Origin of the sequence: Acinetobacter sp. LCT-H3, assembly GCF_001866125.1 — a bacterium.
GTDB lineage: Bacteria > Pseudomonadota > Gammaproteobacteria > Pseudomonadales > Moraxellaceae > Acinetobacter > Acinetobacter schindleri.
Map to the genome: position 1 here is coordinate 1 of NZ_MODX01000015.1, position 57,671 is coordinate 57,671.

56 protein-coding genes (1 of these 56 running past the window's edge) are annotated in these 57,671 nt (G+C 43.3%); 26 read left to right on the forward strand and 30 right to left on the reverse strand.

Annotated features, from left to right (window positions below):
- The first annotated feature begins 100 nt into the window (after nucleotides 1–100).
- Nucleotides 101–811: an SGNH/GDSL hydrolase family protein gene (locus BK820_RS09130; RefSeq protein ID WP_071320710.1), complete on the forward strand. Its 711-nt coding sequence runs from the start codon at nucleotides 101–103 to the stop codon at nucleotides 809–811.
- A gap of 35 nt (nucleotides 812–846) precedes the next feature.
- Complete coding sequence (locus BK820_RS09135) at nucleotides 847–1,431, forward strand: uracil-DNA glycosylase family protein (protein ID WP_071320711.1); 585 nt, start codon at nucleotides 847–849, stop codon at nucleotides 1,429–1,431.
- A gap of 143 nt (nucleotides 1,432–1,574) precedes the next feature.
- Here the strand turns inward: BK820_RS09135 and BK820_RS09140 are convergent, their stop codons facing one another.
- The 3 genes from BK820_RS09140 to BK820_RS09150 form a co-directional block, all read right to left on the reverse strand.
- Nucleotides 1,575–2,102, reverse strand: a complete 528-nt coding sequence (locus BK820_RS09140; RefSeq protein ID WP_071320757.1) for a pyridoxamine 5'-phosphate oxidase — start codon at nucleotides 2,100–2,102, stop codon at nucleotides 1,575–1,577.
- A 125-nt stretch (nucleotides 2,103–2,227) separates the two neighbouring features.
- Complete coding sequence (locus BK820_RS09145; RefSeq protein ID WP_071320712.1) at nucleotides 2,228–2,665, reverse strand: hypothetical protein; 438 nt, start codon at nucleotides 2,663–2,665, stop codon at nucleotides 2,228–2,230.
- A gap of 186 nt (nucleotides 2,666–2,851) precedes the next feature.
- The gene (locus BK820_RS09150; protein WP_071320713.1) at nucleotides 2,852–4,408 is read right to left on the reverse strand and encodes a phospholipase D-like domain-containing protein; all 1,557 of its coding nucleotides are present in this window, start codon (nucleotides 4,406–4,408) and stop codon (nucleotides 2,852–2,854) included.
- Nucleotides 4,409–4,531: 123 nt separating this feature from the next.
- Between BK820_RS09150 and BK820_RS09155 the strand changes: the two genes are divergently transcribed.
- The 5 genes from BK820_RS09155 (at nucleotide 4,532) to BK820_RS09175 (ending at nucleotide 10,991) form a co-directional block, all read left to right on the forward strand.
- Nucleotides 4,532–5,644, forward strand: coding sequence for an S-(hydroxymethyl)glutathione dehydrogenase/class III alcohol dehydrogenase (locus BK820_RS09155; RefSeq protein ID WP_071320714.1), 1,113 nt, complete (start codon nucleotides 4,532–4,534; stop codon nucleotides 5,642–5,644).
- 205 nt (nucleotides 5,645–5,849) lie between these two features.
- Nucleotides 5,850–6,380, forward strand: coding sequence for a hypothetical protein (locus BK820_RS09160; protein ID WP_005222291.1), 531 nt, complete (start codon nucleotides 5,850–5,852; stop codon nucleotides 6,378–6,380).
- A 521-nt stretch (nucleotides 6,381–6,901) separates the two neighbouring features.
- The gene (locus BK820_RS09165) at nucleotides 6,902–7,951 is read left to right on the forward strand and encodes a 3-deoxy-7-phosphoheptulonate synthase (protein WP_071320715.1); all 1,050 of its coding nucleotides are present in this window, start codon (nucleotides 6,902–6,904) and stop codon (nucleotides 7,949–7,951) included.
- A 245-nt stretch (nucleotides 7,952–8,196) separates the two neighbouring features.
- Nucleotides 8,197–9,375: a PilT/PilU family type 4a pilus ATPase gene (locus BK820_RS09170; protein ID WP_071320716.1), complete on the forward strand. Its 1,179-nt coding sequence runs from the start codon at nucleotides 8,197–8,199 to the stop codon at nucleotides 9,373–9,375.
- Nucleotides 9,376–9,785: 410 nt separating this feature from the next.
- Nucleotides 9,786–10,991 carry a PilT/PilU family type 4a pilus ATPase gene (locus BK820_RS09175; RefSeq protein WP_071320717.1) on the forward strand — a complete coding sequence of 402 codons (1,206 nt, stop codon included), beginning with the start codon at nucleotides 9,786–9,788 and terminating at the stop codon, nucleotides 10,989–10,991.
- 59 nt (nucleotides 10,992–11,050) lie between these two features.
- On the opposite strand, the gene BK820_RS09180 is transcribed toward BK820_RS09175, so the two are convergent.
- From BK820_RS09180 to BK820_RS09205, 6 genes are all read right to left on the reverse strand, one after another.
- Complete coding sequence (locus BK820_RS09180) at nucleotides 11,051–12,229, reverse strand: MFS transporter (protein ID WP_071320718.1); 1,179 nt, start codon at nucleotides 12,227–12,229, stop codon at nucleotides 11,051–11,053.
- Nucleotides 12,230–12,460: 231 nt separating this feature from the next.
- Nucleotides 12,461–12,835 (reverse strand): glycine cleavage system protein GcvH, encoded by a 375-nt coding sequence (gene gcvH / locus BK820_RS09185; protein ID WP_048881090.1) that lies wholly within the window; start codon nucleotides 12,833–12,835, stop codon nucleotides 12,461–12,463.
- Between the two features lie 72 nt (nucleotides 12,836–12,907).
- Nucleotides 12,908–13,936 (reverse strand): AraC family transcriptional regulator, encoded by a 1,029-nt coding sequence (locus BK820_RS09190; RefSeq protein ID WP_071320719.1) that lies wholly within the window; start codon nucleotides 13,934–13,936, stop codon nucleotides 12,908–12,910.
- A 152-nt stretch (nucleotides 13,937–14,088) separates the two neighbouring features.
- Nucleotides 14,089–14,538: a MaoC family dehydratase gene (locus tag BK820_RS09195; protein WP_071320720.1), complete on the reverse strand. Its 450-nt coding sequence runs from the start codon at nucleotides 14,536–14,538 to the stop codon at nucleotides 14,089–14,091.
- Between the two features lie 3 nt (nucleotides 14,539–14,541).
- A complete protein-coding gene (locus tag BK820_RS09200; RefSeq protein ID WP_071320721.1) occupies nucleotides 14,542–16,386 on the reverse strand; it encodes an ABC transporter ATP-binding protein in 1,845 nt (614 codons plus the stop codon).
- A 254-nt stretch (nucleotides 16,387–16,640) separates the two neighbouring features.
- Nucleotides 16,641–17,897 (reverse strand): mechanosensitive ion channel family protein, encoded by a 1,257-nt coding sequence (locus tag BK820_RS09205; RefSeq protein WP_048881088.1) that lies wholly within the window; start codon nucleotides 17,895–17,897, stop codon nucleotides 16,641–16,643.
- Nucleotides 17,898–18,255: 358 nt separating this feature from the next.
- Between BK820_RS09205 and BK820_RS09210 the strand changes: the two genes are divergently transcribed.
- A complete protein-coding gene (locus BK820_RS09210; RefSeq protein WP_071320722.1) occupies nucleotides 18,256–19,035 on the forward strand; it encodes a hypothetical protein in 780 nt (259 codons plus the stop codon).
- A 157-nt stretch (nucleotides 19,036–19,192) separates the two neighbouring features.
- Complete coding sequence (locus tag BK820_RS09215) at nucleotides 19,193–19,840, forward strand: ParA family protein (protein WP_071320723.1); 648 nt, start codon at nucleotides 19,193–19,195, stop codon at nucleotides 19,838–19,840.
- A gap of 76 nt (nucleotides 19,841–19,916) precedes the next feature.
- Here the strand turns inward: BK820_RS09215 and BK820_RS09220 are convergent, their stop codons facing one another.
- From BK820_RS09220 to BK820_RS09240, 5 genes are all read right to left on the reverse strand, one after another.
- Nucleotides 19,917–20,453, reverse strand: coding sequence for a DUF2058 domain-containing protein (locus tag BK820_RS09220; RefSeq protein WP_071320724.1), 537 nt, complete (start codon nucleotides 20,451–20,453; stop codon nucleotides 19,917–19,919).
- Between the two features lie 16 nt (nucleotides 20,454–20,469).
- Nucleotides 20,470–21,144, reverse strand: a complete 675-nt coding sequence (locus BK820_RS09225; protein ID WP_071320725.1) for a YoaK family protein — start codon at nucleotides 21,142–21,144, stop codon at nucleotides 20,470–20,472.
- 46 nt (nucleotides 21,145–21,190) lie between these two features.
- Nucleotides 21,191–22,387: a serine/threonine transporter SstT gene (gene sstT, locus BK820_RS09230; RefSeq protein ID WP_005222275.1), complete on the reverse strand. Its 1,197-nt coding sequence runs from the start codon at nucleotides 22,385–22,387 to the stop codon at nucleotides 21,191–21,193.
- A gap of 310 nt (nucleotides 22,388–22,697) precedes the next feature.
- The gene (locus BK820_RS09235; RefSeq protein WP_071320726.1) at nucleotides 22,698–24,449 is read right to left on the reverse strand and encodes a SulP family inorganic anion transporter; all 1,752 of its coding nucleotides are present in this window, start codon (nucleotides 24,447–24,449) and stop codon (nucleotides 22,698–22,700) included.
- A 200-nt stretch (nucleotides 24,450–24,649) separates the two neighbouring features.
- A complete protein-coding gene (locus tag BK820_RS09240) occupies nucleotides 24,650–24,961 on the reverse strand; it encodes an ArsR/SmtB family transcription factor (RefSeq protein WP_004809492.1) in 312 nt (103 codons plus the stop codon).
- A gap of 283 nt (nucleotides 24,962–25,244) precedes the next feature.
- Here BK820_RS09240 and cysK point away from each other — a divergent pair, with 283 nt between their 5' ends.
- The 4 genes from cysK (at nucleotide 25,245) to BK820_RS09260 (ending at nucleotide 29,735) form a co-directional block, all read left to right on the forward strand.
- The gene (gene cysK, locus BK820_RS09245) at nucleotides 25,245–26,243 is read left to right on the forward strand and encodes a cysteine synthase A (RefSeq protein ID WP_048881082.1); all 999 of its coding nucleotides are present in this window, start codon (nucleotides 25,245–25,247) and stop codon (nucleotides 26,241–26,243) included.
- Nucleotides 26,244–26,391: 148 nt separating this feature from the next.
- Nucleotides 26,392–29,076 carry a heavy metal translocating P-type ATPase gene (locus tag BK820_RS09250; RefSeq protein WP_071320727.1) on the forward strand — a complete coding sequence of 895 codons (2,685 nt, stop codon included), beginning with the start codon at nucleotides 26,392–26,394 and terminating at the stop codon, nucleotides 29,074–29,076.
- 4 nt (nucleotides 29,077–29,080) lie between these two features.
- Nucleotides 29,081–29,512, forward strand: a complete 432-nt coding sequence (cueR, locus tag BK820_RS09255; protein ID WP_071320728.1) for a Cu(I)-responsive transcriptional regulator — start codon at nucleotides 29,081–29,083, stop codon at nucleotides 29,510–29,512.
- A 28-nt stretch (nucleotides 29,513–29,540) separates the two neighbouring features.
- Nucleotides 29,541–29,735: a heavy-metal-associated domain-containing protein gene (locus tag BK820_RS09260; RefSeq protein WP_071320729.1), complete on the forward strand. Its 195-nt coding sequence runs from the start codon at nucleotides 29,541–29,543 to the stop codon at nucleotides 29,733–29,735.
- Between the two features lie 43 nt (nucleotides 29,736–29,778).
- On the opposite strand, the gene BK820_RS09265 is transcribed toward BK820_RS09260, so the two are convergent.
- Nucleotides 29,779–30,384: a TetR/AcrR family transcriptional regulator gene (locus BK820_RS09265; RefSeq protein WP_071320730.1), complete on the reverse strand. Its 606-nt coding sequence runs from the start codon at nucleotides 30,382–30,384 to the stop codon at nucleotides 29,779–29,781.
- 210 nt (nucleotides 30,385–30,594) lie between these two features.
- Nucleotides 30,595–31,686 (reverse strand): zinc-binding metallopeptidase family protein, encoded by a 1,092-nt coding sequence (locus BK820_RS09270; RefSeq protein WP_071320731.1) that lies wholly within the window; start codon nucleotides 31,684–31,686, stop codon nucleotides 30,595–30,597.
- A gap of 317 nt (nucleotides 31,687–32,003) precedes the next feature.
- On the opposite strand from BK820_RS09270, the gene ureE reads away from it, so the two are divergent.
- The 7 genes from ureE (at nucleotide 32,004) to ureC (ending at nucleotide 37,372) form a co-directional block, all read left to right on the forward strand.
- A complete protein-coding gene (gene ureE, locus BK820_RS09275; protein WP_026056813.1) occupies nucleotides 32,004–32,486 on the forward strand; it encodes an urease accessory protein UreE in 483 nt (160 codons plus the stop codon).
- Nucleotides 32,473–33,138, forward strand: a complete 666-nt coding sequence (locus tag BK820_RS09280; RefSeq protein WP_071320732.1) for an urease accessory protein UreF — start codon at nucleotides 32,473–32,475, stop codon at nucleotides 33,136–33,138. Before ureE ends, BK820_RS09280 begins: the two co-directional genes overlap by 14 nt.
- 17 nt (nucleotides 33,139–33,155) lie before the next feature.
- Nucleotides 33,156–33,770: an urease accessory protein UreG gene (gene ureG / locus BK820_RS09285; RefSeq protein WP_071320733.1), complete on the forward strand. Its 615-nt coding sequence runs from the start codon at nucleotides 33,156–33,158 to the stop codon at nucleotides 33,768–33,770.
- 30 nt (nucleotides 33,771–33,800) lie between these two features.
- Nucleotides 33,801–34,682, forward strand: coding sequence for an urease accessory protein UreD (locus BK820_RS09290; protein ID WP_048881079.1), 882 nt, complete (start codon nucleotides 33,801–33,803; stop codon nucleotides 34,680–34,682).
- A 353-nt stretch (nucleotides 34,683–35,035) separates the two neighbouring features.
- Nucleotides 35,036–35,338 carry an urease subunit gamma gene (gene ureA / locus BK820_RS09295; protein ID WP_048881078.1) on the forward strand — a complete coding sequence of 101 codons (303 nt, stop codon included), beginning with the start codon at nucleotides 35,036–35,038 and terminating at the stop codon, nucleotides 35,336–35,338.
- Between the two features lie 9 nt (nucleotides 35,339–35,347).
- Nucleotides 35,348–35,656 carry an urease subunit beta gene (locus BK820_RS09300; protein ID WP_004894975.1) on the forward strand — a complete coding sequence of 103 codons (309 nt, stop codon included), beginning with the start codon at nucleotides 35,348–35,350 and terminating at the stop codon, nucleotides 35,654–35,656.
- Nucleotides 35,657–35,671: 15 nt separating this feature from the next.
- Nucleotides 35,672–37,372: an urease subunit alpha gene (gene ureC, locus BK820_RS09305; protein WP_071320734.1), complete on the forward strand. Its 1,701-nt coding sequence runs from the start codon at nucleotides 35,672–35,674 to the stop codon at nucleotides 37,370–37,372.
- Between the two features lie 29 nt (nucleotides 37,373–37,401).
- Here ureC and BK820_RS09310 read toward each other — a convergent pair whose 3' ends face one another.
- Nucleotides 37,402–37,881 (reverse strand): hypothetical protein, encoded by a 480-nt coding sequence (locus tag BK820_RS09310; protein WP_071320735.1) that lies wholly within the window; start codon nucleotides 37,879–37,881, stop codon nucleotides 37,402–37,404.
- 182 nt (nucleotides 37,882–38,063) lie between these two features.
- Here BK820_RS09310 and BK820_RS09315 point away from each other — a divergent pair, with 182 nt between their 5' ends.
- A complete protein-coding gene (locus BK820_RS09315) occupies nucleotides 38,064–38,951 on the forward strand; it encodes an EamA family transporter (protein ID WP_071320736.1) in 888 nt (295 codons plus the stop codon).
- Between the two features lie 70 nt (nucleotides 38,952–39,021).
- On the opposite strand, the gene pcaD is transcribed toward BK820_RS09315, so the two are convergent.
- The 12 genes from pcaD to BK820_RS09375 all read right to left on the reverse strand — a co-directional run bounded on the left by pcaD (nucleotide 39,022) and on the right by BK820_RS09375 (nucleotide 50,271).
- Nucleotides 39,022–39,801 (reverse strand): 3-oxoadipate enol-lactonase, encoded by a 780-nt coding sequence (pcaD, locus tag BK820_RS09320; RefSeq protein ID WP_071320737.1) that lies wholly within the window; start codon nucleotides 39,799–39,801, stop codon nucleotides 39,022–39,024.
- Nucleotides 39,802–39,894: 93 nt separating this feature from the next.
- Nucleotides 39,895–41,100: a 3-oxoadipyl-CoA thiolase gene (gene pcaF, locus BK820_RS09325; RefSeq protein WP_071320738.1), complete on the reverse strand. Its 1,206-nt coding sequence runs from the start codon at nucleotides 41,098–41,100 to the stop codon at nucleotides 39,895–39,897.
- Between the two features lie 136 nt (nucleotides 41,101–41,236).
- A complete protein-coding gene (locus BK820_RS09330; protein WP_071320739.1) occupies nucleotides 41,237–41,893 on the reverse strand; it encodes a 3-oxoacid CoA-transferase subunit B in 657 nt (218 codons plus the stop codon).
- A gap of 19 nt (nucleotides 41,894–41,912) precedes the next feature.
- The gene (locus BK820_RS09335; RefSeq protein ID WP_071320740.1) at nucleotides 41,913–42,584 is read right to left on the reverse strand and encodes a 3-oxoacid CoA-transferase subunit A; all 672 of its coding nucleotides are present in this window, start codon (nucleotides 42,582–42,584) and stop codon (nucleotides 41,913–41,915) included.
- Between the two features lie 37 nt (nucleotides 42,585–42,621).
- Nucleotides 42,622–43,842, reverse strand: a complete 1,221-nt coding sequence (benE, locus tag BK820_RS09340) for a benzoate/H(+) symporter BenE (RefSeq protein ID WP_004731109.1) — start codon at nucleotides 43,840–43,842, stop codon at nucleotides 42,622–42,624.
- 58 nt (nucleotides 43,843–43,900) lie between these two features.
- The gene (benD, locus tag BK820_RS09345; RefSeq protein WP_071320741.1) at nucleotides 43,901–44,686 is read right to left on the reverse strand and encodes a benzoate diol dehydrogenase BenD; all 786 of its coding nucleotides are present in this window, start codon (nucleotides 44,684–44,686) and stop codon (nucleotides 43,901–43,903) included.
- Nucleotides 44,687–44,703: 17 nt separating this feature from the next.
- Nucleotides 44,704–45,720: a benzoate 1,2-dioxygenase electron transfer component BenC gene (gene benC, locus BK820_RS09350; RefSeq protein WP_071320742.1), complete on the reverse strand. Its 1,017-nt coding sequence runs from the start codon at nucleotides 45,718–45,720 to the stop codon at nucleotides 44,704–44,706.
- Between the two features lie 92 nt (nucleotides 45,721–45,812).
- Nucleotides 45,813–46,304, reverse strand: a complete 492-nt coding sequence (gene benB, locus BK820_RS09355) for a benzoate 1,2-dioxygenase small subunit (protein WP_071320743.1) — start codon at nucleotides 46,302–46,304, stop codon at nucleotides 45,813–45,815.
- Nucleotides 46,301–47,689: a benzoate 1,2-dioxygenase large subunit gene (gene benA / locus BK820_RS09360; protein WP_071320744.1), complete on the reverse strand. Its 1,389-nt coding sequence runs from the start codon at nucleotides 47,687–47,689 to the stop codon at nucleotides 46,301–46,303. The genes benB and benA overlap by 4 nt, the downstream gene beginning before the upstream one ends.
- A 75-nt stretch (nucleotides 47,690–47,764) precedes the next feature.
- Complete coding sequence (gene catA / locus BK820_RS09365; protein ID WP_071320745.1) at nucleotides 47,765–48,685, reverse strand: catechol 1,2-dioxygenase; 921 nt, start codon at nucleotides 48,683–48,685, stop codon at nucleotides 47,765–47,767.
- 162 nt (nucleotides 48,686–48,847) lie between these two features.
- The gene (gene catC / locus BK820_RS09370) at nucleotides 48,848–49,138 is read right to left on the reverse strand and encodes a muconolactone Delta-isomerase (RefSeq protein ID WP_004809440.1); all 291 of its coding nucleotides are present in this window, start codon (nucleotides 49,136–49,138) and stop codon (nucleotides 48,848–48,850) included.
- A gap of 23 nt (nucleotides 49,139–49,161) precedes the next feature.
- Nucleotides 49,162–50,271: a muconate/chloromuconate family cycloisomerase gene (locus BK820_RS09375; protein ID WP_005222227.1), complete on the reverse strand. Its 1,110-nt coding sequence runs from the start codon at nucleotides 50,269–50,271 to the stop codon at nucleotides 49,162–49,164.
- Between the two features lie 114 nt (nucleotides 50,272–50,385).
- On the opposite strand from BK820_RS09375, the gene BK820_RS09380 reads away from it, so the two are divergent.
- The 3 genes from BK820_RS09380 (at nucleotide 50,386) to BK820_RS09390 (ending at nucleotide 54,532) form a co-directional block, all read left to right on the forward strand.
- Nucleotides 50,386–51,300: a LysR family transcriptional regulator gene (locus tag BK820_RS09380; RefSeq protein WP_071320746.1), complete on the forward strand. Its 915-nt coding sequence runs from the start codon at nucleotides 50,386–50,388 to the stop codon at nucleotides 51,298–51,300.
- Nucleotides 51,301–51,715: 415 nt separating this feature from the next.
- Nucleotides 51,716–53,086, forward strand: coding sequence for an MFS transporter (locus BK820_RS09385; protein WP_071320747.1), 1,371 nt, complete (start codon nucleotides 51,716–51,718; stop codon nucleotides 53,084–53,086).
- 111 nt (nucleotides 53,087–53,197) lie between these two features.
- A complete protein-coding gene (locus BK820_RS09390; RefSeq protein ID WP_171260609.1) occupies nucleotides 53,198–54,532 on the forward strand; it encodes a DcaP family trimeric outer membrane transporter in 1,335 nt (444 codons plus the stop codon).
- Nucleotides 54,533–54,570: 38 nt separating this feature from the next.
- Here BK820_RS09390 and BK820_RS09395 read toward each other — a convergent pair whose 3' ends face one another.
- Nucleotides 54,571–55,983: an aminotransferase-like domain-containing protein gene (locus BK820_RS09395; protein ID WP_071320749.1), complete on the reverse strand. Its 1,413-nt coding sequence runs from the start codon at nucleotides 55,981–55,983 to the stop codon at nucleotides 54,571–54,573.
- Nucleotides 55,984–56,168: 185 nt separating this feature from the next.
- On the opposite strand from BK820_RS09395, the gene BK820_RS15500 reads away from it, so the two are divergent.
- Both BK820_RS15500 and BK820_RS09400 read left to right on the forward strand, forming a co-directional pair.
- Nucleotides 56,169–56,336 (forward strand): hypothetical protein, encoded by a 168-nt coding sequence (locus tag BK820_RS15500; protein ID WP_171260610.1) that lies wholly within the window; start codon nucleotides 56,169–56,171, stop codon nucleotides 56,334–56,336.
- 258 nt (nucleotides 56,337–56,594) lie between these two features.
- On the forward strand, nucleotides 56,595–57,671 hold the 5' portion of the coding sequence (locus BK820_RS09400; RefSeq protein WP_071320750.1) for a long-chain-fatty-acid--CoA ligase. It continues 579 nt past the right edge of the window; 1,077 of the gene's 1,656 nt are visible here — the first part of the coding sequence; it begins with the start codon at nucleotides 56,595–56,597; its stop codon lies off the right edge, out of view.

Here is a 57,671-nt window from a genome sequence, read left to right on the forward strand (position 1 = left end):
TTTTTTGATTTATGAAAGAGACCTAGTGACTATTAAGTTGTTACTTGAAAATTATAAACTGGGGTAAAATTAATCCTATCCTTATATAAATTAATCCATTATGTTGCTCAAAGCTGCCACGATTGCCTTAATACCTGCTCTAGTCATCCAGGGTAATCGCGTCAAGAAAAAAACGCTACGATTACCAGAACCTGCTGGGGAACGCGAAGGTTTGATTGGGCAGGGGAAACCTTTATCCATCCTGATTGTTGGAGATTCGGCAGCAGCCGGTGTAGGCGTAGATCATCAAGAAGACGCATTAACTGGGGCAATCTTAAGTCAGCTCCAGCAAGATTATCGGATTCGCTGGAAACTTCAGGCGAAAACGGGAGATGCGACTTCCAACGTCATTCGTGTATTAGAAAAAATTCCGGCTGAACACTATAATGTTGTGGTGACTTCAGTCGGTGTAAATGATGTTACCAAGCTGACACCCGCAGATGTGTGGATTAAAAAGCAGCAGAAACTTTATCAGGTGATTGAAAGTCGCTTTAGTCCTGAGTTAATTATCGCGGCCGGTGTTCCACCCATGAACATGTTCCCGGCTTTACCAAATCCATTAGCCTGGTTATTTGGTCGTTATGCCAAAGCCATGAACTCTGAGCTGGAGAAATTTGTCAGCAAGAAAGCCAATATGCAGTGGATTGAGTACGATATCAAACAATATCAGGCACTCAATCTGGAAATGGCCAAAGACGGTTTTCACCCGAGTAAAGAAGTTTATACGCTTTGGGGACAGGAAGTTGCTACAAAAATCCGCCAAAAATTTTAGAATAGAATTTCTATACACTAATTTAGTGGAATTTTATGTCGGATATTGAAACCCATCCTCTAGAACCTTTTTTACCGGAAAATTCCAAACTTCTGATGATGGGCAGTTTTCCGCCACCAGAAACACGTTGGAAAATGCGTTTCTATTATCCAAATTATCAAAATGATATGTGGCGGATATTTGGTTTAATTTTCTTTCATAATAAAGATTACTTTCTGGATATTGCCAATAAGAATTTTCAGGAGATGTTGATTCGGGAATTTTTGCTGGAAAAAGGTATTGCGATTTTTGATACGGCGTATCAGATCCGGCGATTGAAGGGAAATGCTTCAGATAAATTTCTGGAAATTGTTACGCCGACTGATCTCAACGAACTGCTTGTTCAGATGCCTTTATGTCATAGCATTATGACCACAGGCGATAAAGCGACCGAAACCCTGATGCTATCCATGCCTGAAGGCACAGAAAAACCTGCTATCGGGCAGCCGAGTAAAGCACATTTTGCTGGACGTGAACTAAAACTCTATCGAATGCCATCATCATCACGAGCCTATCCATTGGCTTTGGAGAAAAAGGCGGAAGCCTATCGGGAATTGTTTAGAGATGCTGGACTGATTTAGGCTTTAGCGATAAATGTTAATGCGATACTTATACTGTTTACGTTAAATCTATCTTGATTGAAGCACATATTTCATTTTGGGATTAAGAAAATAAAATACATGCATACTTATAGTTAATTACCAACCAATAGTAAGTATTAAATCTATGTATCCGGCATCATTTGTGGATATTCTACCCATTTAAAACCATGCGCCTGAAAATCCCGAACATGGGTAAAGTCAGACCAGATCAGGCGGCTGCCTTTGGTCCATCTTAATAGTTTTATTCTGCGATGGACCAGCTCCAGTTCAGTTTCAGTTGCAGGTCGCAGTTCACTGATTTCCGCATATAAACGTACTCCTGGATAACTGCTAAATTTACCGCTCATTAAAGATTTTAGCCAAAATGACTGGCTACTATTTACTGCTTGAATACACGCTTTCGAACTATGTGGAAGGTTCTGTTTCAGGCTGGTACAGTAGCGGTCAAAGAAAAAGCCTGTGGGTTTATATTCATGTAAAAATAAAGTGCCGATGGGACTGCTTGTAGGAAATCCATCAGAGGTGATTGTAGATACCGAGCAGTGCATGGCAGCACGCTGGGCATCAGCAAAGACATTCCGGATCTTAAGCCAATCTTGAGGCTGAATATTTACCATCATAAGGTCATCTTCATTTTTTATTATTTTCATTAACATAGCATAGAGCATATATAAAATTGCCGAGACATTACGACTTACCATTCATCTCTATAGAAATTTTAAAATAAAAAAGGCGATTGAATCGCCCTAAAAGTTTTAAGTGATGGCTTTAAATATTAACCATCATATTCCACATAATCCCAAAGATTTAAACGAGATTTAATTTCACGACCAATATTCGGTAATAAAGGCAACAGCGTGCCATCGATCCATAAACTCAAAGCTTGTGAAGATAGTAATTGTTGCTGCTCATCAACCAGTTTCGCACCTTTGACGACGACCAAAGTTTCTTCATTGACTTCAGTTTCTACACCTTTAAAGAGCACCTGCAGATCATAGCCAGAATCCTGAATCAGCCATTCCATTTCAATCTGGATATTTTCATTGGACTGGATGATAACCTGACCTTCAATCACTTCTGTATCAGAAATACAATCATGCTCTACACGGATTTTGGCGAGAAACCATTCCTGAGCGGATAATTCTTGAAGGGTTTTGTTTGGTGTGAGGATATCACTTAACTTAAACTGGCGGCTTAAATCAAAAAATTGCATGGGAGTGTGGCGAAAAAACTTCGCATAAAACTGGAAAAGTGTAATTTTAAGGCAATCTAGAGCTATGGTATAGATCATGACCGCATTGACCGAATAAACGTCTAAAACCTGCACAATTTTCAATTAATCCTAAAATTAACAATTTTTAAAATGAGGTGGAAATTCAATTTTGTCATCTGCTTGTCATTACATTGCCCATTCAGCCGGAAAAGTCGTGACCAAATGCATCATAAAACGCTGGAATCGGGTTGTTTCAGGATCATGGGTAAATTTTAAAATTTTTCCGTCTTTCTGTTGGTCCAGCCAGATAATTTCCCCTTTATCATTCAGCTTAAGTTGATAAGCAATACGTGGCAGATATTTATCTAGTGAGGCTGCAATTTCATTTTGAAGTTTCTCTGATTCGATCACCAGTCCGACTTCAGTATTCAGGCGTGCTGAACGGGGATCAAAGTTAAAAGAGCCGATAAAGACTTTGCCATTCGCATGGAAAAACTTGGCATGCAGGCTGGAGCTGTTTTTATTTTTAGCTGGAATCACATTACCTGTCATTTTCTCATACCAGGTACGTTCCCGACGTTCGATATAAGGTTTAAATTCCCAGATTTCTATACCATTTCTGAGCAATTGATTACGGTATTGCTGATAGTAGGCATGTACCACAGGCACATCATTCGCCAAAAATGAGTTGGTGACAACTCGAATTTTCAAGCCATTTCGGGCACGCTTGCTCAGATAATCCGTTCCCCATTGGGTGGGAACAAAATAGGAAGACACCAGGTCTAACTGATTTTTTGGTTCACCCATCAGATCTAACATCTGGGTATAGATGAAGTCTTCATCATTTATCGTGTGACGTGCTTTTCTGGGGGAATCGGCAACAAAGTGCGCACTGGCCCATTGCACAGGTTGTGACTGTAATTGTTTGGCAATTTGTTGCTCGGCAATATTGACGCGACGCTGGGTTTCCTTGGCATCCAAACGGGTTTGAGCAAATAATTTTCTTAATTCAACCAAATCATCCGGTTTAGACCTTTCCTCTAAGATCTGCTGGATATCATAACTCAGCGTATCATTCCAAAAGTCGATAAAAGACTGGTTGGCATCTGTGACCGCATTGCCAGCAAAGAAAATATCGACATCGGTAAACTGAAAATCATTGCTGGCTTCAAAATATTCACTACTGATATTGCGGCCACCGGTGACAGCCACACTGCCATCGGCAATGATCAATTTATTGTGCATACGGTGATTCACTTTCTTTAAACGCAGCCCATAATCTAGGGCGCGAAAGTGACGAAATTTATAAGGATTAAATAATTTGGTTTCGATATTAGGATGTTGGCTCAGCGCAAGCAGCTTATCATCCAGCTGGGTACCATTCTGGTCATCAATTAATAGCCGCACTTTAACTCCGCGATCAGCGGCATTCAGCAACTGGGACAATACCAGATTACCAATAAAATCATCGTTCCAGATATAATATTGCAAATCAAGATGATGCTTGGCGTGATTGATCAGGTGTAGTCGTGCTGCAATACTCATAAAACCGTCATATAGCGGCAAATAAGCGGTTAAACCTTCCTGAACATTTTCCCGGGCTTCGGTTTTTTGAATCCAGTGTTGGGATTGTACCGGTGTAATTTTTGCTTTAGTCGATATGTTTGGATCTAACTCACAGCCTGTCAAAAAAATGGATAAGCTAATAAAACTGATACAAAGTGTTTTAGTTCGGTGAGTCATTGAGTTTCCATTAATTATTTGGCTTTATTCTTCCCATATTAAAGATGTTAATGGTTGAATCTCAGAATAGAAAGAGGTTACTGTTAGTCATCTGTTAAATCAGCAAACAAAGGATAGTTTTAAATGAAATCACGTGCAGCGGTAGCGTTCGGTCCAGGCGAGCCATTACAGATCGTTGAAGTTGATGTCGCACCACCGAAAGCTGGCGAAGTTCGGGTAAAAATTAGCCATACGGGCGTGTGTCATACTGATGCTTTCACTTTATCTGGTGAAGATCCTGAAGGTGTATTCCCGGCAATTCTGGGCCATGAAGGTGCAGGTGTGGTGGTTGAAGTGGGTGAAGGTGTCACCAGCTTAAAACCGGGTGATCACGTGATTCCTCTATATACTGCTGAATGTGGTGAATGTCTGTTCTGTAAATCTGGCAAAACGAACCTGTGTGTTGCTGTACGTGCGACTCAGGGTAAAGGGGTAATGCCGGATGGTACCACGCGTTTCTCTTATAATGGCGAGCCAATTTACCATTACATGGGCTGTTCAACATTCTCTGAATATACCGTGGTTGCTGAAGTTTCTCTGGCGAAAATCAATCCGGAAGCAAATCATGAACACGTTTGCTTATTAGGCTGTGGTGTCACTACAGGTATTGGTGCAGTACATAACACAGCAAAAGTACAGGAAGGCGATACGGTTGCAGTATTCGGTCTGGGTGGTATCGGGTTGGCAGTGGTACAAGGTGCCCGTCAAGCCAAAGCCAGCCGTATTATTGCAGTAGATACCAATGCTGATAAATTTGAACTGGCAAAACAGTTCGGTGCAACCGACTTCTTAAATCCAAAAGACTATGACAAGCCAATTCAGCAAGTCATTGTGGAAATGACAGGCTGGGGTGTAGATCATTCATTTGAATGTATCGGTAATGTCGACGTAATGCGTTCTGCACTGGAATGTGCACACCGTGGCTGGGGTCAATCAGTCATTATTGGTGTCGCTGGTGCAGGTAAGGAAATTTCGACTCGTCCATTCCAGCTCGTGACTGGCCGTAAATGGATGGGGACTGCATTTGGTGGCGTAAAAGGTCGTTCACAATTGCCAGGAATGGTTGAGCAGGCTATGAAAGGTGATATCCAGCTGGAACCATTTGTAACCCATACCATGCCGCTTGAGCAGATTAACGAAGCATTTGATCTGATGCATGAAGGCAAGTCGATCCGTACAGTGATTCATTTTGACTAAGCGGATCAATTTTAAAAGACCGGTAAATACCGGTCTTTTTTATGTTTATTTATTTTAAGTTGGATACATTTGCCTCTTAAACCCTCACAGAGCTTAACTGAATCCGCACAAGCCTTCTAAAGTCATTTTGGCTCAGAGCTTTATAGTGGTGAAAGCATATTGATATGCGTTAAGAAAACCATTTTCAACAATAAGGATAAGCTCTATGTCGAATGATAATTTTGATCGTGATTTAATCAAGAATTCTCCAAAAGAAGTACGTGATGATTTAAATGCCGATCCAATTACTGGTGAACCGGGTGCGCATCCGGTAGGTACAGGTGTCGGTGCTGCAGGCGGTGCAGCTGCAGGTGCAGCAATTGGTTCTGCTGCTGGTCCGGTTGGAACTGCTGTCGGTGGCGTAGTCGGTGCAGTGGTTGGCGGGTTAGCGGGTCATGGTGTAGGTGAAGTGGTAAACCCAACCGAAGAAGAAGCATATTGGCGTGAAAATTCATTAAATACGCCTTATTATACTGAAGCACGTACAAGTTATAGCGATCTGGATTATGATCGTGATTATCATACGGCGTATCAGGTCGGTTATGAAAATCGTGCCCATTATGATGCTAACACCCGTTTTGAAGATGTCGAATCCGATTTAAGAATCAAATGGGAACAGGTAAAAGGCGAGTCGCGTCTGAACTGGGAGCAGGCTAAATATGCGATCCGCGATGCCTGGAACCGTGTTTCACGTTGATTCTGCTTTAATAATGAGTCACTGAATCTTGACAAGGTCTGAAGTAGCTTCAGATCTTGTCAAACTTTGGTATAGCTATGACAAATACGTGGATTGATAAATAAAAATAGCTACACTAATAAATATTTTTTTTACAATTTTTACTTGTCAAATACTGATATACCGCGTATTTTAAATTTCATATTCACATTTTTATAAATGACATAACATGCTCAAGCAACCTGTAAACTCAAACGCTTATTATTATTTCTGGCAGTTTAGATGATTGCCTGAATGCGTTCGGGCAAGTAAAAGGTTGCCCACCCAGTTTATACCTGATCGGCAACCCTGATCAGGTTTTTTTATGCTTGTTATATTTACTAATTTTGGAGACAGCCATGACTTATTTTAATTATTCATACTTTAGCAACTTTTATTGGTTCTACTTTAACCAGTTGATGAACCTTAGCACCCAGACACATAGACCCATAAAGCTCAAATAAAAGTTCGGACTGTATTGATCAGTCCAAAGGATGAAAGTCATGAATAGCGTTATTACATCACAACAACAGCAAACTGAAACTCTATTAAGCCTGCCGGCAGAACTGAAAGCACAATTGCCATTGTCTCCACAATTGGCTGAACAGATTGCCGGACAGCGACAAACCATACAGAACATTCTAGAGGGTAAAGATCACCGTCTGATGGTGATTACCGGACCATGCTCCATCCATGATGAAGCCTCGGCACTTGAATATGCAGAAAAATTAAAACAGTTACAGGCTCAAATTTCTGATCAGATTTTCCTGGTCATGCGTGCTTACATTGAAAAGCCTCGTACCACAGTCGGCTGGAAAGGTTTCCTATACGATCCTGCACTGGATGGTTCATCCAATATGCAGTTGGGTCTGCAAAAATCTCGCGAACTTTACCTGAAAATTATTGGCATGGGCTTACCGATTGCTTCGGAAATCCTCAGTCCAATGGCGACGGCGTATTTCGATGATTTACTGGCGTGGGGTGCGATTGGTGCACGTACCAGTGAATCTCAGATCCATCGCGAAATTTCTAGCCATATGCCATACAGCATCGGTTTCAAAAATGGCACTGATGGTTCGATTCAGATTGCTTTAGATGCGATTCAGTCAGCTTCTCATCCGCATCAGTTCCTGGGCATGAGCCAATCGGGTTTACCATGTATTTTAAATTCCAAAGGAAATCCAAAAGCCCATCTGATTCTGCGTGGATCAAATAGTGGTCCGAACTACCAGTTATCTGAAATCGAGAAAATCAAAGCCAAACATTCAGCGGAATTGCCAGCATTAGTGATTGACTGTAGCCATGGCAACAGTTCCAAAAATCCGATGTTACAACCAGAGGTTTTAGAGCAGATCGTGGCAGAACGCTTACAGACCAATGTTCGCGGTGTGATGCTGGAAAGTCATCTGGTTGATGGCAATCAGAAAATTTCAAATGGTATGGTTTACGGACAGTCGGTTACAGATGGATGTCTGGGCTGGACAAAAACCGAACAACTGTTGTTAAATATGACAGATTCACTGCGACTGGAAGGTTTAAAGCGTAGTGCTTAAATTTACGGTCATGCCTTTCCTCAGACTGTTAGGGAAAGGCATGAGTGAATGCTACAGAGAGGAAGACTGCTTATAAAGTTTCGATCAGCACCTTCACTATGTTGAACATACAGAATAATAATCCATTAAAAATATATTTATAAAAGCATCAAAAAAATAAATGATTTCACAATAACAATAATTTTTCAGGATCTGCATCAACACGTTTTATATCGCGCGATGGACATGATCTGAGGGACCTCGATATGTATACACCCGAATTGCTCGATGAAGCACGCAAATTTATGCACCATATGCTGACCAAAGTGGTTGAATATGGAGGTTCCGATCTTTTTATTACCGCAGATTTTCCACCAAGTATCAAACAGCAGGGTCTGATGAAGCCTTTTGGTCAGCAAAAACTGGCAGCGAATAAAACCCGTTTGTTTGCCTATGCTTTAATGAATGAACGACAGATCAAGGAATTTGAATCAGTGATGGAATGCAATTTCGGTATCAGTGTACCGGGTGTATCACGCTTCCGGGTCAATGTCTTTCAGCAACAGCATAATGTTGGGATGGTAATCAGAACCATTACTACGGAGATTCCAAGCTTTCAGCAATTAGGACTACCAAACTCTTTGCAACAAGTGATTATGGAAAAACGTGGGCTGGTTCTGATTGTAGGTGCGACAGGTGTTGGTAAATCTACCACACTTGCAGCCATGATTGATCACCGCAATACCTATTCTGAAGGACATATTATTACCATAGAAGATCCTGTGGAATACGTGTATCAACATAAAAAGTCCATGATTACCCAACGTGAAATTGGCGTAGATTGTGTTTCCTGGCATAACGCGCTGATCAATACCATGCGTCAGGCACCGGATGTGATCGTGATTGGTGAAATCCGGGATACCGAAAGTATGGAGCATGCAATTGCCTTTGCTGAATCCGGTCATCTGTGTTTGGCCACCCTGCATTCTAATAATGCCGATCAGGCTTTAGACCGAATTATTAATTTCTTCCCGGAAGAACGCCGCAATCAGCTATTAATGGATTTATCCGCCAATATGAAAGCTGTGATTTCGCAACGTTTGATCCGTACCGAGGATGGGCAAGGCCGTAGAGCTGCCGTTGAAATTTTATTGAATACGCCACTGGTGTCTGATTTTATCCGTAAAGGAGATTTTTACGAGTTGAAAACTATTATGGCGCGTTCGCGTGAACTCGGCATGCAGACCTTTGATCAGGCATTATTTGATTTGTATAACCAGGGAGTTATTTCTTATGACGAAGCCTTGCGTAATGCAGATTCAAGTAATGAAATGCGTTTGCAGATCAAATTAAAGAGCAGTCGCATCAATCCCGCTCTTCAGGAAGAAGGAAGTAAAATGAGGATACTGGAACAGTCTAAGGAAACTACACTTTCCAGAATCTGACATACAACATTTTGCTGAAATCAAGCTGCATTCAAATGCAGTTAAGTTGGATGATAATTTTTCAGCGGTGGTTTAAAGATCATAAAGCTTTAGCCACCAAGATTTTTAATTTAATTTCCTTATTTAAAAAAATATGTGGACGGATTCATTTCGATGAGTTTCCAATTTACTTTTCTAAAATCTGGACTCTAGTTTATCAATAGTTATAAATATTAGATTTTAATTTCATTAAGATCATTTCCCTTTATTTTTATTTTCTTTGAATCAGGTCACAGAATTATTTAAAAAAATTATCTTTATAAATCAAATGTGTTTGAGCCTTTTGAAAAAGCGCTGCACAATAAAATCAAAATATATTGATATGAGTCTTTTTTTGAAGATTTATACCATTGTGCATTACAGAGGAAAATATGTTTACGGCAGAGTTATTAGAAGAAGCACGTAAGTTTATGCATCATATGCTGACCAAGGTCGTTGAATATGGTGGTTCAGACTTGTTCATTACCGCAGACTTTCCTCCGAGTATCAAACATCAGGGATTAATGAAACCTTTTGGGCAACAGGAACTCACCCCAGAAAAAACCAAACTGTTTGCCTATGCACTGATGAACGAAAAGCAGCGTAAAGAATATGAAGCAGAACTAGAATGTAACTTTGCCATTACTGTACCGGGCGTTTCACGTTTCCGTGTCAACGTGTTCCAGCAGCAGCTCAATGTCGGCATGGTGATCCGGACCATCACTGCAGAAATTCCGAATTTCCAGAAGTTAAAATTACCAGAGTCACTCAAGCATGTGATTATGGAAAAGCGCGGTCTGGTACTCGTCGTGGGCGGTACAGGTTCAGGTAAGTCGACTTCGCTTGCTGCGATGATTGATTATCGTAATGAAAACTCAGCAGGCCATATCATTACCGTAGAAGACCCGGTGGAATATGTACATAAACATAAGAAGTCAATGATCACCCATCGCGAGGTCGGTGTAGATAGCCATTCCTGGCATAATGCCTTAAAAAATACCTTGCGTCAGGCACCCGATGTGATTCTGATTGGTGAAATCCGGGATACGGAAACCATGGAACATGCAATTGCCTTTGCCGAAACAGGGCATCTCTGTCTGGGGACGCTGCATTCCAACAATGCCAACCAGACCCTCGACCGGATTATTAACTTCTTCCCGGAAGAACGCCGTAATCAGTTATTGATGGATCTGTCTTCCAATATGAAAGCGATTGTCTCTCAGCGTTTGGTCCGTACTGAAGATGGCAAGGGGCGTCGTGCCGCGGTCGAAATTATGCTGAATACACCATTGGTATCAGATCTTATTCTGAAAGGTGATTTCCATGAATTAAAAGCAATTATGGGTAAATCACGTGAACTTGGTATGCAGACCTTTGATCAGGCATTATTTGATCTTTATAATGAAGGTGCGATTTCTTATGAAGAAGCATTGCGTAATGCTGATTCGACCAATGAGCTTCGTCTGCAAATCAAACTGAAAAGTACGCGTGCTAATCCAGCCATGAATAATACGGCCACCGCATTTAGCATGGTGGAAGAGAAAAAGCCGGACAATGAAACGGATGAAGATACCAGTACCACAGAACAAAGTTCATAAATCTGAAAGGCTTAAATTAAAAACCGACATGAAATAAGGTCGGTTTTTTTATTGCTGGATTAAGCTATAACAGTTGTACGTTGAACCACGAATTTAAAATACAGCAGGCTCAAGGCTGTTAGAGCGGCACAAATAATAAAGGCGAAGCTGAAGCTTTGCTTGGTAATCATCATCCCAACGACTAATGAGCCAATGGCAATGCCGATGTCGTAGCAGGTATAGAAAGTCGAAGTAGCATAGCCAATCCGATGCTTGGGAGCACGTTGAATGGCGAGAGTTTGCAAGCAAGGTTGAGCACTGCCAAAACCCAATCCGATCAGTACGGCTGCCAGCATAAATCCAGTCAGGGTATGAATCTGACTTAAAACCAATAGCCCCAGACTAAAGGTAAGAACCGCAGGATAAATTACATATTGTGGACCTTTACGGTCATAAATTTTGCCAGTAATCGGGCGTAGGCTCATCATGGAAATGGCAAAAACCACAAAGAATAAGCCTGCGTACTGCATCAGATGAATTGAACTGGCAAAGGGGGCAATAAAGGACATGATGCTGGCATATGAGAAGGAAATCATCATGACCATTAAGGCAACGGTCAGGGATTTTTTCTCAATAAAATCACTTAAGCCAAGTTTGGTCTTTTCAGCTTCACTGACAGGTTGTTTGACTTCCTGCACTGGAATCAAAAAACAGAAGATATAACCGATAAAGATCATCGCGACGAGTACAGCAGTCACCATGGTATAGCTTAAATATGGAATAAGACCCAAGCCAATGAGTGGTCCAAGTACAATCCCGAGATTTACTGACATGGCATAATAACCCATGCCTTCGCCACGACGACTGTCTGGAATAAACTGGTTTACCACAGGAACACACACAGTAGTCAGAATACTGAACCAGACCCCATGCATTAATCGCAGCACATATAAACTGGTCATGTTGCTAATAAATAAATAGCCAAAAGCGATTAAACAGAACATGGTTGCCGAGATGATGAGAGTACGACGCTGTCCTAATTTTTCTATAATCAAGCCACTAAATGGGCGGATCACAATAGCTGAAACCATGAACAGCGTCAGGGTTAAACCGGCCTGTGTTACGCTGCCACCAAGTTCTTTCAGGATATAAATCGGCAGAATTGTGGTTTGTGCAAAATAAAAAATAAACAAAAACATATTATTTGCCAGACAAAGCAAAAAGGGCTTCGTCCACAGCGGCATTGTAGTTGCATTCATGGTTGTCCTGAAGTTTTAATGTGAGACGCTAGGCCAAAAGCAATATTTTTTTTATGGAGTATGCTGAATGCGATGTTCAGCATCGAAGCGCGTCACGATGACTATATGGGAGATTATGTGAATAATACAATAAAAACCGATGTATGTGGCGTCATTTTGATCTGTATGAGGTCTTAAAAATTCAGGCATAAAAAAATCAGCCCGCAGGCTGATTCTTAAAAACAGGTTAGATTATAGGCCTGCTTCATATTCGGTATTGCTCAGTAGTTTTTCTACATCAGCGATATTGTCTGGTTTGATTTTGTAGATCCAGCCTTTGCCGTATGGATCGTCATTAATGAAATCCGGATCATCTTCCAGTGCCGGGTTGATTTCAACAACCACACCAGAAACAGGCGCATGGATATCTGATGCTGTTTTTACAGATTCAACCACACCTGCTTGCTGACCTGCGGTTACATGTGAATCAAGATCTGGTGCTTCAACATAGACCAGGTCACCTAAAGCATCCTGTGCATGGTCAGAAATACCGGTCACCACAAGATCACCCTCAATGCGTACCCATTCATGTGTACTTGCGTACTTTAATTCTGAAGGATGATTCATTGATAACTCCTTAAATCGCTTAGGTTCATTTTTGACATGATTTATACATTCTTTTGCTGCAAAACAAAAGGCTTATAGGTATGGATCTTTACGCCAGTTGCTTGGACTGCGACCACTCCAGCGTTTAAAGGCACGACTGAAGTTGGCGACATCACTATAGCCGAGTTCATCGGCAATCTGTTCCAGAGTGAAGTCTGTTCGTGAAAGCAGGGAAGTTGCATGACGATAACGTACTTCATCGACCAGTGTCGAGAAAGAAGTGCCTTCTGCGGCCAGCTGACGTTTCAAGGTACGATCCGACATATGCAGACGGTCGGCGACTGCTTCAATACTAAGATAATGCTGTTCTGAATTGGTCAGAATATCCCGTACCCGCATGGCAATACGATGCCGTTCACCCAGTGCGGAAAGTTCTGCTTCACACTGGTTAATCGCAATCTGGCTGGCGATCGGATCGGCATGCACCAGTTTATTCATCAGATAGTTTTTATCGAAGCTAAGTAACAGATGTGGCTGTTCAAAACGGAACTGATGCGTAGGGAATTTTACTATAAAGCGTTCAAAACCTTCCGGCTTTTTAAAATCGAAATCGATTTCTCCGGTTGCATCGCTGATCCCGGTAATGGCTTTAGCCATACTGATCAGACCGATCATCAGGGCGATTGAAATTTCAGTACGCAGCGGTTCCATCTGAATATCAGTTTGTAGCTGTACTGTGGCCTTGACCCCAAAGGTCGAGAAGAACAGTTGTAGGAAGGGCAAACGCAACTGAATAAAACGGTTGGCCAGCACCAAAGCTTCGGTAATATTGTTTGCCGTCATGATGGCATAGCCAATAAAGCCATGAATGGAAATACGCATCTGTGTGCCAAGGTGATAGCTCAAGGTCGGTTCACCAGTCAGCTTGAGTGCGTGTTTAACCATATCATTGGCAATAGCAGTCGGAATTCGGAACTCAGGATCTGCCAGCTGTTCGCTGGTCAGCCCAAAAGGTTTGAATAGCGACTCATCGTTATAGCCCCAGCGGGAGATAACGTCGAGAAGCAAAAGACCATAAACACCTGGGATGCCTTGGTCTTGGCGTGTAACAATCATCTTCATGCGCGATCCGTTGCACTCAGTCAAATTTTTTCTATTTATGTGCCCATATTGGCATGAACTAGCCAGTTTTATCTTTAAAATTGTTGGACAAAATGCTGAGCCTTACCCAAACACTTCAAGCAGATTAGCCTGAAATGTGGGTAAAAATCAAACTAAACTGCTGTAAATTCTCGCTTAAATACCAGAATATTTGTGGTTGAATTAAACAGAACCTGATCTTGCTGGTTCAAGGCCTGTGTTTCATAGCTAACAATGCCACGATCAGGTTTGCGTTTGGAAGGTTGAATATCAGTGATGGTCACAATCACCCGGATTTCATCATCAGGGCGGGTCGGGCAGGGCCAACGCACATGCGAATCCGCCCCAATCAGACCATAAGCAACCGGGAAACATTCGGTCCATAAACGCATGATCACCGCAGCAGTATGCCAGCCACTGGCGGCCAGACCCCGGAAGATCGGATGCTGTTCGGCCTGTTCCGCATCGACATGAAACGGTTGCGGATCATAGGCATGAGCAAACTTTAGAATTTCGTCCTTACTCATGCGGTAAGAACGACTTTTAAACTCATCACCAATCTGCAGGTCTTCCAGATATAACATGTTCTATCCTTGTTCTTTTGTGTCGTGTTCTATTAAAAATCCGCCAGTCTGACGTTGCCATAGATGCGCATAAATTCCATTCAATGCCACCAGTTCATCATGTGTGCCTTGTTCAACAATCTTACCCTGATCCAGTACAATCAACCGGTCCATTTGCGCAATAGTAGAAAGACGGTGAGCAATCGCAATCACAGTTTTACCTTTCATCAGCTCATCCAGACTGCTCTGAATTGCCGCTTCAACTTCTGAATCCAGTGCACTGGTTGCTTCATCCAGAATCAGAATAGGTGCATCTTTCAGAAAGACACGAGCAATCGCAATACGCTGACGCTGACCACCAGACAGCTTGACGCCACGCTCGCCAACATAGGCCTCATAACCACGCTTACCGCGCATATCGCTTAGTTGCGGAATGAATTCCTCTGCCTCAGCTTTACGCACCGCCTCAAACATTTCTTCATCCGTCGCATTCGGACGACCATATTTGATGTTTTCAGCCACACTACGATGTAGCAGTGAAGTGTCCTGTGTCACCATGGCAATATTCTTGCGCAGGCTATCTTGAGTCACATCTTCAATATTTTGTCCATCGATTAAAATACGACCTTGGTCAATACGATAGAAATTCAGCAATAGCTGAATCAGGGTAGACTTACCGGCACCAGAACGACCCACCACACCGATTTTTTCACCCGGTCGTATGGTCAGGTTCAAACCATCAATCACGTTTTTGTCATTATAGGCAAAGCAAACATTATCAAATTTGATTTCACCCTGTCTCAGTTCCAGTTCTTTGGCATCCGGCTTGTCTTGAATCGAAATTGATTTACCCAGAGTTCCCATGCCGTCCTGAATGGTTCCGACATTTTCAAACAATTGCGAGGTTTGCCACATCAGGAATTCGGCAATACTGTTCAATTTCAGTACCATCGCCGTAGTTGCAGCAATAATGCCGAGCTGAGCCTGACCTTCCATCCATAACCAGATCGCTGTCCCTAATACACCGCCATAGAGTACGAGGCTCAGCAGTAAAATACTGATTTCATACTGGGCCCCCAGTCGCATCTGTTTATAAACCGTCACCATAAACTCTTGCATGGATGCTTTGGCATACTGGCTTTCACGGCCTGCATGAGCAAAAAGTTTAACGGTCTGAATATTGGTATAGGCATCGGTCACACGGCCAGTCATTACCGCACGGGCATCGGCCTGTTCATGCGAGATTTTGCTGAGACGGGGAATGAAATAGCTGGCAGCACAGATAAACAGTAGCAGCCATACCATCAGTGGAATAATCAGATAAGCAGAAATTGATCCGAGTACGATGTTAATGGTAATGAAATAAATCACTACATAGGCCAGCATATCGCCGAGAATGACCCAGAATTCACGGATCGCCAGTGAGGTCTGCATGACCTTGGCAGATAAACGACCGGCAAAGTCATTGTGGAAGAAATCCAGGCTTTGCTTGAGCAGCAGATTATGAAAACGCCAGCGCAAACGCATCGGGAAATTACTGTATAAAATCTGGTGCTTGATCAAGGATTGCGCACTGGCAAAGAAGATATTGGCCAGCAAGACTACAGTGAGTAAAGTCAGGTTGGTCGCATGTTGCTCCAAAAAGGTGTCTGGCTGACTTTGGCTGAGCCAATTGACCAGATCGCCAATTTTAGCATACAGCAAAGCCTCGAAACTGGCTGCACCCGCAGTACAAAGGACAAGAATCAACAGATAACGGCGTACGCCATAAGCCGCTTGCCAGACAAAAGGGAAAAAACTGGTGGGCAAGGGTTGGTTCAGATTTTTGGTGGGATAGGGATCTACCAGCCGTTCAAGCCATCGAAACATTAGTGTGCTCTTTTCTCATGCATTTTGCTTTTCACGGATTATAAAGGATTCTGTTTTTATAAGGCTGAATTAAGGTGAAATTGCCACAAAATGATTAACTAAATCAAACTTTAGGTTGCAAAGCTTAAAACCTGGAAAAGTTGATTTCAGGTAAATAAAAAATTTGAAAAGACATTGATGAGATTACATGTCTAAATCAATAAAAAAAGCCTGAAATGACGTATCATTTCAGGCCTGGAGTAACTGCGTTGAAATTAAGTAATAATTGGAGAAGCAGGCGCTGTAAATACTTCCTTAAAATCGCTACCTGAAGGTGCCTGATACACTTTCAGGCCAAATTCCGGAATAATTGCCAATACATGATCCATAATATCAGACTGAATGTTCTCATATTCAGTCCATACCGTGGTATTGGTAAAGGCATAGATTTCTAGCGGTAGGCCTTCACTAGTCGGCTGTAATTGACGCACCATCAGAGAAAAGTCTTTAGTAATACCTGGATGCTGTTGCAGATAAAATTCCAGATAGGCGCGGAACGTTCCTAAATTGGTTAAACGGCGCTGATTATATTGGGAATTATGCTGTAACTGCTGGTTGAATTTGACCAGCTCTTCAGTCTTGGTATTCAGATAATGATCGAGCAGGATAAAGTTTTTCAGTTTGGTCTGTTCTTCCTCACTCATAAAATGCACGCTGCTTTGATCAATATGAATCGAGCGTTTGATACGACGTGCACCAGCTTCCTGCATTCCTCGCCAGTTTTTAAACGTATCCGTCACTAACTTATTGGTTGGAATGGTCGTAACGGTTTTGTCAAAGTTTTGCACGGTCACGGTATGTAATGACATATCAATTACATCACCATCCGCATTCAGTGAAGGCATTTCAATCCAGTCACCGATACGCACCATGTCATAAGAAGAAATCTGTACTGAAGCCACCAATGAAAGAATCGTGTTCTGAAACACCAGCATCAGCACGGCAGCCATTGCACCGAAACCCGCCAGCAAGGTAAATACATCCTTTTTCAGGAAGGTACCCAGAATCATCAATCCACAGACAATAAAAATCAGCAGTTTCACCAGCTGCAAATAGCCTTTAATCGGTTTATTACGTGATTTGGGGTTGCGCTGATAAATCAGGTTGAAAATATTCAGCAATTCACCCAGTGCCAAGGCAATGGTCAGGAAAATAAAAGCCTGAGCACCCATCTGCACAAAGGTCTGCACTTTATCTGACAAGTGTGGAACCGTGCTGATCCCATTCATAATCACAATAGCGGGTACAATATTGGCAATACGGCGAATTACACTGTGTTCCGCAAAGATCGTGTTGTTGGCAAAAGGCAATTTGGAAATCAGTTTACGAATTCCACGAACAACAACCTGTTTGGCAAACAGATTGGCGATAAAAGCCAGCGCAATCACAATGCTTAAAGAAGACAGCATTTCCAGCCAAGGGTATTGATCTGCCCAATCTTGAATGTTCTGAATAAATCTAAACTGTTCCAACTGATCTTTCTCTTCAATATAAAAATGCCATACAGTTTATAGGCTTAGAAATTATTTATTAACCTTGAATAACGTTTTAAAACATATCTGTCCCGTTACAGTATTTTGATCCATCAATATTATGCTTATAAAAAGATACAAAAACAGATAGAGAAGCAGATTCTGCTTATTTAAAATTTGATTAACCAGCGGTCATCCTTATGACTTGTTGAAATGATCAGGAAAGTTTTAAAACTGTTAATTACATCAGATGAACAGGAGGCTTTATCGGCATTTCATATCAGCTTCTAAGTAGCTCAGCTATGATAAAGATGAATATTAAAGATCACCCTCCTACAAAAATACAAAGGGTAGAATTATGCAAAAACAGTTAGCAATTGCTGGTCTAGCCTTAGCGCTGAATGCCTGCGGTGATGGGAATGATGATATTTTTAGAGGTGTAGATGGTTCATCTTCAAGCCGCTTGACAGGTGTTTATCTCGGCAGTTTTGCAGATGAAAATTTGAGTCCGCGCTCTATTCTGGGTGTGATCGAGAAAAATAGTAATTTCTGGTTATTGTATTCACTGCCAGCAGATAATGGTTATACCGGTATTATGCGTGGGCAGTTTTCTTTATCGGGCAATCGCTTTAGTGCGACCAACATTCGCGACTATAATTTTGCCTTGAATCAAACTGCTAGTGTAACCCTGAATGGTCATTATACGGCGGAAAAGAACCTGCAGGGAAACGTCAATAATACCAATAATCGGCCTTTTAACCTTATTTATAATACAGATTACAGTCGTGACAATACCAGTATATCCAGCCTGCAAGGACGCTATAGCGGTCGAACCACGACTTTAACCAATAATGTAATTACTACAGTCAATATCGACCGTAGCGGAGTGGTGACAGGAATTGTCGGCGATCAGGACAAGTGTGCATTTGCAGGAAGAGTGAGTTCGGAAAACAATGCGCCATATTTTAATATTCATCTGGTCTTAACAGGTTCTGCAAGTTCCGACTGTTTGAATGGTGCACAGGAAGTAGATGGGATATTGCTGAACCAGATTGATAGCCAGTCAATTTATATGATGGCCGAGAACAGCAATCAGCAGGATGCAATTCTGTTTATTGGACAGAAAACTCAAAATTGATCTTAGTCAGAAAGATTTTTAAACAAAGCATCTAAGGGTGCTTTTTTATGATCTAATTTAAATGAGTTTTGACTTTTCAAATTAAATCATTCATTTTAAAACCATAATTATTTTAAGTACTTAATATAATATTGTTGATTAAAAATGCGGGGATAATATGACGATCTTTGTGGTGACCAGCCCGAAACGAGGGTCAGGTAAAAGTACCTTGGCGATGAATCTGACAGAATATCTGCGTCTTCAAGCCAGAACACTTTATATTGATACCGATGACGACAAGCAGAATTTTGAATGGGTGGCTTTGCATCGTACAGGTTTTGGCTTTGAACATATTTCCTTAAAAGACCATCCAGATGAGTTAATGCGGCGTGTAGAACAGGTCAAAACTCAATATGATGATATCGTGATTGATATCGCCGGGCATGATAGTTATGCATTGCGCTCGGTGTTGATGCGAGCAGATAAGCTGATTATTCCTATGTCAGCAGAGGCTGAAGAGCAGGAGATGTATAGCCAGATGCTGCAACTGGCCATCAGTGTTGCACAGCTTAATACCCAGTTAAAAGTCTATGGAATACTGATGCGTGTACCTCAGCAGATCGAAATCTCGCAAATTGAAGCAAATCAGAATTTGCTCAAAGGCATTCCTGGTGCACATTTTTTGAATACTATTATTTATGAGGATGAAGCCTTTGATGATGCAAAGAATTTGGGCTGTAGCATCTGGGAACATTCACCAGCACAAGGGCAACGTTTTGATCAATTTATTCAGGAGCTAATGGCTGATACAGCACAGCCAGTTTGATTGTCTACCTCGAATCATTATGTTAATAGTGCTTAAAAAAAGCTCCCGAAAATAGGGAGCTTTTGGCTTTCATGGATTACCACATCAGGTCATCCGGAATCACATATGCTGCATATGGATCTTCTTCATCGGTGGTCTGTTCATTCTTCTCGGAATTATTCACAATGATAAAGCCTTCCATTTTGGCATTGATACGATCCGCCAGCGCTTTAGGCAGGAAAGCATAGCTGTCATTTTCGCGGGCGATCACCAAACTGCCTGCAACCAGGGCATTATAAATTTGCTGATTCAGATAGACTTTCTTGATTTTAGAATCATCAATAAACTGATAGGAAATCTCACCATCAGTATCGCGAATTTTATGCTGATTGATCATTTGCATGATGGCAGCTTTGAGTTCTTTTTCCTGCAGCGCTGCCTTTTTCTCTTGTTCAATGGCCTGATCTTTTGCCAGTTTCTCCTGTTTGGCCTGTTCAATTTTCGCCTTGATTTCAGCTTCACTGCTATCACCAGTGCGCTTTTCATGAATGGCCTGCTTTGACAATTTTTTTGCTTTCTTATTATCGACCAGACCTGCCTTTAACAATTGTGCCTGTAGTGCGTTTTTAACCATGAGTATTTCCAGAGAATTAATGCTGTAAGCGTCGATAACGTAAATAAATGATCCAGTAAATCAGGCTTAGACTAAGGCTGAGTGCTGCCGGGATCAGGAATGCGTTTAATTTTAAATAAGGATAAATACAGCTGGCAAGAATACCGCCAATTAAAAATCCGATCAGGATCAGTAAATGCAGGATAGTCCGTCGAGATTCAACTTCCAGTCCACGCAACTTATAGCCTAACGACAGCCCAAGATCGGTTAATACACCAGATAAATGCGTAGTGCGGATAATCGTTCCTTTATAGTGACTGACCATGGCATTTTGCACACCCATCGCCACACAGGCCCACAGCAAGCCATAATGAGGAAAATATGGTAGCAAGATCCAGCACAGGATAATAAAAAGAGCCACCAGACTGAGCGGATATCCATAACGGCGGCCTAGCTGAAAGTGGCTATTTCCCAAGATAAGACCGCTATACATTGAGCCAATGACATAACACGCAGTAACCAGGCACAGATAGAGAATCTGTTCAGGCTGCCATTGCACCAGTGCCATGGCCAGCATACTGATATTGCCGGTCATATGGGAAACGGATTGGTGCAGGAGAGTAACCAGACCGAGTACATTAATCATGCCGGCATTTACGGCAAGAAGAAATGCACCCAGTTGAACCCAGATGGGTAAACGCTGTAATGGCATAAGAACTCAACATCTATTGGCAAAATATTGAATTATCAATATAAGATCAATTAGATGCGCGGTCTACAGCTGTAGTAAATAAAACGTCAGTTGATGAGTTGAGCGCAGTTTCAGTTGAATCCTGCAACACGCTAATCACCATACCGATTGCAACGACCTGCATTGCGATATCAGAAGAAATACCAAACAGGCCACATGCAACTGGAATCAGCAGCAATGAGCCGCCGGCAACACCAGAGGCACCACACGCAGAAACAGTTGCAACCACAGACAGAATAATCATGGTGGTTAAATCAACATGGATGCCTAACGTATTTACCGCTGCAAGCGACAACACGGTAATAGTCACAGATGCACCCGCCATATTGATGGCTGCACCTAGTGGAATGGCTACACTTGAAGTTGATTCAGACACACCTAAGCGTTTCGCCAGATCCAGATTTACCGGAATATTTGCAGCTGAGCTACGGGTAAAGAATGCAGTGATGCCACTTTCGCGCAAGCAGGTAAAGACTAGTGGATAAGGATTGGCACGTGTCACCAGTGCAACCAGTAATGGATTCACTACCAGTGCTACGAACGCCATCGTACCAAGCAATACTGCCAGCAAATGACCGTAGCTTTCTAAAGTTTCCAGACCCGCTTCGGCAAAAGTAACTGCTACCAGACCAAAAATACCGACAGGTGCAAAGCTAATTACCAGACGGATCACATGGTTAATGGCATTTGCTGCATCATTTAATACGGTTTTAGTGGTTTCAGATGCATGACGGAATGCAATGCCCAGTGCCACTGCCCAAGCCAGAATACCAATAAAGTTCGCTTCAGCAATTGCAACCACTGGGTTCGCAACAAAGCTGAGCAGCAGATTTTTCAGGATTTCACTTAAACTGCCTGGTGGTTGTAAGTCACCTTGTGCAGCGACGTCAAGGAACAGCGTACTTGGAAACATGATGCTGGCAATTACAGCACTCACTGCGGCCAGGAACATGCCGATCGCATACATGTACATGATCGGGCGCATACGGGAGTTGCCTTGACCCACTTTAAAGTTAGCAATGGAAGCTAGAACTAAAATGAAAACGAGGACAGGAGCGACAGATTTAAGAGCTTTAATAAAAAGGTCGCCTAGCAGACTGAGGTAGGGCGCATATTCTGGAAAAACCAGCGCGACACCAATACCAAGTATAATGGCAATGATGATTCGGGAGACTAAACTCATACGCGAAAGGGCAGAGAACATAAGGTTGCCTTGTGTAAATTACGAGGGCTAAATGCGGAAAAAATTTGCGTTATTTTATACTTAAAATTCTATGTGCTTAAAATATATTTTCAGTTTAAATATAAGTTTATGAAAATAAATGATAATTATAGAAAACCATCTGTATTTTTTGTCTATATTTTACGTAAAATTAGATCTTAGATGAAATTTTAGGATGAAAATGTATACCATATATTTATTATAGAAATGCTCTTAAAAAAGTGATCAATTTTGCTGATACTACGAGATGCCTTCAAAATTAATCACGTTGTTCCTGGAATAGTCAAACGAGTTAAATGGAATAATCTTTACTGTGATCATTAAACAGATCGGGGGAGAGATCCCGAATTGCCTGATAGTGCGTCAGATAAATCCGTCCACTGAGATGTTTAAGCAATTTGGATTCCTGTAAGCGATCCATGACTGGTCCTTTCACTTCAGCAAAGTGTAGACGAATATTGAGTTTGGACAGTTCTGTATTCAGATCTTCCAGCATTTCCAGAGCACTAAGGTCAATAGCACTGATACTGGAACAGTTCAAAATGACATGCTTAAGCTGGTCTTTATCACCGACCGCATTAATCAAAAAGCCCTTAAAGGCATTAGCATTCAAGAAGCTTAGATTTTCATCAATACGCAAGGAAAGCACCTGATCTGAGGTCAGCACCTGATGGCGCTGCACATTGCGGAAATGCTGGGTGCCTTCAATCAGGCCGACTACTGCAATATGCGGACGGGAAATACGCCACAGCATCAGCACGAAGGTGGAAATAATGCCAATAATCAGACCTGTCGAGATATCAATCAGCACCACACCAAAGAAAGTTACCCACATGGCAATCCCGTCTGCTTTGGAATAGCGCCAAGCGTTCATAAAGGGCTGGAAATCAACCAGTTTCCAGATCGATACAATGATCGTGGCGGCAAGAATCGCCAGTGGCAGCTCTTCAAAGAAACCGGTAAAAAACAGGCTGATCAAAATAATCAGCAGAGAAGACAGTACACCCGCCATTGGCGTTCTGGCACCAGCATCCGCGTTGACCACAGTACGTGACAAGCTACCAGTAACTGGAAAGGCAGAACTGACTCCGGCACTAATATTGGCAATACCCAGTGCAATCAGTTCCTGGTTACTGTTTAGCTGGCTACGTTGCTGTAATGCTGTTGCTTGCGCGATAGACAGCGATTCCACAAAACTGATCATCGCAATCATGGTCGCGCCTGGCAGCAAGGTGAGCACTAAATCCCAGTTCCAGTGTGGAAAACTTAAAGGTGGAAATCCGGAAGGAATTGCACCTACCGTTTTGATCCCTTGTGTTTGCAGATTTAGATACACCACAGCCAAAATACCTAAAGCGACTAGCATTAATGGTACAGCACGCACCAGAAAATCAGTCGATCCGATCCGGCTTTGTACAGACTGGGATTTCAGAATTTTTGGAAGATAGATCAGCAGGCCAATGGACAGCAGCCCAAAAACCAGACTTGGCCAGTGAATCAGATGGAGATATTCCAGCAGGCTAAACACAAATTGCTGAAGATTATTGGCTTGTAATGGCACATCGATCAGAAACTTAAACTGTCCAACCGCAATCAGCAGCGCAGAAGCAATAATAAAACTCTGAATTACCGGATGGCTAATCAGCTGAATCAAAAAACCAAAACGCATCAAGCCTAATAATAGGGAAATGATTCCGACCATCAGCGCCAATAAAGTTGCTGCTTCGATATAGACGGGTGAACCGACTTCAAATAAAGGATTCAGCGTGGCGAAGGTCATCATGGAAATGATGGCCACAGGACCAATCGACAAGGTACTGCTACTACCTAGCATCGCGTACAGAATCATAGGCAGGATACTGGCATATAGCCCCATGATCGGCGGCAATCCAGCCAGCATGGCATAGGCCATACCTTGCGGCACCAGCATGGCAACCACAATTAACGAAGCCAGCACGTCGGACTTGAATTTAACCGGACTATAATGGCTTAACCATGACCAGGCCGGTAATAATTGCAGCAGTTTTGGCTTCGAATTGGACATATAAAAGTCTAAATCACAAATATAGATATATTATGCACATTTTCTGCTAAGAAATCATGGATAAAAGTGGAGCTTGATCAACCCTCATATAAAAAATGACCTGACCAGTTCTTAGCAATGATTCTGTTTCAAAGAGATGATCTACATATTGAAGATCATCTCCAGTGCCAAGAGGAATGTTTAGACTCTAGATAAAATGCTTAAGCTTTTGCACAGTACAGTTGATACAGCGTATTCAGGATGACCACCAGATTCTGATCTTTAATAGAATAGAAAATTTGCTTACCATCGCGGCGGGTACTGACCACATCACTTTTACGTAACATCATCAATTGCTGGGAAAGTGTAGGTTGCTGGATGTGGGTGAGATTTTCAATTTGGGAAACGTTGAGTTCCGCTTGGGAAAGATGACATAGGATGATGAGACGGTCAGTGTTTGCAAGCGATTTCAGGATGCCAACCACCTGATCAGCTGAATCACGCATGGTGGTGATTTCAAGATCGGTATTCATTCAGAATGTCCATAGAGATAAAATACAGCGCGAATGATTATAAAGGCCTGAATCCTTAAACATTTGGTAAAAATCACTTATTTTTATGGCTTTTTGTGAATTTAAATATCAATAAAAATTATATATTTAACATTAAATAATCAGTTATTTTTATTGTATATTAATAACTTATATAACAGTTGATTTGCCATAATAGAGTGCAGATTCCACTTTCTTCTACAAAATCTGAAAATACTTGTATGATGATAGTGCACTTCAAGCTAATAACATCAGGGATATACTAATGAGTACAGATGCAGCATTTCCTACGCCCAACAATCTGGGAATAGCGGTTTACAGTAACAATGCAGAAGCCATTGGCAATACACCTCTTGTGCGCATTAACCGTGCCATCACAGGCGGGGCAACTGTACTCGCGAAAGTTGAGAGCCGTAACCCGGCATTTTCGGTGAAATGCCGTATTGGTGCAGCGCTGATTGCAGATGCTGAAAAATCTGGCAAGTTAAAACCAGGCATGCACATTGTTGAACCAACCAGTGGCAATACCGGCATTGCACTGGCTTTCGTTGCTGCAGCAAAAGGCTATCCACTTACACTGACCATGCCAGCCAGCATGAGTATCGAACGCCGTAAAGTGGTCAAAGCCTTTGGTGCCAACCTGATTCTGACTGAACCTGCGAAAGGTATGAAAGGTGCAGTAGATGAAGCGGTTCGTCTGGTGACTGAACACCCTGAAACATATTTCCTGCCACAACAGTTTGAAAACCCGGCTAACCCGAAAATTCATGAAGAAACGACTGGCCCAGAAATCTGGGAAGCGACTGGCGGTAATGTTGATATTCTGGTCGCTGGTGTAGGAACGGGTGGTACCATTTCAGGTATTTCACGTTACTTCGAAAAAGTCCGTAACAAGCCGATCTATTCAGTTGCCGTTGAGCCAGCTGAGTCACCGATCATTGCTCAGGCGAAACGCGGTGAATCATTGACGCCTGGACCACATAAAATTCAGGGGATTGGTGCGAACTTTATTCCTGGTAACCTTGATCTTGATCTGGTAGATGAAGTCATTGCAATTGACAGTACTACGGCAGTGGAATGGGCACGTAAAACGGCATCGCAAGAAGGTATTCTGGTGGGTATATCAAGTGGTGCGGCGATGGCTGCGGCTGCACAACTTGCAGCACGTCCTGAAAATGCAGGTAAAAACATTGTGGTGATTTTGCCAGATGGTGGTGAACGTTACCTGTCATCGATATTATTTGAAGATATTTCTGCAGAATAATTTTCAGCAAGTATTTGGCAATACGTTAAAAGCCCGGGTTTATGATCCGGGCTTTTTTATTTTCACATAAAGACTTGACCTTCCAACTATAGGAAGGTTTAAGCTATAAGCTAGATTCAAACCATCAATAATATGAAGGAGATGTGCCATGCAGGAACTGTCAAACGCTCAGCTGTATCAAACGACTGTACAGATTGAAGGCATGACCTGTGCTTCTTGTGTGGCACGGGTAGAAAAGGCTTTAAAGAAAATTGAAGGCGTAGTTTCGGCTCATGTCAATCTATCTACGGAAAAGGCATCGATTAGTGCCGATCATATGATTCCCTGCGCCGAGATTATCCAGAAAATAGAGCGTGCTGGCTTTAAGGTGGCACAACAGAGATTCGAACTGGATATTGAAGGCATGAGCTGTGCCTCTTGTGCTGCCCGAATTGAAAAAGCCCTCAAAAAAATTCCAGAAGTGCTGGAAGCCAATGTGAATCTGTCTACCGAAAAGGCTTATGTCACTGCAGTCAGTTCTTTACAGCAACAGGTCTTGGTCAAAGCCATTCAGAAAGCCGGTTTTGATGTCAAAGCAGATCAGCTTGAACTAAACATTGAAGGGATGACTTGTGCATCCTGCGTAGCTCGGGTGGAAAAAGCACTCAATAAAGTGGAAGGTGTCACTGCGGCCAGCGTCAATCTGGCCACTGAAACGGCACAGGTTTCTGGTTCAAACCTGAATATTGCTAATCTGATCCAAGCAGTTAAAAAAGCCGGTTATGAGGCACAGCTAAAAACCGCAAAAGTGAATTTCACCGAGCAGCAAAATTTCCAGCATAAAAAAGCTGAAGAAACAGCTTCATTGTATCGTGATCTTTGGATTGCCCTGGCGCTGGCATTACCGGTATTTATTCTGGAAATGGGATCACATCTGCTTCCGTCCTTCCATCATTTTGTTGTGCATAATATTGGTATGCAGAACAGCTGGTATATCCAGTTTGTAATGACCACTTTGGTATTATTGTTTCCGGGGCGGCGTTTCTACCAGCATGGGATTCCAGCTTTACTGCGACTGGCACCTGATATGAACTCGCTGGTAACGGTGGGTACAGCGGCAGCATATCTGTTTTCAGTTATCGCAACATTCTTCCCATTTTTATTGCCGCAAGCCACCGTACATGTCTATTTTGAAGCGGCAGCGGTCATTATTGCCTTGATCCTGTTAGGTCGCTACCTAGAAGCACGTGCCAAAGGTAAAACCTCACAGGCGATTCAATACCTGATTGGCCTGCAGCCTAAAACTGCACGTGTCTTACAGGATGGACAATGGCTGGACCTGCCCATTTCCGAAGTCCAGCAGGATATGATCATCGAAATTCGCCCGGGTGAAAAAGTCGCAGTAGATGGTGTAGTGACTTCCGGTCATAGCTATGTCGATGAAGCGATGGTGACGGGTGAACCGGTGCCTGTGGCCAAAAATATTGATGATAAAGTTGTTGGTGGCACTATTAACCAGAATGGAACCTTGCAAATCCGTGCGACCGCCGTGGGTGAAGATTCAGTACTGGCGCAGATCATTAAAATGGTCGAGCAGGCGCAAGGTGCCAAACTGCCGATTCAGGCAGCTGTAGATAAAGTTACCTTATGGTTTGTGCCTGCGGTGATGGGTCTGGCCTTATTGACCTTTATAGTCTGGTTTCTGCTTGGTCCTGAGCCACAATTGAGTTATGCACTGGTTAATGCCGTGGCAGTTCTGATTATTGCCTGTCCATGTGCCATGGGCCTGGCAACACCGACCTCGATTATGGTCGGTACCGGTCGTGCGGCAGAAATGGGGGTACTGTTCCGTAAAGGCGAAGCTCTACAGTTATTGCAGCAAACTAAAGTTGTAGCAGTCGATAAAACCGGAACACTGACGGAAGGAAAACCTGTCATGACTGATTTTCAGGTGCTAGAAGGTTTTAATGAACAGCAGGTTTTACAACTGATCGCCTCGGTAGAAGCCAAGTCTGAACATCCGATTGCCTATGCGATTGTGCAGGCAGCAAAAGAGCAGCAGATCGAATTAATCGAAGTAAGTGAATTTGATTCGATTACTGGTGCCGGGATCAAAGCACAGATCAATAATCAGGATATCCAGATTGGTGCTGAACGATTGATGCAACAGCTGGGTTTAAATACCGAGCACTTTGCTGGAATAGCCTCTAAATTGGGACAAGAAGGCAAGACACCGCTGTATGCAGCGCTCGATGGAAAGCTCGCAGCTATTATTGCCGTAGCTGATCCGATTAAAGATACCACCTTTAAAGCCATTGAAGAATTGCATCGTCAAGGTCTGAAAGTCGCAATGATTACGGGTGATAATCCACATACGGCGAATGCGGTAGCACAACAACTCAAGATTGATCATGTAATTGCTGAAGTCTTACCTCATGAAAAAGTTGATGCCGTAAAAATGCTGCAAAAAGAGCATGGCATTGTAACCTTTGTGGGTGATGGTATTAACGATGCACCGGCACTCGCGCAGTCAGATGTCGGCATGGCGATTGGTACGGGGACTGATGTTGCAATTGAAGCAGCAGATGTAGTGCTGATGTCCGGTAATATGCAGCATGTCGCCACCGGCATTGGCATCAGTCAGGCCACCATCAAGAATATTCGACAGAACCTGTTCTGGGCCTTCGTCTATAATATTGCATTGATCCCAATTGCTGCGGGTATCCTGTATCCATTCTTTGGCATCCTGCTTTCGCCAATGTTTGCCGCAGGTGCAATGGCTTTGTCATCAGTATTTGTTGTTAGCAATGCCTTGCGTTTAAAGTTGTATCAGCCACTATCAGCACAGGAGTAAATCAGTGAATATTGGACAAGCCGCCAAACGATCTGGTATCTCGGCCAAAATGATTCGCTATTATGAAGAGATTGGTCTGTTACCTGCGCCGAAACGTAGTGAAAGTGGCTATCGTGACTATAGCGATGCTGATATCCGTATGCTCGGTTTTATCCAGCATGCACGCGAGCTGGGATTTTCCTCGGAACAGATGAAAGAGCTGTTAGGGTTATGGCAGAATGAAGTGCGGCAGAGCATTGAAGTCAAACAGCTGGCACAAAAACATATCACTATACTGGAACAGAAAATTCAGGATATGCAGGCCATGGTCAAAATTTTGAAGCAATCAGTCGCGCGTTGTGCTGGTGATGAGCGTGCAGATTGTGCAATTTTGAAAGATATCGAGCAGGGACTGGATACAAATCCCCCCTCCAGCCATCACTCAACTTCAAGTTAGAATAAATTATTCCTAAGGAGATAAGCGCATGAAATTTCGTATTGAAAATATGACCTGTGGCGGTTGTGCACGTAGTATTACTGCAACCATCAAGGATCTGGATGAACATGCACGTGTTGAAATCGACGTAGAGAAAAAGCTGGTTGAAGTAGAAACTGGCGTACATCAGGATGAAATCGTTGCTGCACTGACTGAAGACGGTTTTCCACCTGTAGCAGTATAAGTAGCGATACGAAAGCAAGCCTGACCTGTGTGTCAGGCTTTTTTTATGCAGAGGTATTGTTGGGTGCAATCATTAAAGCTTGATTGACATAGAGTTCAATCAATCTTTCACGAGAACCGATAGCTTTTTGATAGCTGGTTGAATTCAGTAACAGGGAAGCGCCATAGGTCACTGTCCAGATAAAAGACAGATAATCCCGGATCGACATGCTACTGTTATTAGCATCCAGATATTCACGAGTAAGGTCACGGATACTCAGAATCCGTTCTTCACGGACCTGATACAGTTCCTGAAACAGCTCTTTCAGACCTTTTTCAGTATTGGTCAGGCGCTCCTCAATCATATGCAGCAAAATGGTTCGATTGGAATTGTGCAAATGATAAAGCATATATTCCGATACATAAGTCCTGAAGTCAGTATTAAAACGTTTGGAAATCTCTAGAAGACGTTGTTCATTTAAAATAATCAGTTCCAGATATAGCTGGTTTTTGCTTTTAAAATGCTTGTAAATGGTCCCCTTGGCAATATCCATTTCACTGGCAAGTTCATTCAGGGTAATGTCTTCGTTATTATCCAGAAGCAGGCTCTCGGCCATGCTAAGAATTTTTTCTTTACGCAGAAGAAAGTTCTGTTGTCTTACACTACTCATCTTATCTTTACTAACGTGTCGAAAAAGAACAATAACAGCCTAATTATTTTCAGATTAAATGAATATCAAACTATGGTCGTGCATGGTAATAAAATTGTCTGATAATTGATCATTTACTGGCTAAATTCATGAAAATGACCAGGATCTGGTGGCTAAACGGCAATTTAGAAGATAATTCTCATTGTTTTATAACGTGACGGGGCAGCGATTTTAGCCGGGTAATTTTGACTCAGCTTCTTTAAATGCTTTGTCCAGTACATGACTATGAATAAAGCGCAGCTTGTTTTTCACCACTTCGGTAAGCGTAAACGGATAGGCATCTTCCAGTCCCATGCTACGATTCAGGGCATTCAGGTTAAACGTTAAAGTGATCCAGTTATCCAGAATGTGTTCAATGTCTTTGCCGCCAATCGGGCATTCATTAAAGGACATGCTGGCCAAGGTTTTACCATTTCCATCAACACGCAGACCACCATAAAAAGCGGTTTCCAGAGTGTCCATAATATGCAGATAATGCGCCCAGGTTTCAGCCCAATCTTCCCATGGGTGTGCCGTCGCATAGGTGCTGATATATTTTTCTTGCCAATTTTCTGGCGCACCTTCTTCATAATGGCGCTGCAGCGCAGTAGCATAATGCTGACGTTCATCACCAAAATAAAATCTAAATTCTTCAATTAGTTCTGGATGAAGATGCTGCATGATACTGAAATAAAAATGCCCACTTTCATGGCGGAAGTGACCCAAAAGAGTGCGATAATTTTCACCCATATCAATACGCGTGGTTTCCCGATACACCACATCTGCTTCAATGGCATTCATGGTGATCAGACCATTGGCATGCCCGGTTAACACTGGCTTACCATCCATAGGCAATAAAAAGTGAAAACGCAAACCAAATACATCATCATCTGTACGTTTTGGACGCGGCATCATATTCATGCGCTGGGTAAGATATAAAAAGCGCCGTTTGGCCTCTTCAAGTCGCCGCCAGTAGGTAATAACGTCGGGATCATCCAGATTGGGAATGATATGGGTCAGCTGACAGGACTCGCAGTAGTCCTCATCGCAATCGCCCGGAATCATCCAGTTACAGACCTGATAATGGGTATAGTTATAGCAAGGCTTATAGTGCGTGGCACGATATTCTGATTTCAGCGGAATCCACTCATCTTCACTGATTTTTTCAAAAGTGCACATGTCCTTTTCCGATGCGATATAACCAATCGGAGATTTGCAGTGATGGCATTCAGTAGAATAAAAAAAGATCTGATGCTCACATTTGGGACATTCAAAATATTTCATTTTCACTCCGTGAAAAGCGTGGAACCGCTAAGCCCGAGTAGTTTTACTTAAATCCAGTTGCTAGCATATCATTTAAATAAAATTAAATAATTCAGCTATTTAAATCAAACCAACTAAACTATTAACTCAGCTGGCTGCTCTTATATTTTAGCCGCAGTTGAAGATAGGTGAAATGTCATTCGTAATTTTTATGTAAGAAAATTGAATCCAATATCTTGGCACGATAAATGCTTTATTTTGATGCAATATTTTTTGTTTTTTGATCAATTGTTCCGCTTTGGAACGTGATGAATCAAATTGATGCATATAGGGCCAAGATGAAGATTTTTACCCAACGTCTGGAAGATGCCAGTCACTCTACTGATATTGAAAGCATTGAACTCAGCTTTGATACGCGTCAAAAAAGCCGTTTCCGCGCTACGCTAAAAAATGGCACCGATATTGGTGCAGACCTGCCACGTACCGGGATTTTACGTAGTGGTTCAGTCATCGCCACCGATCATGGTGAATTGCTGCGTGTTAATGCCAAGCCAGAAACCTTGATGCAGGTCACTGCAGATCATGAATTTGATCTTTTAAAGGCAGCCTATCACCTGGGTAACCGTCATGTGCCACTGATGCTGACCCCAACGGCACTGTATTTTGAACCGGATCATGTACTGGCTGAAATGGTTGAAGGTTTGGGTTTACGTGTAGATACCGTACAACATCCGTTTGAACCAGAGAGCGGCGCTTATGCACAGCATCAGCATGATCACCGTTTAAGCCCAATCAAGTCATTGCATCATGTCGCACATTAAGGCTTCGCAACTACTCAGCCTGCTAACCCTGTCTTCGACGGCACTACCGGTCGGTGCTTACTGCTATTCACAAGGGGTTGAAAGCGCGATTGATACCGGTTTGATTCATGACGAAGCTTCCAGCATTGCCTACTTTAATGAAGTGTTGGAAATGCTATTGCTACGTTTCGAACTGCCAATTTTAAAACGCTTAATGCAAAGCTATGACGATGAAATCATATTTCAGCATTGGGCTGAAATTTACAGGGCAAGCCGTGAAAGTAAGGAATTACTGGCAGAATCCCAGCAGCTGGCATTTTCACTAAATGCCTGGATTCGCGATGTACTCAAGCGACCAGTAAAAGTCAAAAAACAGTATGGCTACGTTCCAGTCTATGCCCAGTTATGTGGCGAATTGCATTTAGAAGACGATGATGTCCTGACTGCTTATGCATTTGCTGTTCTGGAAAATCAGGTATTAGCCGCTGTGAAAACAGTGCCTTTGGGGCAAATGAGTGGCCAGCGGATTCTCTGGCATCTGCATGGAGAAATTCCGGCACTTATCGAGCGTGCCATTAACCTGAGTGATGATGAGATGAGTAGCGCTTTGCCGAATTACGCCATGCTGAGTATGCGCCATGAAAATCAATATTCCCGTTTATTTAGATCTTAAAAATTAAAGGAAAAATTATGTCAGAACGTAGTCCATTACGCGTTGGAATCGGTGGCCCAGTGGGTTCAGGTAAAACTGCTTTAACCCTGAATTTGTGTCAGGCCTTGCGAAATAAATACAACATGGCCGTGGTCACCAATGACATTTATACCAAGGAAGATTCGAACTTCCTGACCCGTAATGAAGCCATGTCGCCTGACCGTATTGTCGGTGTTGAAACTGGTGGCTGTCCCCATACTGCGATTCGTGAAGATGCCTCGATTAACCTCGCTGCAATTGATGACCTGTGTGAAAAGTTTGACGGACTGGAGCTGATCATTATTGAAAGTGGTGGCGACAACTTGGCCGCGACATTTAGCCCAGAACTTTCAGACTTAACGCTTTATGTGATTGATGTTGCGGGTGGTGAAAAGATTCCACGTAAAGGTGGCCCGGGTATTACCAAATCGGACTTACTGATCATTAATAAAACCGACCTAGCACCGATGGTGGGTGCAAATCTGGATGTTATGGATCAAGACGCAAAACGTATGCGTGGCGAGAAACCATTTTTATTTTCCAATATGAAAACCAAAGATGGTCTTGAGCAAATTATTGAATTTATCGAAAAACAAGGTCTGTTTAGGGCTTAGGGTGGTTAGTCAGGATAAGTGCACAACGAAATGAATAGCGTGGTAGAAGCAGAACGCGGCTCAGCAGCAAAACTCTGGTTTGCACGTTTGCAACTGGGTTTTGAGGCAGATTGCAGTAATGGACGAACCATTCTGCAGCATCGCAAGCATGAGGGCCCGGTTCGTGTGCAAAAAATGCTGTGGCCTGAAAAAACCGGAGTCTGTCATGCAATTATTGTACATCCACCTGCCGGAATTGCCGGAGGAGATCACCTGAGTTTCGATATGCGCGTCGGAGCAAATGCGCACGGACTGGTGACCACACCAGGTGCAGGTAAATGGTACAAGACCAATCTGAAACAGGCCTATCAGCATATTGATATTCGTGTGGAAGAAAAGGGGATTTTTGAATGGCTGCCGCAGGAAACCATGTTATTTGATGGTGCCAATGCACATGCGTCCACCACCATTCATTTAGATCAAACTGCCAGTTTTATTGGCTGGGATATGCTGGTAATTGGCCGTCAGGCAAGATACGAGCAGTTTGAGCAGGGCGGTTATCGCAGCCGTTTTCTACTGTATCGCGGTGCAAAGCTATTGGTTGCAGATCAGCTGAAATTCTCCGGACAGGATCGCTGGTTAAACTCCTGTCTAGGTATGAATGGACATGCTGTGATGGGCAGTCTATGGGCTGTACCGCCTGAAAAATATCGTGCAAGTTTTTATTTGGATGAGCACATCGACCTGATTCGTGAACTCATCATGCGTATGGATGTGCCGGTGACATTAACGCTACTCGATGATGTGCTGACGGCGCGTTATCTCGGGGATGACGTGCGCCAGTGTCATGATGCATTTGCTGCGATTCGTGCACGGCTGCGTCGTTACTGGTTTGGACTAGATGAAGAGTTTCCGAGGATTTGGCGAACGTAATCCCTCCAGACCTTTCTTTGATAAAGGGAGGAGAAAATCTCTTTTTCTCAAAGAGGGATTTAGGGAGATTAAAGAATCGTTCGACTCGTAAAAGAGAGGATCAACTATTTTTACCTTTCCTTTGTGTAGCAGTGTTACTTATCTCCTAAAAGGAGAAGGAAATTTATTTTCATTGTCCCTCCCTTTGGGAGGGAGCTAGAGGGAGGGGCTATGACAATGAAGGTTCACCTCACCCTAAGCCTCACTTGCACGTCGCTTTTAAAGCAATGCTTAAAAGCTCGTTCAGGAGAAGGAATACTGAATGAATTTGCACACATTTTGCATTAAAAATATTGAAGAAATAGGAAATAGACATGGAACTAAATCCGACTGAAAAAGACAAAATGCTGATTTTTACTGCAGGACTGGTGGCAGAGCGCCGTAAAGCACGCGGGCTGAAATTGAATTACCCGGAAGCCATTGCCTTTATTTCTGCTGCTTTACTGGAAGGTGCACGTGATGGCATGAGTGTGAGCGAGTTGATGCACTACGGTACGACTTTACTGACTCGTGATGATGTCATGGACGGCATTGCTGAAATGATTGCCGAAGTTCAGGTTGAAGCGACCTTTCCCGATGGCTCTAAGCTCGTCACTGTGCATCAACCAATTGTCTAGGAGCATCATATGATTCCGGGTGAAATTTTTACGCCAGATACTGATATTGAAATGAATGTGGGCAGACAAACCTTAAGGATGACCGTGGCCAATGCGGGTGATCGTCCGATTCAGGTGGGTTCACATTTTCACTTTGCCGAGGCCAATGATGCTTTGCAATTTGACCGCGAAAAAGCTCATGGCTATCGCTTAAATATTGCAGCAGGAACAGCCGTTCGATTTGAGCCTGGACAAAGCCGTGATATTGAATTGGTGGCTTTAGCCGGTAAGCGTGAAGTGTATGGCTTTGCAGGTCGGGTCATGGGCAAGTTGGACTAAAGGAATACTTATAAAATGAAAATGTCACGCCGCGCTTATGCGGAAATGTTTGGTCCAACAGTTGGCGATCGTGTTCGTTTAGCCGACACCGAACTGTTTATTGAAGTGGAACAAGACCTCACCACTTATGGGGAAGAGGTTAAATTTGGTGGCGGTAAAGTCATTCGTGATGGAATGGGGCAATCTCAGCTTTTAGCCGATGACGTTGCTGATACTGTGATTACCAATGCGCTGATTGTCGATTGGTGGGGTATTGTCAAAGCAGATGTTGGTTTGAAAAATGGCCGCATCTGGAAAATTGGTAAAGCAGGCAACCCTGATATTCAGCCTGATATTACTATTCCATTGGGTGCTGCAACCGAAGTCATTGCAGGTGAAGGGCAGATTCTCACTACTGGCGGTGTGGATACCCATATTCACTGGATTTGCCCGCAACAAGTGAAAACGGCATTGATGTCAGGTGTGACCACCATGATTGGCGGTGGTACAGGGCCTGCGGCAGGCACATCAGCAACCACAGTGACACCGGGGCCTTGGCATATCTCGACGATGTTACAAGCCATTGATGATTTACCGATGAATATTGGTTTACTCGGTAAAGGAAATTTAAGTCAGCCTGAGCCGATAGCCGAGCAAATTAAAGCTGGTGTAGTCGGTTTAAAACTGCATGAAGACTGGGGTTCAACACCTGCTGCCATCGATAACTGTTTGACGGTGGCAGATGAATTTGACGTGCAAGTCGCAATTCACACGGACACACTAAATGAAAGTGGTTTCCTGGAAGAAACTTTGGCAGCCTTTAAAAACCGGACCATTCACACCTACCATACTGAAGGTGCCGGCGGTGGACATGCACCTGATATTTTAAAAGCCATTGGTCAGCCGAATGTATTGCCATCATCCACTAATCCAACCCGTCCTTATACCATCAACACCATTGATGAACATCTGGATATGTTGATGGTCTGTCACCATTTAGATCCTGCCATTTCGGAAGATGTGGCGTTTGCGGAAAGTCGTATTCGCCGTGAAACCATTGCTGCGGAAGATATTTTGCAGGATTTAGGTGCAATTGCCATGATGTCATCGGACTCGCAAGCAATGGGGCGTGTCGGTGAAGTCGTGATTCGCACATGGCAAACGGCACATAAAATGAAAGTGCAGCGTGGGCCTTTAGAGGGTGACAATGCCACGCATGATAATAATCGTGTAAAGCGTTATATCGCCAAATATACGATTAACCCTGCCATTACGCATGGTTTGAGTCATGAAATTGGTTCGGTGGAAGTGGGTAAACTTGCCGATTTAGTCTTATGGAAACCTGCATTTTTTGGGGTAAAACCATCCATGATAATTAAAGGTGGCATGATTGCAGCTGCGCCAATGGGCGATATTAATGCGTCTATTCCAACACCGCAGCCTGTACATTATCGTCCAATGTTCGGTGCCAATGCCCGTGGTGTGCATAACACCTGTATTACCTTCTTGTCGCAAGTGGCGATAGAGGCAGGTGTGCATGAAAAGCTCGGTCTGAAAAAGTTGATTAGTCCATGTAAAGGCACACGTGATATTCAGAAAAAAGACATGAAGTTGAATACTTACTGTCCTGTGATGGAAGTTGATCCTGAAATTTATGAAGTTCGGGCGGATGGGAAGTTGTTGACTTGTGAACCCGCGGAAGTATTGCCGATGGCGCAAAGGTATTTCTTGTTTTGACAAACAAAGCCCTTGTAAAAGGGCTTTTTCTAACCTCGTACTAAGAATTTCGTATCATTTCTATTATCCTTAAAGAACCAGTAATCTCTAATATATGAAAAAAAAGTAACCTCACTAAAAGCGATTAATCCATAGCAAATTATTAAAGAAAGATTTTTATGCCAACCATCAACACACAAATGAAGAATAGTAAATGAAATAAGAACCCCGCTAGCAATACGCAATAAATTAATACATGTATTGAATAGCTCGTATGACAGTTTTTTTAAAAACTCCTTGTTTCTATAATTAAAAAAATAATAAAAAAACCATAAGATTATTGCGATAACAAAAAGGATTGAGTAATGTAAAAGATTAGGAGTTTGAAAGTTTCCATTGTAACCAGCTATTAACTCCTCAATACCTTTGGCTTCAAGAAGTAAATATGTTATTGCCATTAAAACTAGAGAGCTTAGTAACATAATCGAAAGTTCTAATTTTAATAGTTCACGTATTTTTCTAGCAATCATTTAATATCTCCTTTTTTTCTCTATTATCAGTATATTGGATAGCGTATTTAAGAGCTATACGACATAAAATGACGTTATAAACTCCAAACTTTCCGCTATCAACTTCAAACCCTTTTTTAATTAGTCATCTCATCTGCAAAGGCTTAAAATTATTTCACTTTTAACCTAACAGCAGATGAGACATGGCAATCAGTTGGATCTTCTTTACCTTAATGGCCGCATTCATGCAGGCATGGCGTAATGCATTTCAAAAACAACTGAGTTCAACTGTCGACGTTTGGGGCGTAACGCTTGCGCGTTTCTTGTTTGGTTTTCCACTTGCATTTATCTATATCCAACTGCTGTACCATTTTTACCCAGTCATAGAAGTAGTTCATTTTACTGCAAAGTATTGGATATATATTTTCATTGCAGGAGTGAGCCAAATTCTTGCCACTGTACTGATGGTGCAACTGTTTAAACAAAAAAATTATGCTATTGGTGTTGGTTTAGCCAAAAGTGAAGCCATCTTAGCCGCGATTATTGGCGTGGCTTTTCTATCAGATCACTTATCGTTCTTAGCCTGGATTGGCGTACTCATTGGGGGGTATGCAGTATTTTTACTAAGTAAAGGCAACCAACTGAGTGGACTTTCTGCTAAAACGTTGATGATCGGGGTGGGTAGCGGACTTTGTTTTGCCATTACGTCACTTTTAGTTCGAGAAGCCAGTCTAGAACTAACTAATTTGCCTGTATTACACCGTGCATCTTGGGTGTTGATTTCAGTCATTGGCTTCCAATGCATCAGTATGCTCATTTACCTAAGCCTATTTAGCCGTAAAACACTCGTCGCTATGCGCGAACGTATGGGACTGACTATGAAAGTAGGCTTTTGTAGTTTCACAGCATCCCTTGGTTGGTTTACTGCCATGAGCATGATGAGTGTACCGGTGGTGAAAACCTTAGGTCAGATCGAGATTTTATTTAGTATGCTGATCTCGGCGTATTTCTTTAAAGATAAACTGGCCAAGGCTGAACATTGGGGACTGGTGCTGGTGGTGATTGCGGCAATTTTAGTGATTTGGGCTTAATTCTTATTTAATTTGATCCAGAAAAAAGCCACTGACGAACAGTGGCTTTTCTACTATTGCGATGCGCTTTTTAAGCTGCAATAAATTCTTGCACTGCCTGATTAAAAGCTTCAGGTTGTTCAATATTTGAAATATGCGAAGCATTGATTTCAAATAGTTGGCTGTTGGCAATACGATCTACCATATACTGACCATCAGCCACAGTCGTTACAGGGTCTTGCTGACCTGCAACCACTAAAACTGGCACAGTAATGTCTTTCAGTTGTTCGCGTACATCCGCTTTAGCCAAAGCTTCGCAACAGCTCGCATAACCTTCGGCGCTGCCAGCTGCCAAGTCGTTTTGAAGATTATTGACCACTGTCGCGTTGCTTTGGATAAAGGGTTCAGTAAACCAGCGTGATGCTGCTGTCGAAGCAATCGGCTGTAAACCTTGTTCGCGTACCAATGCGGCACGGTCATTCCAAGCCTGTTCTTGACCAATTTTTGCTGCAGTATTACATACCACCACCTGATTAAAACGTTCAGGGCGATGAATCGCTAACCATTGACCTGTTAAACCACCCATAGAAATACCACAGAATGTAGCTTTTTCAACATTCAAATGATCGAGTAGATTTACAACATCTTGACCCAATTGATCAATGCTATATGGGCCTTGTGGTGCAGAGGAAGCCCCATGACCACGGGTGTCATAGCAGATGACAAAATAATCTTTCTGGAAAAAATCAATTTGTGGCTGCCACATTTTGAAGTTTGTACCCAGTGAATTTGAGAAAACCAGTGCAGGTTTTGCAGCATCACCAAAAGTCTGGTAATTAATTTGTGCATCATTTGATGTAAATGTTGGCATTGAAATCCCTCCCGACCTCCCTTTCTTGCATTTGATTCAAAGCAATACTTTAAATCTACATTCAGGGAGGAGGTTTATCTTTTTAATAGGTTGTTAGACGCGTTCAATAATCAAAGCGATACCTTGACCGACACCAATACACATTGAGCAAAGACCGTATTTACCGCCAGTTTGTTCAAGCTGGTTGAGTGCAGTCGTCACCAGACGCGCGCCTGAAGCACCGAGCGGATGACCTAAGGCGATCGCACCACCGTTTGGATTGACTTTCTCTGAACCGTCTTCAATGCCCAAGTCACGGGTGCATGCCAATGCTTGAGCAGCAAAAGCTTCATTCAGCTCGATCACATCCATCTGCTCTAAAGTAAGGCCTGTTTGAGCAAGCAGCTTTTTGATGGCAGGCGCAGGACCAAAGCCCATGATGCGCGGTTCAACACCGACAACGGTTGAGCCAATGATTTTGGCACGCGGTTTTAAGCCGTATTGTGCAATGGCGTCATCGGATGCAATCAACAGTGCTGTTGCACCATCGTTAATGCCTGATGCATTACCTGCTGTGACTGTACCGTCTGCTTTTACCACAGGTTTCAGTTTCGCCAACGCTTCTGCAGTGGTAGACGCACGTGGATGTTCATCTTTATCCACGACCACCGGATCGCCTTTACGTTGTGGAATCACCACCGGAATGATTTCTTTATCAAAGAAACCTTTGGCTTGTGCTGCAGCTGTACGTTGCTGGCTGGTCAGGGCAAATTTGTCCTGATCGGCACGGTTAATTCCGAACTGTTCCGCCAGATTTTCAGCCGTTTGCGGCATGGTTTCTACGCCGTACATTTCTTTGAGTTTCGGATTGATAAAACGCCAGCCCATGGTGGTGTCTTCAATCTTCTGGCTACGGCCATACGCCGTTTCTGACTTGCCCATGACAAATGGAGCGCGCGACATGCTTTCTACACCGCCGGCAATAATCAGATGGGCTTCACCGGCTTTAATCGCACGTGCTGCCATTGCGACTGCATCCATCGATGAACCACACAGACGGTTTACTGTCGTTGCCGGCACCTGGTAAGGCAAGCCTGCAAGCAGTGAAGACATGCGACCGACGTTACGGTTGTCTTCACCGGCCTGGTTGGCACAGCCATAAATCACGTCATCAACCCGTTCCCAGTTCACCGAAGGATTACGTTCCATCAAGGCTTTGATTGGCACTGCACCTAAGTCATCTGCACGGACAGGCGCGAGGCCGCCGGCATAGCGGCCGAATGGGGTACGGATGGCATCGATAATATATGCGTTTTTCATTGTGTATTTGCTCACATATTTAAAAGAAGAAAACTCCTCCCTTTTTAAAGGGAGGTTGGGAGGGATTTAATGAAGTAATTTTATTCTTCAAAAAATCCTCCCTAAATCCCTCCTTTAATAAAGGAGGGATTTCCCCTTAATTTGATTGAGTCGCATCAATCAGTTTGGCGCCAGTCAATGACTGCAATTCTTCAAATGACAGACCTTTAACTTTCTCAATCACTTTCATCCCTTCAGGTGTCACATCAATCACACAAAGATCGGTATAAATACGATCAACACATTTCAGGCCTGTAGCCGGATAAGACAGTTCAGCCACAATTTTTGGCTCGCCTTTTTTGGTCACGTGATCTGTGGTAATAAAGACTTTTTTCGCACCCACAGCCAGATCCATCGCACCGCCGACTGCTGGAATTGCATCTGGAGCACCAGTATGCCAGTTGGCCAGATCGCCATTTTCAGCGACCTGGAAAGCACCCAATACGGCGATGTCTAAATGACCGCCACGCATCATGGCGAAAGAATCACCATGATGGAAGAAAGAACCGCCTTCAAGTAAGGTCACGAATTCTTTACCGGCATTGATCAGCTCAGGATCGCGGTCTTCTTCAGCAGGAGGAGGACCGAAAGCCAACAAGCCATTTTCAGAATGCAGGAAGACGTCTTTATCGCTTGGCAGGTAGCTGGAAATCTTGGTCGGTAAACCAATACCGAGGTTCACATAAGCGCCATCAGGAATGTCTTGTGCCACACGTTCAGCGATCTGGTCACGGGTCAGTTTGCTATAGCTCATTATTTATCTCCGATGCCAATTATTGTGCAGGTTTAACTTGAACAACGTGTTGAACAAAAATTCCCGGGGTGATGATGTGCTCTGGATCCAGTGCACCGAGTTCAACCACTTCAGAAACTTGAGCGATGGTCACATCTGCTGCCATTGCCATGATCGGGCCGAAGTTACGCGCAGATTTACGGTAAACCAGATTGCCCCAACGGTCGCCTTGAGAGGCTTTAATTAAAGCAAAGTCAGCTTTAATCGGATTTTCTAAAACGTAGTCTTTACCTTCATAGTTCATGGTCGGTTTGCCTTCAGCCAGCAAAGTACCAAAACCGGTAGGGGTATAGATTGGACCTAGGCCCATACCAGCGGCCTGGATACGGCAAGCCAGATTACCTTGCGGTACCAGTTCCAGTTCAATTTTTCCTGCACGATAAAGCTCGTCGAATACCCACGAGTCAGACTGACGCGGGAAAGAGCAGATGATTTTACGGACAGCGCCAGCTTTAAGCAGTTTTGCTAAACCATAATCGCCATTACCGGCATTGTTGTTGACAATAATCAGGTCTTTAATGCCCAATTCGATCAGACCATCAATCAGTTCAGCAGGCTGACCCGCTGTACCGAAACCACCGATCATAATGGTAGAACCGTCCTTGATCTGGGAGAGTGCTTCTTTCAATGATAATGAACTTTTATCTATCATAATCTGGTCCTTACATATCCTAAACTGATGGATGTCTTTAAACTCGTTTTGAATCTGATGCTGTAACCGGAACTGCGTTACGGTTTTTCTGTGACAGCAGAAAATGTGCGACCAGGCCAATGCAAATTCCCCAAAAGACTGAACTCAGTCCCAGGAAATGCATGCCGGAAGCAGTCGCTAAAAAGGTGATCAGTGCTGCATCACGTTGCGACTCTTTGCCCATGGCCACGGAAATATTGGTGGCAATCGCACCCAGTAATGCCAGTCCCGCCAAAGCTGCAATGAGTTCTTTAGGCATCAGGCTAAACAGCATGACAATGCTGCCGGCAAATAAGCCGCCTAAAATATAAAAAAGCCCATTGGCCACGCCGGCGATATAACGCTTTTCTTTCAGTTCGTGGGCATCTTTGCCCAAACACAAAGCAGCTGTGATCGAGGCCAAGACAATCGTGATACCACCTACACAGGCTACTGCAAGCGAGGCAATACTCGTTGCACTAATAATCGGCTTGGCGGGCATGTCATAACCACTGAGTTTGATAATCGCCATTCCCGGTAAAAACTGGCCAGACAGGCTGACCAGAATCAGGGGAAGAGCCAGATTCAGGGTTGAACTCCAGGTCCATTCTGGTGCAATAAATTGCGGAATCGCCAGACTGAAATCTGCCGTGACCGGGTTAATCTTGCCGAGTAGCATGCTTAAAACCACACCGGCAATCAGCACCCAGACCATGGCATAGCGGGGACTAAAACGCTTGGCCAGCAAAAATACCGCCAGCATGCCAAAGACGATATAGGGCATGGTATCAGTCGCGGTGAACAGCCCTAAACCAAACTGCAGTAAAATCCCCGCCATCATTCCGGCAGCCACTTCCTGAGGAATCCAGGACAGCAATTTGTCGAAATAACCGGTGATCCCAATGAAAAAAATCACCACAGCAGAGGTGATATAGGCAGCAACCGCTTCATTGAGCGAAATATCGGGAAACAGCGTGACTAATAAAGCCGTTCCGGGCGCAGACCAGGCGGTGACGACAGGTATTTTGTATTTAATGGATAAAAAGATACCTGCGAGCGCAGCCCCAATAGAAATTCCCCAAATCCATGAAATCATCATGTCTGGGGAAACCTGAGCTTGCTGTGCCGCCTGGAAAAAAATGATCAGTGGCCCTGAATAGGAAATCAGCACTGCTAAGAATCCTGCAACAGTTGCTGAAATTGACCAATCATTTTTTAATGTCTGAAACAGGGTGTTCATTGGTGATGTGCCTCCTTGCGTCGAACCATGAGCCTGTTAAAAATCGTGATGATCAGGATTAGCCCTGATCACCACCACCGACCGGTACCACTGTACCTGTCATATAAGATGATTCATCCGAAGCCAGGAATACAATTGCATTCACTTGCTCCTGAATCGTACCGTAGCGTCCCATGAAAGTACGGTCAATGGTCTGATCAACCACTTGCTGCATCCATTGTTTTTCAGATTCAGTCAATGGATTGGCATTGCGCGGTACTTTACGTGGTGGTGCTTCAGTGCCACCCGTCGCGATTGCATTGACACGGATACCATCTTTGGCATGTTCAAAGGCAAGGGAAGCGGTCAGGCCGTTCACACCACCTTTCGATGCCGAATATGGCACACGGTTAATGCCGCGTGTCGCAATAGAAGATACGTTTACAATGGTACCTTTCTGGTTTTTAATCATTTCCGGAAGAACTGCACGGCAGCACCACAGTGTCGGGAACAACGAACGGTTCACTTCCTTGATAATTTCCTCTTCAGAAAATTCCTCGAAAGGTTTCATCCAGATCGCGCCACCGACGTTGTTGATGAGCGCATCGACACGGCCATAGGTTTCTAGTGCTTTTTCAACGACTGATTGAGCACCCGCAAACGTTTCCAGATTGGCTTTGACCGTAATCGCATCACCGCCAGTCGCTTCAATTTCAGCCAGAACTTCTTCCACATAAGGAGAAAGGTCAGCCATGACGACTTGAGCACCTTCGCTCGCCACTTGCAGCGCGACACCGCGACCGATGCCTTGAGCGGCACCCGTCACGATTACGACTTTATTTTCAAATCTTTGACGATTAGACATTGAACAAATTCCCTCTCTTAGTTGGCAGAGAATTTTTCAAACAGGAAGCTTGCAGGTTTTACGCCTTCAGCATCCAGCCAGCCGCGAACCGCTTCAACCATTGGTACAGGGCCACATAGGTAGACATCTACATCACCGCCATTCAGCCATTCGTTTTCGATATGACCAGTCACATAGCCTTTACGCTCATGTGCAGATTCCGGGTTTGCTACTACAGTGCGGTATTCGAACCACGGGAATTTTTCTTGCAGTTCGTTCAGTTTTTCAATGGCAACCAGGTCAAAGTCATTGGTCACACCAAATACTAAACGCACTGGATGTTCTGAACCTTTTTCTTCCAGCACTTGCAGCATTGACATGAATGGTGCAATACCTGTACCACCAGCCAGCATCAAGACAGGACGGGTCACAGGGCGCAGGTAGAAGCTACCAAATGGACCAGTAAAGGTCATTTTGTCGCCAGCTTGGGCATTGGTACTCAAGAACTCACTCATTTTACCATTTGGCACGTTACGTACCACAAAGCCGGTTAAACGGTTGCCTGGTTTAGAGCTGAACGAATAAGAACGGGTTTCAGTTGTACCTGGAATACCCACGTTCACATATTGACCGGCAAGGAAGTGAATGTCTGGTTGACCTTCATCTAACTGAATGTCAAAGGTAATGGTCGAGTCAGACAGGTTTTCAACGCGAGCCAAAGTTCCCTGGAATGCATGAATTTCTGTTTTGCAGACTTCAGAAGATGCCTGAATCTGGAACACTGCATCTGAAGTCGGTTTACATTGGCAAGCCAGAATAAAGCCTTCAGCGGCTTCTTCAGGTGTTAAAGCATCTTCAATATAAGTTTCTTCAGGCATGTCATAAGAACCTGATTCACAAAACGCACGACACGTTCCACAAGCACCATCACGGCAGTCCAAAGGAATATTGATCTTTTGACGGTAGGCTGCATCTGACAGTGTTTCACCATCTGAAACAGAAATAAAACGTGTAACGCCATCTTCAAATTGAAGTGCAACATTGTGGTTTGACATGGCTGAATATCCTATATAAATCTTTGTAACTGGACCTTTCAGCCAATTTTCCATCTGGCTGAAAGGTTTACCTGGCTGTAATAAAAACAGTCTTAAAGGTGATAAATGTCGATAACTTGGTTGATGTAATCATTTTTCAGGACCACGTATTTGCTTAAAATTTGTGGTTTATCGCCTGAAAAATCGATTTCATAACGTGACATACCGAAGTAGCTGTAGCTGTTTTTGTAACGGAAACTCAAGGTGTTCCAGTTAAAACGTACAGTGACCTTGTCGCCATCACGTTCAACAACTTCAATATTGCTGATGTTATGGCTGGTACGGGTATCCGGCATGGTTGCAGATGAACGTTCAGTCTTGATACGGAACACACGGTCTTCTAAACCTTGACGGTCTGGATAGTAAATCAACGAGATTTCAGACTGTGGATCTGTAGTCAGTTTGTCGTCGTCATCCCAGGCTGGCATCCAGAAAGACGCAGTAGGGGCATAACACGTCAACCAGTCATCCCATTGTTCATCATCTAAAAAGCGGGCTTCCTGATACAGGAACTGCGCAATATTTTCTAAAGTGATGTCGCTCATGCGTTTTCTCCTTCAGTAGATGCTGCAATTTCTTTTTCAGTCGCGATGCCTTTTTTGATCAGTTCTAGCCAGTACTGGTGCTGAGCCAGGTATAGACCTTCATCTTCAGTTTTAATACCAGACAGTTTTGGTTTTAAACCAATTTCGTTGGCTGCATCGTCCGGGCCTTGGATCCAGTGCTTAGAACCACGGCACATGTCATTCCATTCCAGCGCGATACCTGCGTAACCTGCCTGACAAGCTCGGAATTCTTCAAGATCGTCTGGTGTCGCCATACCTGAAGCATTAAAGAAATCTTCATACTGACGGATACGACGAGTACGTGCTTCAGGCTCTTCGCCTACAGGCGCGATACAGTAAATCGTCACTTCAGTCTTATCGACAGAAATCGGGCGTAAGACACGGATTTGTGAACCGAACTGATCCATGAAGTAAACGTTTGGATAGATACACAAGTTACGTGAACGTTCGATCATCCACTTCGCCATAGCTTCGCCATATTGCGCAGTGTATTCATCTTTCTTGGCAAAGTTAGGACGGTCTTCCGGGTTAGCCCATTGCGTCCAAAGCAGCATATGACCGTGTTCAAAGCCGTAAGAACCACCGCCTTGCTTGCCCCATGAACCTGCGCTCATAGCACGGATGTTATCGCCAGCTTCTTTTTCTTTACGTTGCTGAGTGGTTGCAGCGTAGTTCCAGTGTACTGCAGACACGTGGTAACCATCAGCACCGTTTTCGGCAGTCAACTTCCAGTTACCTTCATAGGTATAAGTCGAAGAACCACGTAAAACTTCCAGACCTTGTTCAGACTGATCTACGATCATGTCAATGATTTTGGTCGCTTCGCCCAGGTATTCTTCCAGTGAAGGAACATCCGGATTCAAGCTGCCGAACAGGAAACCTTTATAGTTTTCAAAACGGGCAACCTTTTTCAGGTCATGTGAGCCGTCTTTGTTAAAGCAGTCTGAATAACCCGCTTCAGCCGGATCTTTAACTTTTAATAACTTACCTGAGTTATTGAACGTCCAGCCGTGGAATGGGCAGGTATAAGTCGCTTTGTTGCCTTTCTTGTTACGGCACAATTGTGCGCCACGGTGAGAACAGGCATTAATCATGGCATTCAATTCACCTGCACGGTTACGTGCAATGATGATTGGTTGACGGCCAATATAAGTGGTATAGAAATCGTTGTTGTTTGGAATCTGGCTTTCATGAGCCAGATAAACCCAGTTGCCTTCAAAGATGTATTTCATCTCCAGGTCAAACAGGGCTTGGTCTGTGAATACAGACCGGTGAAGTTTAAATTCACCAGATTCAAAATCGTCAACTAGAAGCTCATCAATACGATCAAGATGACTGGTGTTAATTACAGGAATACGAGGCATGTCCGTTCTCCGACTTTCCAAGGAGGGGAAGTCATCGGGATGAATCTAATGATTACACCCCGAATCCATTTTGCATTAAGCGCTTGCGCGGCGACGATCAACTTCAGTAGAAGGTGCGTCTGCTTTTTCTTTCACAAGTTCAATATCAAATTGAATATGTTTGAAAGGACCTTTCAAACCACGTTTTGCAATTTCAGCTTCATCAGTGACATCAACCGCAGTTGCAACCAGGCCTTCACGGGTAGCGAATGCAAAGTCATCCCACAGGTACTGGTCGCCTTCAATATTGAATTGAGTTGTCAGCTTGCGGTAACCCGGTGCAGAAACGAAGTAATGCACGTGTGATGGACGGTTACCGTGACGGCCTAATTTGTCCAGTACGAATTGAGTCGTGCCTTCTGGAGGACAGCCATAACCTACTGGCATAGTGGTTAAAGCCACATATTTACCATCCTGGTCGCTGAAAATAGAACGGCGCAGGTTAAAGTCAGATTGTGATTTGTCAAAGAAGGAGTAGTTGCCCAGGCTGTTGGCGTGCCAGACTTCAACTTTGGCACCTTCAATGATATTGCCGTCAGTATCTTTAACTGTACCTTCAATGATCAGGGTTGGAATTTTGCCTTCTTCAGAGCCATCATCCATACGGGCAAAGCCGACAGATTCAGGAGCACCCGCCACATATAACGGACCTTCAATTGTACGTGGCGTACCGCCCGTAATGCCTGCTTTAGCATCTGCTTCATCAGCACGTAAGTCTAAGTAGTGTTCCAGACCCAAGCCTGCAGCCAATAAACCTAATTCGTTCGCTTGGCCGGCATCAGTAAAGTATTCCAGACCTTTCCACAGTTCTGACTGAGAAATATCAAGATCTTCGATAGCCTGGAAAAGGTCACCCAATAAACGCACAACAACTTGTTGTACACGTTCATCTACAGGACCTGTCGCTGTATCAACGTTCATTTGCTTAACTAATGCATCAATTTGTTGACGGTTCATACTATTGCTCCTTAAGTATGTCTGTTTATTGGTGGCTGTTGTTTCAATCCTTATGGCTGAAACTTGGCTGCCACAGTCCTTTGTTAATTACCCTCTGAATACCCTCATCGGATGTGTTCAGATTTGACCGACCTGGCATGTTCCAGGTCTGGGTCATTGTGATCAGGTGTCATCTTCCCGGATTGAAGAAGGGTGGCGGTTTAGTGCCATGATTTCGATATCCATATATGGATACAGTGGTAAGCCCTGCAAAATGTTGTGCAGCTCTTCGTTACTTTCCACATCAAAAATACTGATGTTTGAATACTGGCCTGTGATGCGCCAGATATGGCGCCATTTACCTTGGCGCTGTAAATCTTGTGAATAGGCTTTTTCAACGGCCTTGATTTCGTTGGCCTTCTCGGCAGGCATATCCAGCGGGATATTTACATCCATACGTACATGAAACAGCATGTATCACTCCTCAATCTAATTGCTTATTTACGGCGTAAATTGTCGATCTTGTCTTCATCCAGCTGAATACCCAAACCGGCACCCTGCGGCAGATGCAGCTCAAAATTCTGATATTGCAGTGGTGTTTTCAGAATTTCTTCTGTCAGCAGTAGCGGGCCGAATAGTTCAGTACCATAGGCCAGATTCTCAAAGGTCGAGAACAGGTGAGCGGATGCAATTGTTCCTACTGAACCTTCCAGCATGGTGCCACCATACAGGTCAATCCCTGCAAGGTTAGCCACTGTCGCGACATCACGGCCTTCCAGTAAACCACCTGATTGCGCCACTTTAACTGCAAATACAGAAGCTGCATTAGTACGAGCCAGCTTATAGGCAGTGCTTGGCCCCATCAGTGATTCATCGGCCATAATGGCAATATCAAAGCGACGGGTCAGACGTTGCATGGCATCAATATTGTCAATAGCACAAGGCTGTTCAATCAGGTCAACGCCACCTTCCTGTAGCAGAGTAATGCCCTTAATCGCATCTAGCTCTGACCAGGCACGGTTTACATCTACACGAATAGAAACGTCATTGCCTAAGGCTTTTTTAATTGCCAGAACATGTTCAACATCTGCTTCTACTGGACGTGAACCGATTTTTAGCTTGAAGAAGTTATGGCGTTTTGCAGCCAGCATCTTTTGTGCTTCAGCAATGTCTTTTTCAGTATCACCAGAAGCCAGTACCCAGAGGACCGGTACGCCATCACGTAAACGACCGCCTAGAAGTTCAGAAAGTGGTAAACCTAAACGCTGCGCCTGAATATCCAGCAGGGCAGTTTGAATGGCACATTTCGCAAAACGGTTGCCATTAATATTTTTTTTGATTGCTTGTAATGTCTGTGCAACATTTAAGCCTGATAATGTTTTTAAAAGCGGTACAAAATAAGTATCAATATTTACTTTGACACTTTCAGGGCTTTCATCACCATAACCTAAGCCACCGATCGTTGTTGCTTCACCCCAACCGATGTAACCATCTTCAGTGGTGATTTTGACCAATACCAGGGTCTGGGTTTGCATCGTCGCCACTGCCATCTTGTGAGGACGAATGGTTGGAATTTCTACCAGCAAGGTTTCAACTGACTTATACATAATACGGGTTCACATTCTTGCTTTAATGCTTTGACTTGATATACCTTAAAAGAATCATAAATGGCTGTCGAAGACCATTTTTGCATTTTATTATATTTAAAAGGTATGCACGTTATGGAGCTCAGACATTTAAGGTATTTTGTAGCAGTAGTTGAAGAGCAAAGTTTTACTAAAGCTGCAGAGAAACTTTTTATTGCCCAGCCCCCATTAAGCCGCCAGATTCAAAATCTTGAGACAGAACTTGGTATTGCGTTATTTGAGCGTGGCAGTCGACCACTTAAAACCACTCAGGCTGGGTATTTTTTCTACCAGCATGCGGTAAAAATTCTGGCCAATGCTGAAGAAGTGAAATCCATGACCAAGCGTATTGGTATGGTAGAACGCACGGTTACCATGGGTTTTGTTGGATCTCTGCTTTATGGATTGCTGTCGCGCATTGTCTACTTATATAGGCAGCAACAGCCACACCTGAAAATTGAACTGGTGGAAATGACCACCATGGAACAGGTTAAGGCACTGAAAGAAGGACGTATAGATGTTGGCTTTGGGCGTCTACGTATTTCTGATCCGGCATTAAAGCGGGTGCTGTTGCGGGAAGAACGTCTGGTACTTGGTGTACATTCCAGCCATCCTTTATCTTCCCATAATAAAGGAATATATCTTGCTGATATTGTTGATGAAAAATTATTTCTCTATCCTAATCATACCTCTCCAAGTTTCGCCACCCAGGTACAGGGGTTATTTTCAGAATATAATCTGGAACCACAACATGTCCGAATTGTAAGGGAAATCCAGCTGGCGCTTGGGCTGGTCGCAGCGGGTGAGGGTGTATGTATTGTACCAGAAAGTGCTCATTCGATTCAGTTAGCTCACCTTAACTATATCCCGATTCTGGACGAGAGCGCAGTCAGCCCGGTTTTTCTGACTATGCGCAATATGGACGAGAGTGAAGACATCATGTCCTTATTTGATTGTATCTATCAAGTATATGATTTAGAGGCAATTAAATATGATAGAAACAGTTTTTAGATATGAATTTATCCCTGACTATACCGCGCCTTAGACTTAAGTTTAAGGCTTGGGCGGAATTTTCTCCTTACCCTCTAAAAAAAGTATGCAGCGATCTACGACTTTAGTGCAATCGGGAAATTTTGATAAAGAAGAAAATTTTAAATCTTCCTTTTATACCTATTTTGTTTGATTGCTGATCAAAGTGCTCTGACATTCAACCTTTTAGGTTCTTTCATACCCTAAACCTATATAAAAACCAGGTATTTCAGTCATTAGACCTGATTTATGATGAAAACATCGGTCCTGGAAGGTCGATTCTGCCTGTAAACAACTTTGAAGGTATAGATATAGATATATTCGGTTTTGGACATTTATCCAGCCATGCTGCATTGTTGCTCCATTAATTGGAACGTTGCATTTGCAGGAGGCAAAGATGGAAGCAACCAAAGTCAATATCAATACATTAATTGATGAAGCGAAATTTACACCATTTCACTGGGGTGTTCTGATCTGGTGTTTGATCATTATTATTTTTGATGGCTATGACCTGGTGATTTATGGAGTAGCCTTACCATTATTAATGCAGGAATGGTCTTTAACAGCGGTACAGGCAGGAATGTTAGCTAGTACTGCCTTGTTCGGCATGATGTTTGGTGCCATGAGTTTCGGCACGCTGTCCGACAAAATCGGGCGTAAGAAAACGATTATGCTCTGTGTGGCAATTTTTAGCGGATTTACCTTCCTGGGGCCATTCGCCAGCTCACCGGTAGAGTTTGGAGTTTTACGTTTTCTGGCTGGTCTCGGCATTGGCGGAGTTATGCCAAACGTTGTAGCGCTAATGACCGAATATGCGCCAAAACGTATCCGTAGCACCTTGGTTGCCCTGATGTTTAGTGGTTATGCCATTGGCGGTATGACGTCTGCACTTTTAGGTGCATGGCTGGTACCACAGTTTGGCTGGCAGATCATGTTCTATATTGCCGGTGTTCCTTTATTGGCTTTACCGTTAATCTGGAAATTCCTGCCTGAATCGTTGATGTATCTAACCGTCAGAAATCAGACTGTAGAAGCACGAAACATCATTAAAAAGATTTCACCTGCTCAAGATGTTACAGAAAATTCTCAATTTGTCCTGAACGAAGTGAAAAAGGGTGATGAAGCGCCATTAAAAGCATTATTTCAGAAAGGTCGTACATTCAGTACCTTCATGTTCTGGATTGCTTTCTTTATGTGTCTGTTGATGGTGTATGCATTGGGAAGCTGGTTACCAAAGCTGATGATTCAGGCGGGTTACTCATTGGGTGCCAGTATGATATTCCTATTCGCCTTGAATATTGGCGGCATGATTGGCGCAATTGGTGGGGGTTATCTGGCTGATAAATTCCATATCAAAAAAGTGCTGACCATTATGTTCCTGTGTGGTGCATCTGCCTTAATTCTGCTTGGTTTTAACAGCCCGCAGTTTGTACTTTATACCCTGATTGCAATCGCTGGTGCTGCAACGATCGGTTCACAGATCTTGTTATATACCTTTGTTGCACAATATTACCCATCTACTGTGCGTTCTACCGGAATGGGTTGGGCATCGGGAATTGGTCGTATTGGTGCCATCGTTGGACCCGTTTTGACAGGTGCATTGCTGACAATGGAACTACCACACCAAATGAACTTCTTTGCCATCGCGATTCCGGGCGTGATTGCAGCGCTGGCCATTTTTCTGGTGAACCTGAGAGCTTCTGTAGATGGTGAGGTCCTTGAAACCTCTGAATCGAGCGAAGCCATACTTGCCAAAGAAGCGAATTAATAAAGAAAATATCAGTTAATAAAGTAAATATTTCAATGGAATAGGTCACCATCATAAATGGTGGTGACCGGTTACTGGAATTAAATTGCACAATAAAAAAGCGAGTTTAGGATGAACATGTCGCAATTCACTAATCAACAATCAATCAATAATTCAACCTTCAAACGTAAAGTTTTGATGGGCATGATGGCAATAAGTATAGGCGGTATCAGCCTGTCAGCTATAGCGCAAAGCACAGCTCAATCCAGTCAGGATGAAATCGAGCAGTTACGTCAGGAAGTCAAAGCCTTGCGTGCCATGATTGAACAGCAGCAGTCTCGACAAGTTACATATACAGCACAGGCAACAACACCGGCAGCTATAGCACCAGCAGCCAAACCGGTCATGAAACTTGCTAGTGGTGCTGAATTCAATCTTTACGGAAATGTCCGTGCCGATGCCTCTTATCAGGCTGAAGGCGGTGCAGCTACACGTATGTATAACCAGATTAATGCTGTTCCACTTGAAGGTGTAGGCGAGCGCAGTGATGAGTTTAAATCGACACTTTCTGCAACCCGTCTAGGGATGGACTTTAAAGCTCCTGTAGGTGCTGGGGACAAAGCCCTGAGTGCTAAAGTTGAAGTAGATTTCCTGGGTGGCGCAGGTCTGGATAATTTACGTATCCGTCATGCTTATATGAGTTATGCCAACTGGCTGATTGGTCAGACCTGGTCAAACTTTGCTATACCGGATTATATGCCAGAAACTGTAGATGCTTTGGCTTATGCAGGTGGTGCAGTAAAGCGTACGCCTCAGGTTCGTCATACTAGTACCTTTAGTCCTGCTACCAATCTGGTCCTTGCAGTAGAAGATCCAAAAGATGGCACTATTACTGGAATCAAACAGCGTTTGCCTGCCTTAACCGCGCGCCTAAACCATAAATTTGCAGATAATCTTTCCGTCAGTGCCCGTGCCATGGGGAATGAAAAGCGTGTCAATGAAGATGAAAAAATGGCATGGGGTGTAGGTCTGGGTGCAAAATATGAAGTTGTACCAGGTACTACTTTAAAAGCCGATTACTACCATGTTAAAGGTGATAGCAGCTTTGTGTCTTATGCCAATCCTGGTGTAGTTAGAGCGACGAACGGGGATCTTTTACAGAGTGAGTTCGACTCGATTACTGTCGGTTTAACCCAGCAGTTTAATGACAAGTTACGTGGTACCTTGGGCTATGGTTATATGAATTTCGAGCAAGATAATGGATATGTTACTGCTACCGCGAATCCAACAGCAATTAACAAGGATCTTTGGCAGGCATGGGCCAATGTATTTTATAATCCTTCCAAGCCACTCAGCTTTGGTTTTGAATATGTATATGGCGAACGTACAGCTCTAGAAGCAGCAACTAATGGCAGTAATAAAGGTAAAGATAACCGGATTAACGCGGTTGCAATCTATAGCTTCTAATATTTCTCGGATTACATTTTGAAAAGCGTGAACCCAGTTCACGCTTTTTTATTGTGTTCAATTTGATCGATGATCTGTTCTACAGCTCGAGCAAGTTCATCTGTCCATTCAAAAGAACAATTTAATCGAATAAAGTTCTGCACTGCATGTTTAGGCCTGAACAGCAAACTCGGTGCAATGGAAATCTTCTGTTCAAGCAAATCCGTATAGAGCTGCTGCGAATCCATATCTTCAGGCAGCTCTACCCATAAAAAGTAGCCCGTTGGATAATAGTGAATCTTACAGTCTTCAGGCAATCTGGCTTTGAGTTCCTGATAAAAACGTTTTTTGTTCTGATTTAAATGACGGCGCAAACTACGCAAATGCTTTTCATAATGATGATGCGCAACAAAATCTACCAATGTATTCTGTAAAAGCGGACTCACACTCAGGGTACTCATCAACTGTAGATGTTGAATAGCATTGGAGTATGGGCCTGCAAAGACCCAGCCGACCCGAGCACCCATGCCTAGTGTTTTAGAAAATGAACCACAGTGCAGCACAAGATTGTGCTGATCGAAATATTTCACTGGAACTGGTTTTTCCTTGCCAAAGTTCAGTTCCTGATAAACGTCATCTTCAATCAGATGCACCTGATACTGAGCTAAGCACTGTGCAATATTTTCTTTGATTCCTGCAGAAACTGTATAACCAATCGGGTTCTGTGCGTTCAACATCAGCCAGCAGACTTTGATCGGATATTGTTTCAGGACTTTTTCAAAAGCTTTCAGATCAAAACCACGTTCAAGATCATCAGGAAGAGTAATAACATTTAGTCCCAGTCTTTCAGCAGCCTGCCAGGCCCCATAAAATACGGTTTCCTGCAAAAGAATATAATCACCCGGTTGGGTGAGTGCCTGTAAAGACAAATTTAGAGCATCCAGCGCACCGGACGTAATGACAATGTCATCTGAATGGCATGATATACCTTGTAGTTGATAACGTCCGGCAATGATCTGGCGCAGCTCCAGATTACCCGGTGGCATATTTGGATGATTCAGATAGCTGTTTTTACGTTTGGAATGCTGGGATAATAACTGCATAAATTTGCTATTAAATAGCAGTTCAGGATTGGGAAATGCCGATCCCAACGGGATCATATCTGCTGCTTGGGTATCTTTGAGATAGTTAAATACCACCGAATTGATCTGTATTTTCTCGTGAGCTGCTAATGTTTCTTTAATGGAAGTTATTGCAAGATCGGCACGTTCAGCAATGTAATAACCGGATTTATCTTTGGCATACAGCCAGCCTTGTGCCTCAAGTTCCTGATAGGCATTTAACACTGTCATCAGGCTATAACCGGAAAGTTCGGACTGCTCACGCAATGAAGGGAGTTTGTTATGGGCTTTCCAGATGCCATCTTCAATCATATGGCGAATACTGAGTGCGAGTTTCTCAAATTTATACATACATCAAGAAAAATAAAAAATGGAAGTTTATCTGCATATATAGCATATTTAGTCAGGTTAAATATAACAGTTGGAGCAGTTATGATTTATCTGTTATATTTTTTTAGGCAGTATTTGTATCTACTCATTTTTTGCAATCGGGCTGAAAATAAGGATAGTCCCTAAATCCAGCGACAGGTGAGCAGATGACTCCAGACGAACAGAAAAAAGCACCGAAATATGCAGACAGCAGTATTTCTGATGAAGCTTTCAAGAAGATGATTATTTGGTTCGCTATTTATGCAGGGTTGTTTTGTCTGGGGGTAGTTTTAGTGGTCAACGCTGATAACCTGTTCTTTTCAGGACTCAATTAATAAAAAATCCCGGTTTAATGACCGGGATTTTTATTCATATGATTATTCCATTATAAAAAATGATAGTTTTTGATATTTTCATAGACGCCGTAGTTTTTGTCACATTTTGCTACTTGCTTTCATATTTTTCCTTGCTAGATTCAAGCAAGTGATAAGTTTATTTTGCAGTGTCTGCTAATCTGCGCATCATGCTTAAATAAAAATATTTAAAAATCTCGACAACAATATGGACATATAACAAGGATAAAGGAGCACAACATGCTTGGAAATATGATGTTTCAGCCCTTACTGATCAGCAGCATGATTGAACATGCAGGACGCTATCATGCCGATACTGCGGTAATTTCAAAAAATACTGATCTCAGCATGACTCATACGACTTGGGGCGAAATTCGTAGCAATGCCAAACGTTTCGCCAATGTGCTGAATCAGCTGGGACTGCAACATGGCGACCGTGTCGCGACCATTGCATGGAATAACCATCGTCATCTGGAATCCTGGTATGCCATTTCTGGAAGTGGCTTTGTTTGCCACACGATTAATCCGCGTTTATTCCCGGAACAGTTGGTATTTATTATTAATGATGCATCAGACCGTGTAATCCTGTTTGATAAAACCTTTGTACCATTAATTAAAGCCGTCAAACCGATGTTAAGCAAGGTGGAGCACTTTATCTGTCTGGATGCAAAAGATGAGGCCATCCTTGAAGCTCTTCCAGATGTGAAATTCTATGATGAGCTGATTGCCGATCAATCTGATGATTTTGATTGGCCTGTACTCAATGAAAATGCAGCAAGCTCACTGTGTTATACCTCTGGAACTACAGGTCATCCAAAAGGTGTTTTATATAGTCACCGTTCAACGACATTACATAGTTTTGCGATCAGTTTGCCGGATTCACTGAATGTATCTGCACGAGATATCATGCTGCCTGTAGTACCGATGTTCCATGTCAATGCCTGGGGGACACCATATGCAGCAGCGATGGTCGGCTGTACTTTGATATTGCCAGGCCCAGGGCTGGATGGTGCGAGTCTGGTCAATTTAATTGACAGCTATAAAGTATCAGTTGCCCTAGGTGTACCAACGATCTGGCAAGGCTTGATTGCAGCAGCACAACAGTCGGGTTCCAGGTTAGAAAGTTTAAAACGCAATGTCGTCGGCGGTTCGGCATGTCCGCCTTCAATGCTAAAAATATTCAGAGAACAGTTTGACTGTGAAACCATCCATGCCTGGGGTATGACGGAAACCAGTCCACTTGGTGCAGCCAATCAGATTAAAGCCAAGCATCTGGATTTGAGTGAAGAAGAGCGTTTACAAATTCGCCTTTCTCAA

What these genes read in the sequence shown, in the direction of transcription:
- BK820_RS09130 (WP_071320710.1), top strand. Translation starts at nt 101, where the DNA reads ATGTTGCTCAAAGCTGCCACGATTGCCTTAATACCTGCTCTAGTCATC.
- BK820_RS09135 (WP_071320711.1), top strand. Translation starts at nt 847, where the DNA reads ATGTCGGATATTGAAACCCATCCTCTAGAACCTTTTTTACCGGAAAAT.
- BK820_RS09140 (WP_071320757.1), bottom strand. Translation starts at nt 2,102, where the DNA reads ATGAAAATAATAAAAAATGAAGATGACCTTATGATGGTAAATATTCAG.
- BK820_RS09145 (WP_071320712.1), bottom strand. Translation starts at nt 2,665, where the DNA reads ATGCAATTTTTTGATTTAAGCCGCCAGTTTAAGTTAAGTGATATCCTC.
- BK820_RS09150 (WP_071320713.1), bottom strand. Translation starts at nt 4,408, where the DNA reads ATGACTCACCGAACTAAAACACTTTGTATCAGTTTTATTAGCTTATCC.
- BK820_RS09155 (WP_071320714.1), top strand. Translation starts at nt 4,532, where the DNA reads ATGAAATCACGTGCAGCGGTAGCGTTCGGTCCAGGCGAGCCATTACAG.
- BK820_RS09160 (WP_005222291.1), top strand. Translation starts at nt 5,850, where the DNA reads ATGTCGAATGATAATTTTGATCGTGATTTAATCAAGAATTCTCCAAAA.
- BK820_RS09165 (WP_071320715.1), top strand. Translation starts at nt 6,902, where the DNA reads ATGAATAGCGTTATTACATCACAACAACAGCAAACTGAAACTCTATTA.
- BK820_RS09170 (WP_071320716.1), top strand. Translation starts at nt 8,197, where the DNA reads ATGTATACACCCGAATTGCTCGATGAAGCACGCAAATTTATGCACCAT.
- BK820_RS09175 (WP_071320717.1), top strand. Translation starts at nt 9,786, where the DNA reads ATGTTTACGGCAGAGTTATTAGAAGAAGCACGTAAGTTTATGCATCAT.
- BK820_RS09180 (WP_071320718.1), bottom strand. Translation starts at nt 12,229, where the DNA reads ATGAATGCAACTACAATGCCGCTGTGGACGAAGCCCTTTTTGCTTTGT.
- gcvH (WP_048881090.1), bottom strand. Translation starts at nt 12,835, where the DNA reads ATGAATCATCCTTCAGAATTAAAGTACGCAAGTACACATGAATGGGTA.
- BK820_RS09190 (WP_071320719.1), bottom strand. Translation starts at nt 13,936, where the DNA reads ATGAAGATGATTGTTACACGCCAAGACCAAGGCATCCCAGGTGTTTAT.
- BK820_RS09195 (WP_071320720.1), bottom strand. Translation starts at nt 14,538, where the DNA reads ATGTTATATCTGGAAGACCTGCAGATTGGTGATGAGTTTAAAAGTCGT.
- BK820_RS09200 (WP_071320721.1), bottom strand. Translation starts at nt 16,386, where the DNA reads ATGTTTCGATGGCTTGAACGGCTGGTAGATCCCTATCCCACCAAAAAT.
- BK820_RS09210 (WP_071320722.1), top strand. Translation starts at nt 18,256, where the DNA reads ATGCAAAAACAGTTAGCAATTGCTGGTCTAGCCTTAGCGCTGAATGCC.
- BK820_RS09215 (WP_071320723.1), top strand. Translation starts at nt 19,193, where the DNA reads ATGACGATCTTTGTGGTGACCAGCCCGAAACGAGGGTCAGGTAAAAGT.
- BK820_RS09220 (WP_071320724.1), bottom strand. Translation starts at nt 20,453, where the DNA reads ATGGTTAAAAACGCACTACAGGCACAATTGTTAAAGGCAGGTCTGGTC.
- BK820_RS09225 (WP_071320725.1), bottom strand. Translation starts at nt 21,144, where the DNA reads ATGCCATTACAGCGTTTACCCATCTGGGTTCAACTGGGTGCATTTCTT.
- sstT (WP_005222275.1), bottom strand. Translation starts at nt 22,387, where the DNA reads ATGTTCTCTGCCCTTTCGCGTATGAGTTTAGTCTCCCGAATCATCATT.
- BK820_RS09235 (WP_071320726.1), bottom strand. Translation starts at nt 24,449, where the DNA reads ATGTCCAATTCGAAGCCAAAACTGCTGCAATTATTACCGGCCTGGTCA.
- BK820_RS09240 (WP_004809492.1), bottom strand. Translation starts at nt 24,961, where the DNA reads ATGAATACCGATCTTGAAATCACCACCATGCGTGATTCAGCTGATCAG.
- cysK (WP_048881082.1), top strand. Translation starts at nt 25,245, where the DNA reads ATGAGTACAGATGCAGCATTTCCTACGCCCAACAATCTGGGAATAGCG.
- BK820_RS09250 (WP_071320727.1), top strand. Translation starts at nt 26,392, where the DNA reads ATGCAGGAACTGTCAAACGCTCAGCTGTATCAAACGACTGTACAGATT.
- BK820_RS09260 (WP_071320729.1), top strand. Translation starts at nt 29,541, where the DNA reads ATGAAATTTCGTATTGAAAATATGACCTGTGGCGGTTGTGCACGTAGT.
- BK820_RS09265 (WP_071320730.1), bottom strand. Translation starts at nt 30,384, where the DNA reads ATGAGTAGTGTAAGACAACAGAACTTTCTTCTGCGTAAAGAAAAAATT.
- BK820_RS09270 (WP_071320731.1), bottom strand. Translation starts at nt 31,686, where the DNA reads ATGAAATATTTTGAATGTCCCAAATGTGAGCATCAGATCTTTTTTTAT.
- ureE (WP_026056813.1), top strand. Translation starts at nt 32,004, where the DNA reads ATGAAGATTTTTACCCAACGTCTGGAAGATGCCAGTCACTCTACTGAT.
- BK820_RS09280 (WP_071320732.1), top strand. Translation starts at nt 32,473, where the DNA reads ATGTCGCACATTAAGGCTTCGCAACTACTCAGCCTGCTAACCCTGTCT.
- ureG (WP_071320733.1), top strand. Translation starts at nt 33,156, where the DNA reads ATGTCAGAACGTAGTCCATTACGCGTTGGAATCGGTGGCCCAGTGGGT.
- BK820_RS09290 (WP_048881079.1), top strand. Translation starts at nt 33,801, where the DNA reads ATGAATAGCGTGGTAGAAGCAGAACGCGGCTCAGCAGCAAAACTCTGG.
- ureA (WP_048881078.1), top strand. Translation starts at nt 35,036, where the DNA reads ATGGAACTAAATCCGACTGAAAAAGACAAAATGCTGATTTTTACTGCA.
- BK820_RS09300 (WP_004894975.1), top strand. Translation starts at nt 35,348, where the DNA reads ATGATTCCGGGTGAAATTTTTACGCCAGATACTGATATTGAAATGAAT.
- ureC (WP_071320734.1), top strand. Translation starts at nt 35,672, where the DNA reads ATGAAAATGTCACGCCGCGCTTATGCGGAAATGTTTGGTCCAACAGTT.
- BK820_RS09310 (WP_071320735.1), bottom strand. Translation starts at nt 37,881, where the DNA reads ATGATTGCTAGAAAAATACGTGAACTATTAAAATTAGAACTTTCGATT.
- BK820_RS09315 (WP_071320736.1), top strand. Translation starts at nt 38,064, where the DNA reads ATGGCAATCAGTTGGATCTTCTTTACCTTAATGGCCGCATTCATGCAG.
- pcaD (WP_071320737.1), bottom strand. Translation starts at nt 39,801, where the DNA reads ATGCCAACATTTACATCAAATGATGCACAAATTAATTACCAGACTTTT.
- pcaF (WP_071320738.1), bottom strand. Translation starts at nt 41,100, where the DNA reads ATGAAAAACGCATATATTATCGATGCCATCCGTACCCCATTCGGCCGC.
- BK820_RS09330 (WP_071320739.1), bottom strand. Translation starts at nt 41,893, where the DNA reads ATGAGCTATAGCAAACTGACCCGTGACCAGATCGCTGAACGTGTGGCA.
- BK820_RS09335 (WP_071320740.1), bottom strand. Translation starts at nt 42,584, where the DNA reads ATGATAGATAAAAGTTCATTATCATTGAAAGAAGCACTCTCCCAGATC.
- benE (WP_004731109.1), bottom strand. Translation starts at nt 43,842, where the DNA reads ATGAACACCCTGTTTCAGACATTAAAAAATGATTGGTCAATTTCAGCA.
- benD (WP_071320741.1), bottom strand. Translation starts at nt 44,686, where the DNA reads ATGTCTAATCGTCAAAGATTTGAAAATAAAGTCGTAATCGTGACGGGT.
- benC (WP_071320742.1), bottom strand. Translation starts at nt 45,720, where the DNA reads ATGTCAAACCACAATGTTGCACTTCAATTTGAAGATGGCGTTACACGT.
- benB (WP_071320743.1), bottom strand. Translation starts at nt 46,304, where the DNA reads ATGAGCGACATCACTTTAGAAAATATTGCGCAGTTCCTGTATCAGGAA.
- benA (WP_071320744.1), bottom strand. Translation starts at nt 47,689, where the DNA reads ATGCCTCGTATTCCTGTAATTAACACCAGTCATCTTGATCGTATTGAT.
- catA (WP_071320745.1), bottom strand. Translation starts at nt 48,685, where the DNA reads ATGAACCGTCAACAAATTGATGCATTAGTTAAGCAAATGAACGTTGAT.
- catC (WP_004809440.1), bottom strand. Translation starts at nt 49,138, where the DNA reads ATGCTGTTTCATGTACGTATGGATGTAAATATCCCGCTGGATATGCCT.
- BK820_RS09375 (WP_005222227.1), bottom strand. Translation starts at nt 50,271, where the DNA reads ATGTATAAGTCAGTTGAAACCTTGCTGGTAGAAATTCCAACCATTCGT.
- BK820_RS09380 (WP_071320746.1), top strand. Translation starts at nt 50,386, where the DNA reads ATGGAGCTCAGACATTTAAGGTATTTTGTAGCAGTAGTTGAAGAGCAA.
- BK820_RS09385 (WP_071320747.1), top strand. Translation starts at nt 51,716, where the DNA reads ATGGAAGCAACCAAAGTCAATATCAATACATTAATTGATGAAGCGAAA.
- BK820_RS09390 (WP_171260609.1), top strand. Translation starts at nt 53,198, where the DNA reads ATGAACATGTCGCAATTCACTAATCAACAATCAATCAATAATTCAACC.
- BK820_RS09395 (WP_071320749.1), bottom strand. Translation starts at nt 55,983, where the DNA reads ATGTATAAATTTGAGAAACTCGCACTCAGTATTCGCCATATGATTGAA.
- BK820_RS15500 (WP_171260610.1), top strand. Translation starts at nt 56,169, where the DNA reads ATGACTCCAGACGAACAGAAAAAAGCACCGAAATATGCAGACAGCAGT.